This is a genomic window from Acidovorax sp. BoFeN1, from assembly GCF_003345135.1.
Taxonomy (GTDB): Bacteria; Pseudomonadota; Gammaproteobacteria; order Burkholderiales; family Burkholderiaceae_C; genus Acidovorax; species Acidovorax defluvii.
This window is the reverse complement of record NZ_QOZT01000002.1, coordinates 56,960-100,029: the sequence shown is the minus strand read 5'-3', so window position 1 is coordinate 100,029 and position 43,070 is coordinate 56,960. Positions and strand designations below refer to the sequence as shown.

Sequence of the window (43,070 nt, the reverse complement as noted above, 5' to 3'; positions counted from 1 at the left end):
CCTTGAAAGTGCGGCCATTCACCCTCATGCCCTCGGCAGAAAACTTGCCAGCACTGGTTTCGCCCACGCCGCGCACCCGTTGGATGAAATCGTCCCAGTCCTTGAACGCACCGTGTTTGCGCTCTTCGATGATTTTTCCGGAGAGGCCGGGCCCGATGCCTTTGATGCCGTCCAGTTCTGCGGCCGTGGCCTTGTTCACATCGACCGCTGCAAACGAGGCACCGGCATACAGCATGACAAGGGTGGTCAGTATTTTTTTCAGCACGGATGAACTCCTGGTAGTTGATGCGACGCGATGAAATCGCCCAGGCATCATAGCGAGGCAACTGCGGCTTTACGGGCGGCCTGCCGGCAACTGCGGGTCAGATCGTGAACCCTTTGCGTTCTCAGAGTTCTTCCACCCGGCGGGCGGGGTAGCTGTCCCAAGTCTGGCAGCCCGGGCATTGCCAGAAATGCTGGCGTGCCTCGAAGCCGCAGGCGGCGCAGCGGTAGCGCGTGAGCGGCTTGACGGCGTGGTCCAGCGCCCGCTGGATCTGCGGATGGAACTCTTCGTGCTCGAGTTTTTCTTCTGCCAGCCACTTGGCTGCTGCCACCAGGGATTGCTCTTTGTCCAGATGCCGGACATACCATTGCCGTGCCGTGGCCGCATCGGTGGGGTTCAGTGCCTGCAAGGCCACGATGCCCTCCAGCACATCCAGCGATGGCGCCTGGGCGTAATGCGCTTGCAGCAATGCCTGCATCTCCGGCGCCTGGCCTGCGGCGATAGCGGTTTCCAGCATCAGGGGGGTGGCCAGGGGTACTGCGGCAGGGGCCTGCCGGCTGAGCGCCTGGAGTGTGCCCAGGGCGGCACCACTTTCGCCCATCAAGTGCTGCAGCCGGGCAAGGTCGATGCGGGCGCGGGCCGCCTCGGGCGCGGTGGCCACCGCCTGGTTCAGCAAGGCCAGCGCGCCGGGGCGGTCGTTGTTGGCGATGCAGGCTTGCGCCTGCTCGCACAGGTAGTGCGCCTGCCGGGTGCTGAAATCACCTTGATGTGCATCGTGCATCTTGCGGGCAATGCCTGCGGCAAGGGGCCAGTCGCGCGAGCGCTCGTAAATGGCCAGCAAGGCAAGGCGAGCCTGGCCCTCAAACGGTGTGCCTTCCAGCTGGCTCAGGGCTGCTTCGGCCCGGTCCAGCAGCCCCGCTTTCAGAAAATCGAGCGCCAGGGCATATTGGGCACGCTCCTGGTCCGCACGGGACAGGTCGCCGCGGGACAAAAGGTGCTCATGCACCCGCACCGCACGGTCGTATTCGCCCCGCCGACGAAACAGGTTGCCCAGCGCAAAGTGCAGTTCGGATGTGTCGGGATCGTTCTGTACCGCTTCAATAAAGGCATCGATGGCCTGGTCCTGCTGCTCGTTGAGCAGAAAGTTCAGCCCCTTGAAATAGGCCTTGGGAGCACGGCGGTTTTCCGCACGCAGCTGGCGCAGGTCAAAGCGGGAGGCGAGCCAGCCCAGCACAAAGGCCAGGGGCAGGCCCAGCAAAATCCAGCTGATATCAAATTCCATGGGGTGGCAGCAATTCGGCAGACGATGAGGCAGCCGCTGGAGCGGGCGCGGTGGGCGCGGGCGACAGCTTGGTTGAACTATCGGCGCGGCGCGCTGCCCGGCGGTGCTTCCACCAGCGGGGCACCATGCCCAGTACGCCCACCACCAGGCCGGCAGAAAACGCGGTCAACACCACCAGCACCAAAGGCGCCCGCCACTGCGTGCCAAAGAAAAAATGCACGGTGGCGTCTTGCTGGTTGTTCAGTGCGAACGCAAACAGCGTAAAAAAAATGGCTGCCTTGAGCAGCCACAGGAGGTATTTCATGGAGCTCCCCGGTGGTGGGGAGATTCTAAGAGCTTGGCAGTACGGCCCAGCCGTAGCAGCGCTGTGCGTGGTTCATTCATGGATTTGCATGATTTATGCCGCTAGCCCTCATTTATAAAGCGCTAATAGCTATTGAACTAATAGCAACCGGTATTCAAAGACTTGTTTCCAGCTCGGCGGTTCGCTGGTCTACCGCCTCGCGAAGTGCCTTGCCCGGTTTGAAATGCGGCACGCGCTTTTCCGGAATGGCCACGGCTTCGCCGCTGCGCGGGTTGCGGCCCATGCGTGGCGGGCGATGGTTGACCGAGAAACTGCCAAAGCCCCGGATCTCGATGCGGTGCCCATGCACCAGGGCATCGCCCACAGCGTCCAGAATGGTCTTGACGGCGAATTCGGCATCGCGGTGCGTGAGCTGACCAAAGCGGGCGGCCAGTTCCTCAACGAGGTCAGAGCGGGTCATGGAGTCTTGGGGCATGGCAGGAGAATCAATGGCTGAAAGAGAAGCGGGCGCACAAGGCGCCCGCTGTCTGACCGTCTAGGGAGCCTCTGCACGAGTCATCGCGTCGTGTGCATCTGCGGACTCGGGCGGTCTGCGTTGTCGCAAATGCTCGCAATAGCCAGGCTATTGCTGCGCTTTGCGCCTAGCAGGCCACCGCGATCCGCAGCGCACACTTACCGCTCGATTCGAGCAGATGCTCCCGGGTCAGTGCTTTACTTTTCCGAGTTGTCCAGCTTGGCGCGCAGCAGGGCGCCCAGGCTGGTCGTGCCGGCGCTTTCGCGGCTCGATTGCTGGCTCAGGTTGGCCATGGCGCCTTGTTCGTCAGCCATGTCCTTTTGCTTGATCGACAGCTGGATGTTGCGGGTCTTGCGATCCACGTTCACCACCACGGCCGTGACTTCGTCGCCTTCCTTGAGCACATTGCGGGCATCTTCCACGCGGTCGCGGGAGATTTCCGAAGCGCGCAGGTAGCCCACGATGTCTTCGCCGAGGTCGATTTCAGCGCCACGGGCGTCCACGGTCTTGACCTTGCCGGTCACCGTCTGGCCCTTGTCGTTCACGGTCACGAAGGTCGTGAACGGGTCACCGTCGAGCTGCTTGATGCCCAGGGAGATGCGTTCGCGGTCCACGTCCACAGCCAGCACGATGGCTTCGACTTCTTGGCCCTTCTTGTAGTTGCGAACAGCGGCTTCGCCGGTTTCGTTCCACGACAGGTCGGACAGGTGCACCAGGCCGTCGATGCCGGCAGCCAGACCCACGAACACGCCGAAGTCGGTGATCGACTTGATAGGACCCTTGACGCGGTCGCCGCGCTTCGTGTCCTGTGCGAATTCTTGCCATGGGTTGGCCTTGCACTGCTTCATGCCCAGGCTGATGCGGCGCTTGTCTTCGTCGATTTCCAGAACCATGACTTCGACTTCGTCGCCCAGCGAAACCAGCTTGGCGGGAGCGATGTTCTTGTTGGTCCAGTCCATTTCAGACACGTGCACCAGGCCTTCGATGCCGGGTTCGAGTTCGACGAACGCGCCGTAGTCGGCAATGTTCGTGATCTTGCCGAACAGACGGGTCGATTGTGGGTAGCGGCGGTTCACGCCCATCCATGGGTCGTCGCCCATCTGCTTCAGACCCAGCGAGACACGGTTCTTTTCGGTGTCGAACTTCAGGATCTTGGCGGTGATTTCCTGGCCAGCAGTCACCACTTCGGATGGGTGACGCACGCGGCGCCATGCCATGTCGGTGATGTGCAGCAGGCCGTCAATGCCGCCCAAGTCCACGAACGCACCGTATTCGGTGATGTTCTTGACCACGCCCTGAACGATGGAGCCTTCCTTGAGGGTTTCCATCAGCTTGGCGCGCTCTTCGCCCATGGAGGCTTCCACCACAGCGCGGCGGCTCAGCACCACGTTGTTGCGCTTGCGGTCGAGCTTGATGACCTTGAATTCCATGGTCTTGTTTTCGTACGGCGTCAGATCCTTGATCGGACGGGTATCGATCAGCGAACCGGGCAGGAATGCGCGGATGCCGTTGACCAGGACAGTCAGACCGCCCTTGACCTTGCCGCTGGTCGTGCCAGTGACGAATTCGCCGGATTCGAGGGCCTTTTCCAGGCTCATCCACGAAGCCAGACGCTTTGCGGTGTCGCGCGACAGGATGGTGTCGCCGTAGCCGTTTTCGATGGAGCCAATGGCCACCGACACGAAGTCACCCACTTGGACTTCGACTTCGCCCTTGTCGTTCTTGAACTCTTCCAGCGGCACGTAGGCTTCGGACTTGAGGCCGGCGTTGACCACGACGAAGTTGTGCTCGACTCGCACAACTTCAGCGGTGATGACTTCGCCTGGGCGCATTTCCGTGCGCTGCAAGGATTCTTCAAAAAGGGCGGCAAAAGATTCGGACATGTGTTTCCTTGCCACAAACAGGATTCCAGTAGCACCATTGCTACTGTTTTTATAGCTGCTTGCGGTGGTTTTTTGCGGTAAAACCGCGGGTTAGGTTATCGATCCAGGCAACCTGTGCGCTGGCGCGCGAGAGGGGTTGCATGGGCCTGTTGCAAGGCCTTGCGGTCTTGCCTGCGGGGCCCCTTTTTCAGGAAGGCCCCACACGTTTCAGCGCTGCGCAGTCACTGCGAAAGGCTGGCGCTCTTGCCACCATGACAACACCTGGTTGACGGCTTCATCAATCGTCAAGGTGGAGTTGTCCAGGACCAGAGCATCTTGCGCAGGCTTGAGGGGTGCGACGCTGCGGGAGCTATCCCGGGCATCACGCGCCTCCAGATCTGCGCGAAGGTCGTCGATATTAGCCGAAAAACCCTTTGAAATCAACTGTTTATGGCGGCGTTCTGCGCGGCAGGAAGCACTGGCCGTCAAAAACACCTTCAAAGGAGCGTCCGGGAAGATCACGGTGCCCATGTCCCGGCCATCGGCCACCAGCCCCGGCAGGCGCTGAAAGCCGTGCTGCAGGTCGACCAGTGCGGCGCGCACGGCAGGCAAGGCGGACACGCGCGAGGCGTTCATTCCGGCTTCTTCGGTGCGTATGGCGTCGGTCACGTCGTCGGCCCCCAGCAGTATGCGGCCTGCCTCAAACCGCACGGGGAGGCTGCGTGCAAGCGTGGCAATGGGCGCTTCGTGGGCGGCATCAATGCCCAGTCCCGCCCGCAGCGCAGCCAGCGCGGTGATGCGATACATGGCACCGGAGTCCAGGAATTCGTAGCCCAGGCGCTTGGCCACGGCCTCGGCCACCGTGCCCTTGCCGGAGGCCGTTGGGCCATCGATGGTGATCACGGGAACATGGCGGGGCAGGGCGTGGACCACCGAGAACAAAGCCTCGAAGTAGTCCGGAAACGTTTTGGCCACGCATTTGGGATCTTCGATGCGCACCGGCAGGCAGGCGGGGTTGAAGGCTGCCAGCGAGAAACACATGGCCACGCGGTGATCGTCGTAGGTGTGGATGCTGGCGGCTTTCCAACCGGTTGGCGCCACCGCGCTCCCCTCGGAGCGTGGTTCGCTGTCCCCGGATGGGGTGCTCGCATCCTGGGGCGGCCCGGCGGTGACCGTGCCAGCTGCCGGCGGCCTAACCCGGATGAAGTCCGCACCTTCTTCCACCGTGGCACCGAGCTTGCGCAGCTCGGTGGCCATGGCGGCGATGCGGTCGGTTTCCTTCACGCGCCAGCTGGCGATATTGCGCAGGGTGGTGGTGCCTTCAGCATAGAGCGCCATGACGGCGAGTGTCATTGCGGCATCCGGGATGTGGTTGCAGTCCAGATCGATGGCCTTGAGGGGCCATGCGCCGCGTTCGATCTGCAGCCAGTTGGGGCCGCCCGTGACCACGGCTCCCATGGCCCGAGCTGCATCGACAAAGCGTATGTCGCCCTGGATCGAATCCAGGCCAACCCCCTGAATTTTGATGCCATTTTGGCCTTCAGTGCTTGATGCAATTGCGCCAAGCGCTATGAAATAGCTAGCGGATGATGCGTCCGCTTCTACATGGATGTCGCCGGGAGACTGGTAGCGGCTGCCTGCAGCAATCGTGAACCGCTGCCAGTTCTGGTGTTCGACCACGATGCCAAAGCGCGCCAGCAACTGCAGGGTGATGGCGATGTAGGGCTTGGATATCAGCTCCCCCACCACGTCGATCGCGATGCTGTGCGTGCCAGCCGCCAGCGGCAGCGCCATGAGCAGGGCGGTAAGGAACTGGCTCGATACGTCGCCGCGCACGCGGATGGGCGAGGCAAGCGCCAACGCAGGCACGCCGTCCGCATGGGCGATGCGCAGTGGCGGATAGCCATCGTTGCCCAGGTAGTCAATATGGCAGCCCAGCTGACGCAGCGCATCGACAAGATCGCCAATCGGGCGCTCGTGCATGCGCGGCACCCCGGACAGCTCGAACTCGCCGCCCAGCAGCGCCAGCGCTGCCGTGAGAGGGCGCATGGCGGTGCCGGCATTGCCCATGAACAGCTGTGCGGGCGATTGGGGCGTTCGGCCGCCCAGGCCCGTGATGCGCACGGTACTGCCTGCTTCATCGACCGTGCAGCCGATCTGACGCAGCGCATCAAGCATCACGCGCGTGTCGTCGGAGGCCAGCAGGTCGTGCACGGTGGTGGTGCCACGGCTTAGCGCAGCCAGCAGCAGCACGCGGTTGGAGATGCTTTTGGAGCCGGGAAGGTGCACGCAGCCCCCGGCAGTGTCGAGCGGGGGCAGATCGAGAAAGGCGGTGCTGAACATCTATCGGTTTCTGGACGTGCGCTGTGCGCCCATGCGCCAGTGGGCGCGGGTTTCGCTGGCCAGGGTGAGCATGTCTTCCAGTCGCTGTGCATCGCCTTTTTCCATGGCCTGCTCAAAGGTGTGCAGGGCCTGCTGGAACAGGCGTGACTGGGCCAGTAATTCTTCGCGGTTGGACAACAAAATGTCGCGCCACATCTTGGGGTCGCCCGCAGCGATGCGGGTGAAGTCGCGAAACCCCGGACCTGCCAGCGACAAAAAATCATCGCCGTTTGATTGCCCGGTGATGCTGTTCATCATGGCAAACGCCAACAGATGCGGCAGGTGACTGATGGCCGCAAAGGCCGCATCGTGGGACTCGGGGGACATGCTGGTCACCCGGCAACCCAGCGCTGTCCAGACTTCTTCTGCCTTCTGCAGCTGCGCTGTGAGGGTTCGCTCGATAGGGGTCAGGATGACCTGACGGCCGCTGTAAAGCTCGGCGTCGGCGTGTTCCACACCGGAAACCTCGCGCCCTGTAATAGGGTGGGCCGGCACAAACGATCCCAGCTGGTCGCGCAGCGAGCGCCGGGCCGCCTGCACCACGTCGGCCTTGGTGGAACCCACGTCCATGATCAGCATTTGCGGAGTGACAAGGTGCTTGATGGCCTTGAGCGTGGCCTCCGTGGCAGCGACTGGCACGGCCAGCAGCACAATGTCGGCCCCTGCCACTGCCAGCAAGGCCGATGGCGCCTCGACGTCAATCACGCCCAGCTGGCGGGCGCGGTCGGTGGTGGAGGGCGATTTGCTGTAGCCGACCACCCGTTTAACGAGGCCTGCCTTTTTCATTGCCAGAGCGAAAGAGCCTCCCATGAGGCCGCAGCCGATCAGTCCGAGTTGTTCAAACATGGCGGCCTCTCATGATGAAACGGGGTAGGTTCCCAGAACCTTGTAGAACGCGCACAGACTGCGCAGCTCTTCCAGAGCCCGCGCCACATGGGGGTGTGCGGGATGCCCGTCGAGGTCGATGTAGAAGTAATACTCCCACTGGCCGGTGCGCGCGGGGCGCGACTCAAAGCGTGTCATGGAGACGCCATGGGTCTTGAGCGGCACGAGCAAGTCATGCACGGCGCCGGGCCGGTTGGGAACCGACACGATCAGGCTGGTGCAGTCCTTGCCCGAGGGCGGCGGAGTCTGCAGCGTGTCGGGCAGGCAGATGATGGCGAAGCGCGTGCGGTTGTAGGCGTCGTCCTGTATGGCGTGGGCGACGATGTGCAGGCCAAACTGCTGGGCCGCGCGCTCGCTGGACAAGGCGGCCCACGCGGGGTTGGTGGTGGCCAGGCGCGCGCCCTCGGCATTGCTGGAAACCGGGCGTCGCTCGGCATGCGGCAGGTGCTTGGACAGCCAGGCCTGGCACTGTGCCAGCGCTTGCGGATGGGCCAGCACCACGTCGATCCCGTCGAGCGAATTGCTCGTGCGCAGCAGGTTGTGGCGCACCAGCAAGCTCACCTCGCCGACCACATGGGTGGGCGTGTGCAGGAACATGTCGAGCGAGCGCGTGACCACGCCTTCGGTGGAGTTTTCGACACCCACCACGCCATATTGGGCGCTGCCGGCGGCAGTGGCATGAAAAACTTCATCGAAGTTGGCGCAATACATCAGGTCTGCGGCGCCGCCAAAGAACTCGATGGCCGCCTGTTCGCAGAACGTGCCTTCCGGGCCCAGCACGGCCACGCGTTGCGGCGATTCAAGCGCCAGGCAGGCGGACATGATTTCGCGCCAGATGGCGGCCACGTGGGCGCCCTTGAGCGGCCCGGGGTTGGCGGTCTGGATCTTCTCGATTACCTGCGCCACGCGATCGGGGCGGAAGAAGGGCGTGCCTTCGCGTTTTTTGATTTCGCCCACCCGCTCTGCCACCAGCGCGCGCTGGTTCAGCAGCGTGAGCAGTTGCTGGTCGATGTTGTCGATCTGCACGCGCAGGCTGGCGAGTTCGGGTGAGGCTTGCGGATTGTTCATGAATGACTGAGGCGTTCGCGGGGCGTGCGCCTGAACGGGTGTTCAGGCGTTTTTTTGTTCAAATTCTCGCATGTAGTCCACCAGCGCCTGCACGCCTGCCAGCGGCATCGCGTTGTAGATGCTGGCGCGCATGCCGCCGACCGACTTGTGCCCCTTGAGCTGCAGCAATCCACGCTCCTTGGCGCCCGCCAGGAAGGCATCGTTGCGGCTCTCGTCGCGCAGGAAAAAGGGAACGTTCATGCGCGAGCGGCAGTTGGCCGCCACCTTGTTCACGTAGAACTGCGACTGGTCGATGGTGTCGTAGAGCAGGCGGGCCTTGGCGATGTTGCGCTGCTCCATTGCCGCCACACCGCTGTGGCTGCCTTCGCGCTGGCGCTTGAGCCACTGGAAGGTCAACCCCGCCACGTAGATGCCCCAGGTCGGGGGCGTGTTGTACATCGACTGGTTGTCGGCCACGGTTTTGTAGTCGAACGCGCTGGGGCACGAGGGCAGTGCGTGGCCCAGCAGGTCTTCGCGCACGACCACCAGCGTAAGGCCTGCGGGTCCCAGGTTCTTCTGGGCGCCGCCGAAGGCCAGGCCCACGCGCGACCAGTCCACGGGGCGTGAGGCCACATGAGACGAAAAATCGATCACCAGCGGGGCATCGCTGCCCAGCGCCTTCAGATCGGGCAACTGGTGGAATTCGATGCCATTGATGGTTTCATTGCTGCAGATGTGCAAATAGCTCGCTCCGCGGCTGATTTTCCATGCAGCCGGATCGGGCAGGGTCGTGAAACTACCATCTTCCCCCGATGCGATCACGTTCGCTTCAGACGCGTATTTGCGCGCTTCCTTTTGCGACTTCTGGCTCCAGCTGCCGGTCACCACAAAATCGACGGCCCCAGCGCGCGACAGATTCATTGGCACGATGGCGTTTTCAGCCAGGCCGCCGCCTTGCATGAACAAAATCTTGAAATTGGCAGGCACCGCCAGCAACTCGCGCAGGTCGGCTTCGGCCTGTTCGTAGATGGACAAAAATTCCTTGCCGCGATGGCTCATCTCCATCACGCCCATGCCGCTGCCATGCCAGTCCAGCATCTCGGCCGCAGCCTGTTCGAGGACTTCGTTGGGGATGGCGGCCGGGCCGGCAGAGAAGTTGTATGGGCGTGTCATCAAATATTGGTAAAAATGGCATCTAGTGCTTACCGGATAAGCGCTAAAAGCTATTATTTTAATAGCGTTTAGTGCACGACGAATCGTGCGCTACGGAGGTCAAGCGTCTGGCGAATCAGGAGTTTCGGGCGCAGCAGGGGCGCCACCGTCCGGGCCGACTTCTCCATCGGCTTCGGCATCGGTCACGTTCGCGTCGTTTTCGACAATGCGCTGCAGGCCGCTGAGCTTGGAGCCCTCGTCCAGCGCAATCAGCGTCACCCCCTGCGTGGCACGGCCGAGTTCGCGGATCTCGCTCACCCGGGTGCGCACCAGCACACCCTTGTCGGTGATCAGCATGATCTCGTCATTGGCATGCACCAGCGTGGCGGCCACGACCTTGCCGTTGCGCTCGCTCTGCTGGATGGCAATCATCCCCTTCGTGCCACGGCCGTGGCGGGTGTATTCGGTGATGCTGGTGCGCTTGCCATAGCCGTTGATGGTGGCCGTGAGCACGCTTTGGGTTTCGTCTTCGGCCACCAGCATGGCGATCACGCTCTGGCCGTCTTCGAGCATCATGCCGCGCACGCCGCGGGCCTGGCGGCCCAGGGGCCGCACGTCGTTCTCGTCGAAGCGTACGGCCTTGCCGCCATCGCTGAACAGCATCACATCGTGCTGGCCGTCAGTGAGGGCGGCGCCAATCAGGTAGTCGCCGTCATCCAAGTTGACGGCAATGATGCCGCCCTTGCGCGGGTTGCTGAATTCATCCAGCGCCGTTTTCTTCACGGTACCCATGCTGGTGCCCATGAACACATAGCGGTCGGCCGGGAAAGTGCGCATGTCGCCAGTGAGCGGCAACACGACGTTGATTTTTTCGCCGTCTTGCAGCGGGAACATGTTCACGATGGGGCGGCCACGCGATCCGCGCGAGCCGGCGGGCACTTCCCACACCTTGAGCCAATACAGGCGGCCCCGGTTGGAGAAGCACAGGATGTAGTCGTGCGTGTTCGCGATGAAGAGCTGGTCGATCCAGTCGTCTTCCTTCGTGGCTGTGGCCTGCTTGCCGCGCCCGCCGCGCTTTTGCGCGCGGTATTCGCTCAAGGGCTGGCTCTTGATGTAGCCGGTGTGGCTGAGCGTGACCACCATGTCGGTGGGGGTGATCAGGTCTTCGGTGGAGAGGTCCTGCGCGCTGTATTCCACCACGCTGCGGCGGGCGCCCAGCTTGTGCTGGCCGAATTCCTGCTTGATGGCGGTGAGTTCGTCGCCAATGATGACCGATACGCGCTCGGGTTTGGCCAAGATGTCGAGCAGGTCTTCGATGACCGCCATGACTTCCTTGTACTCGGCCACGATCTTGTCCTGCTCCAGGCCCGTCAGGCGCTGCAGGCGCATCTGCAAAATTTCCTGGGCCTGTGTGTCTGACAGCCGGTACAGGCCGTCTTGACCCATGCCGAATTCCTTTTCCAGGCCTTCTGGACGGTAGTAATCGGCGTTGATCACGCCGCCGTCAGCGCGCGTGCGCGTGAGCATCTCGCGCACCAGTTTGCTGTCCCAGGAGCGCGTCATCAACTCGGCCTTGGCCACGGGCGGCGTGGGCGATTCGCGGATGATGCGGATGAAGTCGTCGATATTCCCCAGAGCGATTGCCAGGCCTTCAAGCACATGCCCGCGGTCGCGCGCCTTGCGCAGTTCGAACACGGTGCGGCGGGTGACGACCTCGCGGCGGTGCTGCAAAAAGACGCTGATCAGGTCCTTGAGATTGCACAGGCGCGGCTGGCCGTCGATCAGCGCCACCATGTTCATGCCAAAGGTGTCCTGCAACTGCGTCTGCTTGTACAGGTTGTTGAGCACCACCTCGGGCACTTCGCCGCGCTTGAGTTCGATCACCAGGCGCATCCCCGACTTGTCGGACTCGTCCTGGATGTGGCTGATGCCTTCGATCTTCTTCTCATGCACCAGCTCGGCCATGCGCTCCTGCAGCGTCTTCTTGTTGACCTGGTAGGGCAGTTCGTCAACGATGATGGACTGGCGCTGGCCGCGGTCGATGTCCTCGAAGTGGCAGCGCGCACGCATCACCACCTTGCCGCGACCGGTGCGGTAGCCGTCTTTCACGCCATTGATGCCGTAGATGATGCCCGCCGTGGGGAAATCCGGAGCGGGAATGATCTCCATCAGCTCGTCGACGGTGGTGTCAGGGTTGCGCAGCATGTGCAGACAACCATCCACCACTTCGTTGAGGTTGTGCGGCGGGATATTGGTGGCCATGCCCACCGCAATACCCGCCGAGCCATTGACCAGCAGATTGGGCAGTTTGCTGGGCAGTACCAGCGGCTCTTTCTCGCTGCCGTCGTAGTTGGGGCCGAAATCGACGGTTTCCTTGTCGATATCGCCCAGCATTTCGTGCGCGATTTTCGCCAGGCGAATTTCGGTATATCGCATGGCTGCAGCGCTGTCACCATCCACCGATCCGAAGTTGCCTTGGCCATCTACCAGCATGTGGCGCAGCGAGAAATCCTGGGCCATGCGAACGATGGTGTCATACACCGCAGAGTCGCCGTGCGGGTGGTATTTACCAATCACGTCGCCCACGATACGGGCCGATTTTTTGTAGGGTCGATTCCAGTCGTTGTTGAGCTCGTGCATGGCAAAGAGCACGCGCCGGTGTACGGGTTTGAGGCCATCCCGTGCATCGGGCAAAGCTCGCCCCACGATAACGCTCATTGCGTAGTCGAGATAACTGCGCCGCATTTCCTCTTCGAGGCTGATCGGCAGGGTTTCTTTGGCAAACTGGGTCATTGAGAGGCGGCGGTGACGGCAAAGGAAAGCCATTTTAGGGGCAAGAGCATGTAGCGCCTTAGCAACATATCGTGGCAATTGGGCTTTTGTCCTACGGAACCTAATGCACAGCCCCCGCACTTGCCCTGTTACGTATGGCACAATCGATTGAACGTTTTTGGTGATGGTCACCGATGACGTCCTGATTCGCAGCGCGGCTGCGGCTTTTTCCCCAAGAGGAGAACCATGAAGAAACTGAACAAAGTGGCGATGTTGTTTGCCTCCGCAGCGCTCGCAACCGCCGCTGGCGCACAAACCGTTGACAACTGGAAGAATGGCTCCGGCGAGCTGGTCTGGAAAAACGGCACCAATGAGTACTGCTGGCGCGATGCCTTCTGGACGCCCGCAACGGCTGCTCCAGGATGCGATGGCGCTCTGGTTGCGGCAGCTCCTGCGCCCGCAGCTGCACCAGCTGCTGCACCCGCAGCTGCTGCACCTGCTGCCAAGCCTGCTCCAGCACCCGCCGTGGCCACCAAGGTGACCTACGCTGCTGACGCATTCTTTGACTTCGACAAGTCCGTGCTGAAGCCCGAAGGTAAGGCCAAGCTGGATGACCTGGCCTCCAAGGTCAAGGACATCAACTTGGAAGTCATCATTGCCGTGGGTCACACCGACTCCGTCGGTTCTGACGCCTACAACCAGAAGCTGTCCGTGCGTCGTTCCGAAGCCGTGAAGGCCTATCTGGTCTCCAAGGGCATCGAAAAGAACCGCGTGTACACCGAAGGCAAGGGTGAAAAGCAGCCTGTGGCTGACAACAAGACCAAGGAAGGTCGCGCCAAGAACCGCCGCGTCGAAATCGAAGTGGTTGGTACCCGCGCTACCAAGTAATCTTCGGATTGCTCAGAAAAAGGCCCCGAGATCGGGGCCTTTTTTTACGTCTGTCCGTTCGTTCTCCGTGGCTTGATGGAAAATGGTGATCATGAGTGAAACTGTGAATGCTGATCCCGCCGAATTGGCTAAATTTTCTGAACTAGCCCATCGATGGTGGGACACTGACAGCGAATTTCGTCCGCTGCACCAGATCAATCCGCTTCGACTCGGCTGGATTGATGGCTTGGCAGGCCTGTCTTCCAAGGTGGTGCTCGATGTGGGTTGTGGCGGAGGCATTCTGTCAGATTCCATGGCACGCAAGGGGGCCAATGTCACCGGCATTGATCTCTCCACAAAAGCACTGCGCGTAGCCCGGCTGCATGCTTTGGAGGCGCAAACTTCCAACCTTCAGTTCCGGGAAGTGAGTGTTGAAGCCTTGGCAGCAGAACAGCCGGCCAGTTTCGATGTTGTGACATGCATGGAGATGCTTGAGCATGTGCCAGACCCCGCGTCCGTCGTTAAGGCTTGCGCGCAGCTGGTTAAACCGGGGGGATGGGTCTTTTTTTCCACCATCAACCGCAACCCGAAGGCATTTGCGCTGGCCATCGTGGGGGCTGAATACATTTTGAACATGCTGCCACGCGGTACACATGAATACGCCAAACTGATTCGTCCAAGTGAACTTGCTGCCAGTTGCCGCGCAGCTGGTTTGGACGTCACGCACACCTGCGGCCTGGAGCACAATCCGCTCACGCGTCGCTATTGGCTGGGTAATGACACTAGTGTCAACTACATGTTTGCCACACGCCGTGGTGTTTGAAGCGCTGTATGTTTTCTGACGTTCGTGCCGTATTGTTTGACTTGGATGGCACCTTGATCGACAGCGCACCTGACCTCGGTGCTGCCGCAGACAAAATGCGCACCGACCGGGGTATGCCCTCGTTGCCAGCAGAGCGTTATCGCCCAATGGCTGGTGCTGGGGCGAGGGGCATGCTGGGCGAGGCTTTTGGCATGACGCCCGAGCACCCAGACTACGAAGCATTGCGTGAAGAGTTTTTCGTCAATTACGAAACTCGAATGACCCATCTGACCACTGTTTTTGATGGCGTTGGTCAGCTGATTGAGCAGTTGCTTCGGCGGCAACTGATGTGGGGCGTGGTCACCAACAAGTCGGCCCGTTTTACGGAGCCGCTCACGTTTGTCATGCCGCTGTTTGCTACTGCTGGCGCGGTTGTGAGTGGAGATTCAACACCTCACGCCAAGCCGCATCCTGCCCCGCTCCTGGAAGCTGCATCGCGTCTGGGGTTGAATCCTGATCACTGTATTTATGTGGGCGACGATCACCGAGATATCGTCGCGGGGCTTGCTGCCGGAATGGGAACCGTAGCGGCGACGTATGGATATCTGGGGGATAGGGCTGATCCCCTGCAATGGGGCGCCCACGCGGTAATTAATTCACCGCTTGACCTCTTGCAATTGCTTGAGAAGGCCTAAAATACGTTTTGTAGGGGCTGTCCTGGTTTCGACGTGGGTTCGGAATCGGTGTGGTGCATGTCGAGCTTGAGTCACGCTCGTAAATCTCGATTTAAAAAACTAACTGCAAACGACGAACGTTTCGCACTCGCTGCTTAATTGCCAGTGAGCCTTGCAACAGTTGGCCGATGGGCTGGGCAAGGGGGTTCTGAGCAATCAGCGCCTCCCGGCTGCAAGGATAATTACATGGGCTGGCTCTGATCCGGGTACCTTGGGTTGGGGTGAGAAAATAGGGTGCTGGCGACCGGTGTAGCGTGCGACTGCGCGACAAAGGTGGCGAGACTTAAATCAGACCGCTAAACATGTAGATCTGCCCGATGAAGGCTTGCGGACGCGGGTTCAATTCCCGCCAGCTCCACCATAATATGAAATCCCAACCCTTATCCGGTTGGGATTTTTTTTGCCCGTTCCCCCTGTGTTGGCGCGGTTTCACGCGTTGGCCTCTTGAGGACGCTCCGCAGAAACCAAGCTCAGTGTTCGCTGATCACCCCGCAGCCGTCTCCGCAATAAGCACATCGGCCGGGATGCCCAGGCTCTTGTGCAGTCTGCGGATCATGGCCAGCGTCAGCGGGCGCTTGCGACTCAGGACTTCGTAGACGCGGTTGCTCTTGCCAATGATCGGCTCAAGATCTTTGATGGACAGACCGCTCTGATCCATCCGAAATTTGATGGCCTCCACCGGATCTGGCGCGGTGATGGGTACGTGCTTGGCCTCGTAGGCTTGCACCAGCGTGGCCAGGATGTCCAGGCGATCCCCCTCCGGCGTGCCCAGATCAGGGTCGGACTCCATCAAGGCCGAAATCTCTTTGAGCGTGGCCTTGTAGTCTTCGTCGGTGTGGATAGGGCGGATGTCCATGTTTTCCTCCGTGGCCGGTCAGGCCATTTCAACGGTTTCGGCGTCCACTGCGTCGTACTCTTTGTGGGTGCCGACAAACTTCACGTAGACGATCTGCAACTTGTACGCAATGGCCACGATCAGCCGGTAGTCATTGCCTTTGATGTTGAAGACCACGCGACGGTTCTTCAGCACGCTGGCGCTGCGGTACTGCGCCTTGATATCGGCGGGCTGGCTCCAGTTCGCACTGGTGGCCTCCTCGTACCAAGCCTTCAGCGGCTGCTCGGCGTCGGGGTAGCGCTCCCAGAAGGCCCGAAGGGTAGACACGGCAATCACTCGCATGGATCGAAGTGTAGTCCCAAAATGGGACTGGGACAAGTGGCATCCACGCCGGGCGGGTGGTCAAGGCGTCCAAGAATGGGTATTAATGGGTGTGTTTATGGTTGCCCGAGCTGGCGAAGCGTTGGTCGGCCGGATTTCCGAAAGGCTCGTTTCGCACAGGTGAGCGCCTACAATGGGCCCGGTTTCGTATCTGGTTCAGATGACGGACGCGGGTTCGGTTCCGTGTTTTACCACCACAATGTGAAATCCCAACCCTTATCGGTTGGGATTTTTTTGCCCGCCCCCTTTGTGGTGGCGCGGTTTCGCGCTTTGGTCTCTTGGGCATTGCCCTCAGGAAGTCGTCATTCCGAGCATGTATTCTGCCGTTTTTCTCGCTGAGTTCTCAGTTGCCTTCTTGAGAAATTTTATTCTGTAACCGTTACTTTTGGGGCTTCCGTTCTGCGCAGTGCCCTCGGGGGTGCTAGGATCAAAAGCGCCCTCCATTTGGGAGGGCGGTGCCAATCATGCAGACAGCGGGGGGAGCCGCATACGATGAGCGATGCGGTTTACTACTACATGCCCCTTTTCAAGCAGGGTGTGTCCGTTCAGTTTGGGCAGAGCCGGGAGACGGTAAGCCATGTTGTGATCCGGCGCAATGCCATGCGCGTCTATCTGGTGGGCCACGAGACTCCCGTGCATCCCGACATGTTGACCCTCGAGCCCACCGCGTTTTCGCTCACGCGTGTCCCGGATAGCTTCTGACGGCGTGCTTTCACTGTTGGAGTAGCGTCAACATTGCTCGAAGTGCACCAGCGGTTTATTGGCGCTGGGCCATAGATTCACCTAGTTGAATAGGTCGTGCCGCGGCCCAATGGGCGTTGAACTGCAGCGGCCCCTTCGGAAATAGCATCACCACGGTAGATCCCAGTAGAAAACGACCCATCTCTTCGCCTTGCCGCAGGGCCACCTGACCTGGCGCGTAGTCCCATTGACGCAGCTGACCAGTGCGCGGAGGATTTACTTGGCCATGCCACACGGTGGCCATGCTGCCCACGATGGTGGCGCCCACCAGCACCAGCACAAATGGCCCATGTGCCGATTCAAAAACGCACACGACGCGCTCATTGCGTGCGAACAGGCCAGGCACACCACGCGCAGTGGTGGGGTTCACAGAAAATAGGTCACCCGGCACATGCACCATGCGCGTGAGCTGACCCGCGCAGGGCATGTGAATACGGTGGTAATCGCGTGGGCTCAGGTACAAGGTGGCGAAGTGGCCGTGGTCAAAGCGCGCTGCAAGCAGCGCATCACCACCGATCAGCGCTGTTGTGGAATAGCGGTGGCCTTTGGCCTGAAAAACCTGGTCTTTATCGATGCTACCGAATTGGCTGATGGTTCCGTCCACAGGGCAGATCAGATCGGCCGATGCCAGCGGACGTACGCCAGGTTTCAAAGAGCGTGTGAAGAAGTCGTTGAACGACGCATAGCTGGCGACGTCGGGGTTGGCAGCCTCCGCCATGTTCACGTTGTAACGTGCCACAAAGCGGCGTATCACTGCCGTGGTCAAACTTCCTAAATGTGCAGAGGCGAATTTGCCAGCCAGGGTGGTGAGGGCCCGCTTGGGCATGATGTATTGCGGCAAAACTGCCAGGCGATCAGACACGGACGAACCCTCAAGGACGAAAGCGGCTGATTCTATCGGTCGCATGCCGTGGCATGTTGTGCTGCGTACCCATCGACTGTGGCAGATGCTGCAAGTGAGGGGATTTGACCTTTGCCGGGCGGTCTGTCTTGGCGACATAGGCAGGACGGGGACATCGCGCTACAATTGTCAGGCTCATGCACAGCGCCTCGCCTGTCCATTGAAGCCGTCTCACCGGCCTCTTTTCTGATCTGCACCCCGGGTGCAGCGACTCCCCCGCCCGCAAAGCACCGTGCTCCGAGCCCCCAGAAGGCACGGTGACGGCGGTTGTGGATGCACGATGTGCCGGCGCATCAACCACAGAATATTTGTTTTTAAGAGATACACATGGCCAAAGAAGAACTGATTGAAATGCAAGGCTCCGTGACGGAAGTTTTGCCCGACTCGCGTTTTCGCGTAACCCTGGAAAACGGCCATCAGTTGATTGCCTACACCGGTGGAAAGATGCGCAAGCACCATATCCGCATTCTGGCGGGTGACAAGGTCTCGCTGGAACTGTCGCCTTACGATTTGACCAAGGGCCGCATCACTTTCCGCCATCTGGCCGGTCGTGGCCCTGGTCCTTCGAGTCGTTGATTCTTTGCCGGTGACTTCAGTGGCTGGAGAGATGTAAAAAAAGAAATGCATCAGACTCCAAACAGCTCTGAATTCCGGGATAGAATACGAGCTGTCGGAGCGTAGCGCAGCCTGGTAGCGCATCTGCTTTGGGAGCAGAGGGTCGCGAGTTCGAATCCCGCCGCTCCGACCATTGTTCAAAGGACTTGCAGCAAACGCTGCAAGTCCTTTTTTGTTGCCTGTCAGATACCCAACTTGGCAGACAGAGCACTATGTTGCGATTCGGCGCAGCTATGCTGCCGAGTGCAATGCCGCGACACCCATGACCGTTCATCACCCGCTCTCCACCGCCACCAGTCCCCACGCTCGCTATGACAGCGTGGATGCCCTGCGGGGCTTTGCCATGCTGTGGATGACTGTTTTCCACTTTTGTTTCGATCTGAGCCATTTTGGCTATTGGCCACAGAATTTTCGTGCTGATCCTTTTTGGACTCTGCAGCGCACCGCCATCGTGAGCCTCTTTCTTTTCTGTGCTGGTCTCGGTCAGGCCATCGCCTTACAGCAAGGGCAGGGGTGGGTGCGGTTTGGTCGGCGCTGGCTCCAGATTGCTGGCTGCGCCGTGCTGGTGACGGTCAGTTCGTGGGTGATGTTTCCGCAAAGCTTTATCTATTTCGGTGTGCTGCATGGCATGGCGGTCATGCTGCTGGTGGCCCGGTGCACTGCGGGCTGGGGGCGCTGGCTTTGGCTGGCGGGAGCCGTTGCACTGGCGCTGCCGTGGTGTGCAAAGCTGCTCCTGTCGGGTGTGGGTGCTGAGTGGGCGCCACTGTTGAATGGGCGCGCTTTGAACTGGCTTGGCCTGGTGTCCCGCAAGCCGTTTACAGAGGACTACGTGCCGGTGCTGCCCTGGCTGGGAATCATCTGGTGGGGTCTAGCTGCGGGGCAGTGGATGCTGTCCCGATCGGTATCGTGGGTGCCGCTGGGTGTGCCGTTTTTCTTGCGGCCACTGGCATCTCTCGGGCGGTGGAGTCTGAGCTACTACATGGTGCATCAGCCAGTCATGATCGGTGGCCTGATGGTGCTGGGCTGGGTGCTCAAGAGATAAGGCCCTGCTAAGTGCGCTGATTACCAAGGCGCTTTCACCATAAAAAAACGCGGCCTGAACCGCGTTTTTTCTTGAGGAGCCTGCGTTCAGTGCGAACGCATTCAGGCACTTTTTATTCGACCTTGGCCTTGGCGCGCAGTTCTTCCTGGAACTTGGCCAGTTTTTGCTGCTGCAGTTGCTGCGCAACTTGCGGCTTGACCTCGTCCAGCTTGGGCAACTGGGCTTGGCGCATGTCGTCCAGGCGGATCACGTGCCAGCCAAACTGGCTCTTCACAGGGGTCTCGGTCATCTTGCCCTTGCTGAGCTTGATCAGGGCTTCCGTGAATTCGCTCACATAGCTGGCGGGGTTGGCCCAGTCCAGATCGCCGCCCTTGGCGCCAGAGCCTGGGTCTTTGGACTGCTTCTTGGCGATATCTTCAAACTTGGCACCCTTTTTGATGGATGCAATGATGGCTTTGGCATCCGCTTCCTTGTCCACCAGGATGTGGCTGGCCTTGTATTCCTTGCCGCTGTTGTTGGCCACGAACTTGTCGTACTCGGCCTGGATTTCAGCGTCGGTCACGGGGTTGTTCTTCTGGTAGTCGGCGAACAGTTCGCGGATCAGGATGGTTTGGCGGGCCAGCTCCATTTGCGTTTTGTAGTCGGCAGATCCTTCGAGGCCGCGCTTTTGGGCTTCCTGCAGGAAGATTTCGCGGGCGATCACTTCTTCCTTGATCTGACCTTCCACTTCAGGGGTGACGGGGCGGCCGGACCGCTCTACCTGCTGGCGCAGAACTTCGGCGCGCTCTTTGGGCACGGCCTTGCCATTCACGATGGCAAGGTTCTGGGCGGATACGGGCAGGGCCATCGTGCCCAGCACGGCAGCGGCCACGAGGCCGGACAGGAGCTGTTTCTTCATGCGGAATCCAAAAAGTGAGAAAGTGATTACAGGCCGAAGGCCGGCAACAGTAAAGATGGGGGCCGGGTCAGAGAACTTCAATGACGATGGCGTGAACGCCCTGGTCAATAAATTCTTGCAGCGCATCATACACAAGGCGATGCTGCGCAACGCGGCTTCTTCCGGTAAACAAAGGTGACGCAATGCGCACCCTGAAATGGGTGCCGAAACCCGTGCCGTTGGCGCCCGCATGGCCTGCGTGGGCGGCACTTTCATCTACTACCTCCACCACGGTGGGGTTGAGCTTTTCAGACAGGCGCTGCTGCATGGCCTGGGCCAGGGCGGGAAGCGGAATCGTGGTCATGCTTGTGGCCCCTTGGTGTCTTCGGTGTCCTTCATGTAGCGGCTGAGATACAGCGCTTGCGCCAGCACAAACACAAACATCAGCCCCATGCCGCCGAAAAGCTTGAAGGTGACCCAGGTGTCGGTATCAAAGTTGTAGGCCACCCAGAGGTTGAGCACGCCCATGACGGCAAAGAAGCCCGTCCAGCTCCAGTTCATGGTGCGCCATGCTGATTCCGGCAAGTCCATCTGAGCGCCCATCAGGGACTTGAGCAGGTTTTTGCGGAAAAACAGCTGGCCGCCCAGCAGTGCGCCACCCATCAACCAATAGAGCACGGTGGGCTTCCACTTGATGAAGGTGTCGCTTTGCGACAGCAGCGTGGCGCCACCGAAGAGCACGATCACCCCGAGGCTGAGCCATTGCATGGGTTCGACCTTGCCGTGCTTGAAATGCAGGTAGCCGATCTGCGCCACCGTGGCGGCAATGGCCACGGCTGTGGCGATGTAGATACCCCAGATCTTGAATGCCGCGAAGAACAGGAAGATGGGAAAGAAGTCGATCAGTAGTTTCATGTCGCCAGAGGTTGGGGTGACGGCCTGGGCCGGTTCAAGGGGTCTTCTGTGTGAAGTCGAGTGAGGCGGAGTTCATGCAGTAGCGCAGTCCTGTCGGTGCCGGGCCGTCTTCGAAGACATGGCCCAGATGCGCCCCGCATTGTGCACACACGGTTTCGGTGCGCACCATGCCGTGGCTGCGATCGACGATGTCTGCAATGGCTCCGGGCACTGCCTGCGAAAAGCTCGGCCAGCCGCAGCCGGCATCAAACTTGGTGACCGCATCAAACAACTTGGCGCCGCAGCAGATGCAGTGGTAGCTGCCGTCTGCCCAGTGGGCTTCGTATTTGCCGGTGAAGGGGCGCTCGGTGGCCGCATGGCGCGTAACCTGCAGCGCGCCGGGCTCGGCACCCTTTTCCTGGAGCAGCGTTTGCCATTCGGCGTCGGTTTTCTGGATGGGGTAGCTCATGATGAACAGCTGATCTCGATGGATGAGGCCCAGTCGGGCGGGAAGTCTGCCCAGGCGTCGTGGCCGGGATGCTCGTCAAACGGACGCTCCAGCAGGCGCTGCAGGGTTTGGAATTCGGAGAAATCACCAAGTTTCGCAGCCCGGATGGCCTGCTCGCCCAGGTGGTTGCGCAGCACGAACTTGGGATTGTTGTTTAGCATAAAATCGGCCACTAGCCCTTTATTTGTAAGCGCAAGTAGCTCACTATATGATAGCAACCACTGGTCCCAGCCCGCACGGTCGGCAAACAGGTCGCGCACCAGTTCAAAATGGTTTTGCGCGACGGCGTGCGACAGGCGGCGCCAAAAGATGGTGTAGTCCACTTCGTTTTCTGCCAGCAGCAGCAAGATCCCGTCGATCAATTCGGCATCGTCGGCACGCTCGCCGGCAAGGCCCAGCTTGGCGCGCATGCGGGCCATGAAGTCGGTGGAAAAAACGGTTTTGTACGACGCAAGGGCCTCCCGGGCCAACTCTTCGTCGCCGATCAGCGGCATCAAGGCCTGGGCCAGGCAATGCAGATTCCAGTAGGCCACGTTGGGCTGGCGGTTGAAGGCATATCGGCCCTGGGTGTCGCTGTGGTTGCAGACGTGGCCGGGCGCAAAGGCATCCAGAAACTGAAAGGGGCCGTAGTCGATGGTCAAACCCAGAATGCTCATGTTGTCGGTGTTCATCACACCATGACAAAACCCCACGGCCTGCCAGTGCGCCATCAGGGTTGCCGTGCGCTCGCTCACGGCCTGCAGCAACGCTGCATAGGCGTTGCCACCAGGCTGCCCGGTGGTGCGGCAGGCCGGGTAATACCGGTCGATCACATAGTCGGCCAGCGCGCGCAGCTCGTCCACCTTGCCACGGGCGGCGAAATGCTCGAAATGGCCGAAACGGATAAAACTCTGCGCCACCCGGGTCACCACGGCAGCGGTTTCAATTTCTTCGCGGCGCACGGGCGCCGGTGACCCTGTTAAGCACAAGGCCCGCGAGGTGGGGATGCCGAGCGCGTGCATGGCTTCGCTGCACAGGAATTCTCGGATGCTCGAACGCAGCACGGCGCGCCCATCGCCCATGCGCGAGTAGGTGGTTCGGCCGCTGCCTTTGAGCTGCACCTCCAGCCCGCCCATGGTTTCGCCCAGCAGGATGGCCCGCCCGTCGCCCAGCTGCCCGGCCCACACGCCAAACTGGTGGCCGCTGTAAACGCTGGCCAGGGGGCTGCTGCCGGGCAGGCGGGCATTGCCCGTGAACGCATGCAGCGCTTCGTCCGACGCCATCCAGTCTGCATCAAGCGCCAGCAGTTGCGCCACGTCGGTGCTGGTGCCTATCCAGTGCGGTTGGGGTAGGGGGGTGGGCTCCAATGCGGTGAAAAACGTGGGCCCCAGGCTGGCGAACGCACCCTGGCTGGTCCATTCCAGAGGCGAGGTGGCAGTGCTGGTGGCAAGCGGGTTCATCGCTGCATTGTCTCGCAGCCACGATGCCCCGGCCCTTGCAGGGCCATGCCCGCGCAGCGGATTTGGCGTTGGGTGGCGCAGCCCTTCAATGGGCCTTGTGACTTGGGGGAGGCTTCATCTGCGTATTGTGTGACTTGGCGTCTGACACAGCGACTCAGGCAGCACGATCTGAAAAATGGGCAAGCAGCCTGAGGCGCTGGCCCCGCCCGCCAACTGTCTGGCGCGCGACAGGTGTTGGCGCGAAGAAGGCAACGCTGCACACTGTGGCCCAGGCCGTGGGGCGCGCGAGGCCTTGCATCCATCTCAATCGGCAGCGGGCACCTAGGCGGCGGGCGATCGGTTGCAGGGCCGCGCACTGAGCCGGTTTGCGCACACTGGCCACGGTAGGATAAGGATTCCAATCAACATGATATTCAAGGAGCACACATGCTGGGCCTGATGCAAAGTCAACCACTGCTGATTTCTTCGCTGATCGAGTTTGCCGAACGGCACCACGGCGATGCAGAAATCGTCTCACGCAGGGTGGAAGGGGATATTCATCGCTACACCTACCGTGACCTTGCACGCCGTGCCAGGCAGCTGGCGAATGTGCTGGACGGCGTGGAGCTGCAGTTCAGCGACCGCGTGGCCACGCTGGCGTGGAATGGCTACCGCCACATGGAGATGTACTTTGGTGTGAGCGGATCAGGCCGTGTGCTGCACACCGTCAACCCGCGACTGCATCCTGATCAGATCGCCTGGATCGTCAACCATGCCGAAGACCAGGTGATGTGCTTTGACATCACCTTCCTGCCGCTGGTGCAGGCGGTGCACGCACGCTGCCCCACGGTGAAAAAATGGGTGGCGCTGTGCGATGCCGACAAGCTGCCAGCCGATTCGGGAATCCCCGGTCTGGTGAGCTACGAGACCTGGATTGGCGGCGCATCCACCGACTACGCTTGGCCCGTGTTTGACGAAAACTCGGCATCCAGCATGTGCTACACCAGCGGGACCACCGGCAACCCCAAGGCGGCGCTCTACAGCCACCGCTCGACCACGCTGCACGCCTATGCCGCAGCGTTGCCCGATGTGATGAACCTGTCGGCGCGCGATGCCGTGCTGCCTGTGGTGCCCATGTTTCACGTCAATGCCTGGGGCATTCCCTATTCGGCACCGCTCACCGGCTGCAAGCTGGTGTTTCCGGGGCCGGCCCTGGATGGCAAGTCGGTGTATGAGTTGATCGAATCGGAAGGGGTGACCTTTGCCGCAGGTGTGCCCACGGTCTGGCAGATGTTGCTGAACCACGTCAAGGCAGGTGGTTTCAGGTTCAGCACCCTCAACCGCACGGTGATTGGTGGTTCGGCATGCCCACCCGCCATGATCCATGCCTTCCAGGATGAATTTGGCGTGTCGGTCCTGCACGCCTGGGGCATGACGGAGATGAGCCCGCTGGGCACGCTGTGCACCCTCAAAAACAAGCATCAGGCGTTGCCGCGCGATGAGCAGATGAAGATCCTGCAAAAGCAGGGGCGCGCCATCTATGGCGTGGACATGAAGATTGTGGACAGCTCCGGTGCCGAGCTGCCCTGGGATGGCAAGACCTACGGTGACCTGCTGGTGAAGGGGCCATGGATCGTGGCCGATTACTACAAGAGCGAAGGCGGCAGCCCCCTGATCGCGGATGCGCAGGGGCGTGGCTGGTTTCCCACCGGTGACGTGGCAACCATCGACGCAGATGGCTTCATGCAGATCACCGACCGCAGCAAGGACGTCATCAAGTCTGGCGGCGAGTGGATCAGCTCCATCGACATCGAAAACATCGCCATGGCGCACCCCGCCATTGCCATGGCGGCCTGTGTCGGCATGCCGCATCCCAAGTGGGATGAGCGTCCGATCGTCGCGGTGGCCCTCAAGCCCGGCGCCGAAGTGAGCCGCGAGGAACTGCTGGCCTTTTACGAAGGCAAGACCGCCAAGTGGCAGATTCCTGATGACGTGGTGTTTGTCGATGCCATTCCCATCGGGGCCACGGGCAAGATGCTCAAGGCCAAGCTGCGCGAGCAACTCAAGGGTTACAAGCTTCCCGGCCTTTGATTTCGGGCGGGTGTGGCGCTCGGGGGAGCGCTGCATCCGCGGCATGCCAGTCGCATGGGTGATAGCTGCTAGGGGCAATCCCTGAGCGGTGGTTGGTGGCAACGCGGTACGCTGCGTTCGGTTGATTCAACAGGAGACAAGACAATGAAATTTGCTATCAAAGCAGTAGCTGCATCCATTATTCTGGCAAGCGCTGGTGGCGCTTTCGCCCAAAAAGGCGAAACCGTCAAAATCGCCTGGCTAGACCCGCTCTCGGGCCTGATGGCTGCGGTGGGTACGAACCAGCTCAAGAGCTTTCAGTTTCTGGCGGAAGAGTTCAACAAAAAGAATGCAGCCGGCGTCAAGTTTGAAATCATCGGCATCGACAACAAGCTGAGCCCGCAGGAAACCACCAGCGCCCTGCGTTCCGCAATGGACCAAGGTGCCCGCTATGTGGTGCAGGGCAATGGCTCTGGCCCGGCTTTGGCCATCATTGACGCGCTGGAAAAGCACAACGCCCGCAACCCTGGCAAGGAAGTGCTGTTCCTCAACTATGCCGCGGTGGACCCGGACCTGACCAACAGCAAGTGCAGCTACTGGCACTTCCGCCTGGATGCCGACACCTCCATGAAGATGGAAGCGCTGACCACTTACATGAAAGACCTTCCTGAAGTCAAGAAGGTCTACCTGATCAACCAGAACTACTCGCACGGCCACCAGGTTTCCAAGTTCGCCAAGGAAATCATGAAGCGCAAGCGCCCCGACGTGCAGTTTGTCGGCGACGACCTGCACCCGTTGGCACAGGTGCGCGATTTCTCGCCCTACATCGCCAAGATCAAGGCCTCGGGCGCCGACAGCGTGATCACCGGCAACTGGGGCTCCGACCTGGCGCTGCTGATCAAGGCCGCCAACGACGCGGGCCTGAACAACGTCAACTTTTACACCTACTACGGATCCGTATCCGGCAGCCCGACTGCCATGGGCGCTGCCGCTGCTGGCCGCGTGTACATGGTGGCTTATGCCCACATGAACCTGCCAGGCCCGCTGCACCAGATCGTGGTGGACTACAAGAAGAAGTTCAATGACGACATGTACACCGGCGCCGTGTACCACGCCTTCTCCATGCTGACGGAAGCCTTTGCCAAGACCAAGTCCACCGACCCGGTGAAGGTGGCGGCCACCCTGGAAGGCATGAAGTTCAAGAGCTTCAACGGCGAGGTGGAGATGCGCAAGACCGATCACCAGCTGCAGCAAGGCCTCTTCGTCTCGAAGTGGGAGAAGACGGGTGGCAAGTACACGATCGACTCTGAAAACACGGGCCACACGTTTGTTCCTGTGAAGTACTACGAGCCCTATGTGGCCAGTACGCCCACTTCGTGCCAGATGAAGCGTCCTTCCTGAGACCACTTTTTGAACGCAGGAGGCCCGACGTCCCTCGGGCCTCTTTTTTTGACCCAGAAATGAAGAATTTCAATGAATCTTGAGTTTTTCGTGATCTCTCTGCTGAACGGCGTCAGCTACGGGCTGCTGCTGTTCATGCTGAGCTCAGGCCTCACGCTGATCTTCAGCATGATGGGTGTGCTCAACTTTGCGCACACCAGTTTTTACATGCTGGGCGCCTATTTCGCCTACACCATTTCCAGCGTGGTGGGGTTCTGGCCCGCGCTGCTGCTTGCTCCGCTCGCAGTAGGCGCCCTGGGGGCCATTTTTGAACGCTACAGCCTGCGCCGTGTGCACAAGTTCGGCCATGTGCCCGAGCTGCTGGTGACGTTCGGGCTGTCTTACCTGATTCTGGAGCTGGTGCAACTGGTGTGGGGGCGGTCCACGGTCCCTTACGGGTTGCCCACGCAGTTGCAGGGGCCCTTGTTCACGCTGTATGGCACGCAGTTTCCCAAGTCACGATCGTTCGTCATGCTGGTGGCCCTGCTGATGCTGGTGTCGGTGTGGCTGCTGCTGACGCGCACCCGCATTGGTCTGGTGATTCAGGCCGCGCTCAAGCACCCCGAAATGGTGGAGGCGCTGGGCCACAACGTGCCCCGTGTGTTCATGCTGGTGTTTGGCGGCGGTGCGGCCCTGGCGGGGCTGGCCGGCGTGATCGGCGGCAACACCTATGTCACCGAGCCCGCCATGGCAGGCTCCGTGGGTTCCATCATCTTCGTGGTGGTGGTGGTGGGTGGCATGGGATCGCTGGCGGGTGCGTTTTTGGCGTCGCTGCTGATTGGCCTGGTGCAGACGTTTGCCGTGGCTATTGATTACTCGGTGGCATCTGCACTGCAAGGCATGGGCGTGGCGGTGTCTGAAAGCACCTTTGGCTGGCCTTTGCTCAAGCTCACGGTTTCGCAAGTGGCGCCCATCCTGCCGTATCTGTTCCTGGTTCTGATTTTGATTTTCCGCCCCAAGGGTCTGCTGGGTACACGGGAAGACTGAGGCTATGAAGACCACCACATCATCTATTTCTCCGGCCACGCAATACCACCGGTTCAAGCCGTGGAACGTGGGCCGCCTGGTCATCTGGAGCCTGTTTGCGGTCATGCTCATCGTTGCGCCCATGCTGTTTCGCAGCGGCCTGGCGTTGACCATGCTCTCGCAGATCGGTTATCTCATCATCATCTGCCTGTCTTACAACATGCTGCTCGGCCAGGGGGGCATGCTGAGCTTCGGTCACGCGGTGTATACCGGCCTGGGGTCGTTTCTTGCCATTCACGCGATGAACCTGGCCGGCGAGGGTGCGCTGCCTGTGCCTCTGGTGCTGATTCCTCTGGTGGGCGGCCTGGCGGGCATGTTCTTTGCCATCCTGCTGGGGTTCGTGACCACCAAGAAATCGGGAACCACCTTTGCCATGATCACGCTGGGCATCGGTGAGCTGGTGGCTTCGATGGCGCTGATGTTCCCCGAGTTTTTTGGCGGCGAAGGTGGCATCACTACCGACCGGGTGTATGGCAAACCGTTCTTTGGCATCACGTTCGGCCCCGCCATTGAGGTGTATTACCTCATCGCGGTGTATTGCTTTGTCTGCACCGCTGCCATGTTCGCCTTCACAGGCACGCCGCTGGGGCGCATTCTGAATGCCGTGCGCGACAACCCCGAGCGCGTGGAATTCATTGGCTACAACACCCAGCGCGTGCGCTATTTCGCGTTCATCATTGCGGGCTTCTTTGCCGGCATCGGGGGCGGGCTGGCGGCGATCAATTTCGAGATCGTCACGGGGGCCGACAGCGTAAACGTGCTTCGCTCGGGTGGCTACCTGCTGTTCACCTTTCTGGGCGGTGCCACGTTCTTTTTCGGGCCCATCATCGGCGCCGTGCTGCTGGTGTTTGCGTCGGTGCTGCTGTCTGAGCTTTCCAAGGCCTGGCTGCTGTACCTGGGGCTCGTCTTCCTGTTCATGGTGATGTATGCGCCCGGCGGCATTGCCAGCCTGATCATGATGAACCTGCGCCTGGCGAAGTTCGGCAAGTTGCGCGGCCTGTGGCCCTCTTATCTTGCGCTGGGTGGCACCGCACTGGTGGCCGTGCTGGGTGCGGCCGCCATGGTGGAGATGACCTACCACCTCCAGCTCAATGCCGCCTTGGGGCCTGACCTCAATTTCCTCGGGGCCACTTTGCAGGCCAACTCGGTGGGCAGCTGGTTTGGCGCAGGGTTTGTGCTGCTCACGGGGCTTGGGTTGTTCGAGTTGTGTCGGCGCCAGTTTGTGCAGCAATGGGGGGCGATCCAGGAAGAGATCGAACACGAAATCAAGCGGGGGGAGGCGCTGTGAACATGGCGACAAACGCACCTTGTGCGCTCGAACTGCGTGATCTGCGCAAGAGTTTTGGCAAGACAGAAATCATCCGTGGCGTGAACCTGGCCGTGCAGCCTGGCGAACGGGTCGCCATCATCGGCCCCAACGGCGCGGGCAAGTCCACACTGTTCAATCTGATCAGCGGGCGCTTTGGCCCCACCAGCGGCGAAGTGCTGCTCAATGGCCAGCGCATTGATGGCAAGGCGCCTTACGAGATCAACCGCATGGGGTTGTCGCGCAGCTTTCAGATTACCAACATCTTCCCCAAGCTGAGCGTGTTTGAAAACCTGCGCTGCGGAGTGCTCTGGAGCATGGGCTACAAGTACACCTTTTTGCGGTTTCTTTCGAACCTTGACGACGCCAACGAGCGCGCCAAGCAGCTCATGGAAATGATCAAGCTCGACAAGAAGCGTGACACCCTGGCGGTCAACCTCACCTATGCCGAGCAGCGCGCGCTGGAGATCGGCGTCACCATTGCCGGCGGCGCCAATGTGGTGTTGCTGGACGAACCCACGGCCGGCATGAGCCGCAGCGAAACCACGCGCTTCATTCACCTCATCAAGGAAGTGACCGAAGGCCGCACCTTGCTCACGGTGGAACACGACATGGGTGTGGTGTTCGGCCTGGCCGACAAGATCGCCGTGGTGGTGTATGGCGAGGTCATCGCCTTTGACACCCCCGACAAGGTGCGCGCCAATGCGCGCGTACAGGAGGCCTACCTGGGCTCCGCCGTTGCCGATGCGCAGGCGGGAGGACACTGACATGCTCACCATTGAAAACCTCCACGCCTACTACGGCAAAAGCCATGTGCTGCATGGTGTGTCCTTTGATGTCCAGCCCGGTGAAATCGTGGCCCTGCTGGGGCGCAACGGTTCGGGGCGGTCCACCACAGCCAAGGCCATCATGGGGCTTGTGGACTGGGAAGGCTCGGTGCAATGGAAGGGGCAGTCGCTCACCGGCAAGAAAGCCTACGAGATCGCCCACCTGGGCATTGGTTATGTGCCCGAAAGCCGAGACATATTCCCCAACCTCACGGTTCACCAGAATCTGCTGCTCGGGCAAAAAGGCAAGGGCAAGGGCAGCCGGTGGTCTTTTGACGACATGTACGGCATGTTTCCTCGCCTCAAGGAGCGCCAGCACACTGAAGCCGGCGTGATGTCGGGCGGCGAGCAACAGATGCTGACGCTGTGCCGCACGCTCATGGGTGACCCCGATCTCATCATCATCGATGAACCCACCGAGGGTCTGGCTCCCAAGATCGTCGAGTTGGTGGGGCAATACCTGCAGACCATCAAGGCACGCGGTATCTCGGTGCTGTTGATCGAGCAAAAACTCACCATCGCCATGACCATTTCTGACCGCACGCTCGTCATGGGACACGGGAGCATCGTTTTTCAGGGCACACCAGAAACCTTGCGGGCTGACAACTACGTTCGCAAAGAGTGGCTTGAGGTTTGACGCACGCATTGGCAGGGTAGGGAGTGGCTTGCACGAGGTTGCCGTTGATGTGCACTGCGCCCTGTTCCGGTGGCTGGTTTTGCCCTGGTGTGCAAGGCTTGCCTTCTTTTGTCCCGCCCGGGACAAAAGAGTGCAGCCAATGCCGGCAGAACTCTCTACAATAAAAATCGCACGACCGTTCTTTTTCTAATTTCCAAGGAACAACAGCATGACCGCTGAATACAAAGTCCACGGCCCCGTTGCCGTGATCACCCTGGCCAATCCTCCCGTCAATGGCCTCGGCCTGTCCACCCGTCAGGGCATTGTGGACGGTCTGAACCGTGCCAATGACGATGCTGCGGTGACGTCCATCGTCATCACCGGCGCGGGTGGTGCGTTTTCTGGTGGCGCCGACATCAAGGAGTTTGGCACCGACAAATCCCTGCAAGAGCCCAACCTGCACTCCGTGATTGCTGCGGTAGAGAATTCGCCCAAGCCCGTGGTGGCCGCAATTCACTCGGTCTGCATGGGCGGTGGGCTTGAGCTGGCCCTGGGCTGCCACTACCGCGTGGCTGCTCCCGGTTGCAGCGTTGCACTGCCCGAAGTCAAGCTGGGCATCCTGCCTGGCGCTGGCGGCACGCAGCGCCTGCCCCGCGTGCTGGGCGTGGAAGCGGCTTTGAACATGATCGTCAGCGGCGAAGCCATCAAGAGCGAAATGATCGGCATGCTGCCGGGCCAGAAGCTGTTCGACAAGCTGGTGGCCTCCCCTGAGGTGCTGGCCGCCGAGGCCTTGGCCTTTGCACAAAGCGTGGCCGATGTGCGCCCGCTGCCGCTGGTACGCAACCTCCCTTGCAAGCACCCCCAGGGCGACGCGTACTTCCAGTTCGCGCGCAACATGGTCAAGGGCATGAGCAAGAACTTTCCTGCACCCGCCAAGTGCGTGGACGCCGTCGAGGCTGCCACCAAGCGCAAATTTGCCGATGGCCTGCTGTTCGAGCGTGAGCTGTTCATCAACCTGATGTGGACGCCCGAGTCGCGCTCGCTGCGGCACCTGTTCCTGGCCGAGCGCGCTGCGAGCAAGATCCCTGATGTGCCTTCGGATACCCCCAAGCGCGATATCAAGGCCGTGGCCGTGATCGGCGCCGGCACCATGGGCGGCGGCATTGCCATGAACTTCCTGAACGCCGGCATTCCCGTGAAGATGCTGGAGATGAAGCAGGAGGCGTTGGACCGTGGCATCGCCACCATCCAAAAGAACTACGAAGCCCAGGTCAAGAAGGGCAAGCTCAAGCAGGATAAATACGAGCAGCGCATGGCCCTGCTGAGCACCACGCTGAGCTACGACGACCTCAAGGACGCCGACCTCGTGATCGAGGCCGTGTTTGAAGAAATCGGCGTCAAGGAAGCCGTGTTCAAGGAGCTCGACCGCGTGATGAAGCCCGGCGCCATCCTGGCCTCCAACACCTCCACGCTGGACGTGAACAAGATTGCCCATTTCACCAAGCGTCCGCAGGACGTGGTGGGCCTGCACTTCTTCAGCCCCGCCAACGTGATGAAGCTGCTCGAAGTGGTGCGCGGCGATGCCACCGCCAAGGACGTGCTCGCCACCGTGATGGCTATTGCCAAGAAGATCAAGAAAACCGCCGTGGTGTCCGGCGTGTGCGACGGCTTCATCGGCAACCGCATGATCGAGCAATACGGCCGCCAGGGCGGTTTCCTGCTCGACGAAGGTTGCACGCCCGAGCAGGTGGACAAGGCGATGGAGAAATTCGGCATGGCCATGGGCCCGTTCCGCATGGGCGACCTGGCCGGAAACGACATCGGCTGGGCCATCCGCAAGCGCCGCTACACCGAAAAACCCGACATGAAGTACAGCAAGACGGCTGACCTGCTGTGCGAAAAAGGTCGCTTCGGCCAGAAGACCGGCGCGGGCTGGTACGACTATGTGCCCGGCAAGCGCGACGCCATTCCGAATGCTGAAGTGGTCAAGATGATCGAAGACCACCGCGCCTCGCTGGGCATCACGCCGCGCAAGATTTCGGATGAGGAAATTGTCCAGCGCCTGGTGTTCAGCCTGGTCAACGAAGCCGCCTACATCCTCGAAGAAGGCATTGCCAACAAGGCCAGCGACATCGACGTGGTCTACATCTTTGGCTACGGCTTCCCGGTGTACCGCGGTGGCCCGCTGAATTACGCCAACGAGGTCGGCCTGTTCAACGTGGTGCAGGCCATGAACCGCTTTGCCAGGAACCCGCTGGACGATGCCGCGTTCTGGAAGCCCGCGCCGCTGCTGGCCAGGCTCGCTGCCGAAGGCAAGGCGTTCAACTGATTGATGCGAAGCCGCACCGCATGTGCGCGAGCCCTGCTTGCATATAGCCAGGCCGCCACAGGTGCGCTCCAACCCTGAAAGGATTTTCCATGACCTCCGCAGTGATTGTTTCCACCGCCCGCACCCCGCTTGCCAAAAGCTGGAAGGGTTCCTTCAACATGACCCATGGCGCCACGCTGGGCGGCCATGCCGTGCAGCACGCCGTGCAGCGCGCCGGCGTTGACCCGGCTGACATCGACGACGTGCTCATGGGCTGCGCCACGCCCGAAGGCGCCACCGGCGCCAACATCGCGCGGCAGATCGCCCTGCGTGCCGGCCTGCCCATCACCGTGTCGGGCGTCACCGTCAACCGTTTTTGCTCGTCGGGCCTGCAGACCATCGCCATGGCCGCGCAGCGCATCATTGCGGGCGAGGCCGATGTTTTCGTGGCGGGCGGCGTTGAAAGCATCTCCTGCGTACAGCAGGAAATGAACACCCACATGTTGCAAGACCTGGCTTTGGCCAAGGCCAAGCCCGAGATCTACTGGAGCATGCTGCAGACCGCAGAGCAGGTGGCCAAGCGCTATCACATCGGCCGCGAAGCCATGGACGAATATGGCGCCGCCAGCCAGCAAAAGGCCTGCGCCGCCCAGGCGGCTGGCTTGTTCGACGCTGAAATCGCCCCCATCACCGTGACGGCTGGCGTGGTAGACAAGGTCATGGGCCTGACCACCAGGCAAGTCACCGTGAGCCGCGACGAAGGCACGCGCGAAGGCACCACCGTGGAGGCCATCAGCGGCCTGCGCTCGGCGCTGCCGGGCGGCCTGATCTCGGCCGGCAACGCCAGCCAGTTCAGCGATGGCGCCGGCGCCTGCGTACTGACCAGCGAAGACTACGCCAGCAAAAAGGGCCTCAAGCCCCTGGGCCGTTTCCTTGGCTTCGCCGTGGCCGGCTGCGAGCCTGACGAAATGGGCATCGGCCCTGTGTATGCCGTGCCCAAGGTGCTCAAAAAACTGGGCCTCACGGTGCAGGACATCGACCTGTGGGAGCTGAATGAAGCCTTTGCCGTGCAGGTGCTGTATTGCCGCGACAAGCTGGGCATTCCGGCAGACCGCCTGAACGTGAACGGCGGCGCCATCGCTGTCGGCCACCCTTACGGTGTATCGGGCCAGCGCCTCACGGGCCATGCGCTCATCGAAGGCAAGCGCCGTGGTGCCAAGCGCGTCTGCGTGACCATGTGCATCGGCGGCGGCATGGGTGCTGCCGGCGTGTTTGAAGTGCTGTAAGCGCTGACGACGGGTTGAAACGCATGCGCCCCGCGCAAGCCGAACGGTTTGCGCGGGGCTTTTGCTTCGGTTCTGGTAGTTGCTGGCGCCTGTTTGGCGGGCGTTGGAGGAGGCTGCCGCCGCTGCCAACTCCTGTCATTCGATTCCGTTTGCGGTCACGCTCTTGCAGGCGAGCCCTTGTGAAACCGTATTGAATTTCGTCCCGCTTCTTTTGCCTGGTACATCGCGTCATCCGCCCGCTTCAGCACCTCTTCCTGGCTCAGGTCATGGTTCATGAATACAACCACTCCAATGCTGGCGGAGCAATAGTGCTTTACCACCTTGTGGGTTGCCGCCGTTTGTCCGACGGTCAACAGAAAGGGTTGGGCCAAAGTTGTGCGAATCTTTTCAGCAACAACCCCTGCCTTGGCATCAGGTTCCGTATCGCCAAGATCGCCCAATAAAACGACGAATTCATCGCCACCAAACCGCGCAACAGTGTCCATCTCGCGGACCGAGTCCGTCAGTCTTTTGGCAACCTCCATCAGCAATAGATCGCCCACATCGTGACCATGCGTGTCATTGAGTGTCTTGAAGTTGTCCAGGTCAAGAAACATGAGTGCCGCATAGGACGTCGTGCGCCTGCTGGCCGCCATGACCTGACCAAGGCGGTCAGTCAGAAGGCGACGGTTGGGCAAATTGGTTAATGCGTCGTGGAAAGCCAGTTGCCTGACTGCGTCTTCCAGCTCCTTTTGCACCGTAATGTCTTTTGCGATGCCCTCGGCACCAATGACCATGCCAGCCTCGTCTTTGATCGGCACAGCACTGGAGATGTGCCAGCGCCAGCTTTTGTCGGCGTGGCGAACCCTGTATTCAATATTGGTCTGCAATTGTCCCGTGGAAAACAACCCACTCAGTGCGGCTGTGCAAATCGAAAGATCTTCGGGGTGAACGAACTTCGAGATGGAATGACCCGCGACTTCTTCCAGCGGATGGCCCAAAAGGCTGGTCCACGCAGGCGAAACGAAAGTAAAAATACCATCCTCATTCAGCGTATAGATGATGTCGTGACTGTTATTGACGAGCAGCCGGAACTTTTCTTCGCTGGCAATCAATTTTTCCGTTCTCTCTGCTACGCGATTCTCCAGTGATGTTGTCAATTCCTTGTTGGCACTGAATTGCCGAGAGAGCGATGCCGCCATGTCCTTGAAGCGTTCAATAAGCTGGTGGTGCTCGGTCACGTTGCTCTGCGGCCAAACATGTTCGGCTCCCTTGCTCAGTTCCTCTGGCAACGACTTGGTAAACAGCGTTAGTTGCTCCACTCTCGCAACCGCAATTCGACTGAGGAACTCCGCCAGAACCAGGGAGGTAAACAGCAAAATGAACAGCAGTGCCAATACGCTGGTGTAGCGCGCGTAAAGCATTTTTTGAAAGGGCGCGACGGGTTGCTCCAATATCAATCGCCACTCTGACAGTCCACCTATCGGGCTATCCACAAGATAGGAAGATGCTTTCCATCGTTCTGAACTGGGTGTATTGGGCGGCAGTTTGGGCGCCCATTGAGAAATGGTGTCGTCGAGTCGATGCAGGCTGCCGTTGCTGCGTGCAAATGGTTGCATGACCTGCTGATCTTTGTGGTTCGTGAGGATCACATTGCCGTTGGTGTCCAGCAATGTGTAAAGCATCGTCTTGCTCTGGGCATTCTTTTCCAGAAATTGCTCTATTTCATTGAGACTCAGAACGCCTGCGACATGTCCGTTGAACTCATTCGCCTTCACGACAGGTGCGAGCACAGCAACAATCGGCTTTGGTACACCGATCTGCCCCAAGACGACCTCTGATAACATGGGTTTGAGGGACTCTTTCAGGCGTGGAATAAAAGGTCTGTCAGCGAAGTTCTTGCCAATGTTGCTCCGACCCAGTTCGTCAACCTGCGGTGAATATGCGGTTGTGGTGGAGGTGCTGTCCAAAAGTCCGACGCGCAAAAAATTGATGTCAGACCGGTGCGATTGCACCAGCCTGGGTTGCATTTGTGCCGGAGTGAGCGTCGTTGCCAGTGCGGCAAGATGGCTGATTTCATTGATCCGATTGTGCGACCAGACATCAATGCGATGGCGCACCAATTGGGTCTCGTGGACAAGATCGTTGCGAATCTGGAGATCAGTCTTTTTAAATTCGTCATGGCTTGAAACCATCAACAGAATCAATGCCGGGTACAGCGCGAAAAAAGACAAAAGGTTGTATATGAGGTCGCGATAAGCGATCTTTGCCGAACCTGTACCCAACGCGTATCCAGAGTAGAGAAGTCGTGCCAGCAGCGTGTTGGCCACTCCATTCACAGCCTGCTTGGTCATGGTAATGGTGGTGCTGCCCACTGAAGCATCCATCACGCCGTGATAGAACACGTAAACGAGTGGCATCCCAATGACGAGCCAATAAATGGCATCGGCCAGTACCATCCCGATGTTCTTGCGCCCCATCAGCAAGCCCACCGCGACCACTTCTATGGTCATAATGACGATGGCATAGGGGGTGATTCCAGAGAAAGTAGGTGACCACAGCAGCAATGGCACCCACCGCAACACCGCTGCCCAGTCCAAATAATTGCAAAGCAAGCATCGCGAAGACGCTGCCGAAAAGAAAATCGATATTGAGAAATATCGGATACTTAAAGTAGTTGCCGATCAAGCCAAGGGATATGAGGGCGAGCAACACACCGGCCCTGACCTGGATCGGCCACTGGCTGGACATATTCGCTTTTATTTTTTCAGTCCAATCGGCGGAGCCTTGATTGGTAAAAAATGGAAGGCCACGCTTGGTCATAAAACTGAAATAAAGACGGTGCTCATTGCGTCTGTGAGCAGCTAAATGTTACATTTTTTTCCATTTTATAGATTTGCCGTCTTGATGATGATCAATGTAGTTGCCAATGTCCGGCATGCAGACGTGTGGCTCTCTCACGGAGGGTGAGTGGCAGCGTGTTGGCCTGCCACAGGGCTGCGGCTTGCCAGTGTCGGCTTCCTCTGCCGGCCGCCAATCGGGGCGGCAAGCCTTCAACGATGGTTATGGGGCGATTCAAGCCAGTCACATCCGCACTTCCGTCCTGGCCGCCGCGATTTGCTGCAATGGCGATCGCTGGTAGCGCTTTTTCCGTCCGCGTCAAAGTGCAAAAAATCCAAAATTGATGTGGGGTCGGTTGCTGCAGCAGACCTTTCTTACCAGCCTTCCACAGTCGGGGGCGGAACGGCCTGCCAGCGGGCGGCTTCAAGTTGACAACGCAGCTTCGTCGCGCCGTGTCGCGCAGAGGAGATGCCAGGGGTGCGCGCCGCTCGACCGCATGGAGGCCGCGTCCAATCTTGCTGGTTCTCAGAGCGCAGTCCGCCAATGGGGTTAACCCCGGTGTAGGCGCCGGCTGCTTTGATGACAATCAATTTTTTGGCCTGAATATGGGCCTACCGGAGTTGCTGTTTGTGAGTCAACTTGTTGCGCCTGATGAAATTCCCCGCTGGATACCCGGCCAGCTGACGCTTGACAGCGTGCCGGTCGGTTGGGATCAGGTGACGCTCAAGGGCTATCAGTACACGTCCCTTGACGTTGAAATTCCTTCCATGCGCGACTACATGCTCGTGCGTTACAAGTGCGATGACGCGGTCATGAGCCGGCGCGCAGGTGGCCCTTGGCGCAGCGAGCGGGTCGGGCGGGGCGTGTGTTCTCTGCTGACCCGCGGCGAGTCGTCGCAGTGGAAGTGGGACCGCCCGATCGACGTCACCCACCTCTACCTGGCTCATTCCGAGCTGTGCCGTGTCGCGGAGGACGTCTTCGAACGAACCATCAGCGATGTGGGCATGGAAGACTGCGTCCGTGCCGAGGACGGTGTCCTTCCCGGCCTCGTGTCCGCTTTCGAGTCCGAGCTGGAAAGCGGCGGGCTCGGCGGAGGTCTCTACCGGTCGGCCCTTTTGAACCAGCTTTGCGTTCATCTGCTTCGCCGCTATGCCAAGGCCGGCGTGCGCGAGGTGCCGCTGGCCGGTCGCATGGCCGAGTGGCAACGGCGGCGCATTGTCCAGTATGTCGAGGACAACCTGGATCGCAACCTCAAGCTCGACGAGATGGCCCGCGAGGCGGGCGTCAGTGTCTCCGGGCTGATCCGCAAGTTCCACGCAGAGTTCGGCTGCGCACCCCACGCCTACGTTTTGCGTCAGCGCCTGGAGCGTGCCCGGCGACTCCTCGGCCGTCCGGTGTCTGTGCCACTGAAGTGCATTGCCGTGGACTGCGGCTTCTCCGACCAGAGTCACCTGGTGCGGCACTTCAAGCGGGCGTTCAAGCAAACGCCCGTGGAGTACCGCAGCACGGTGAACGCGGTGGCACCACTCGAGCCCGACCACAGCATCGACTGTCCGGCCTGATGGGCGAGCAGGCAGTCGACGCCACGATGGTGGCGGGCGACGGTGGCCTGTGTTTCCTTGAGACTGCCAATCTTTGCGGATTGGCAGCCTTTGCGCCTCAATTAAGTTGCGAAATGAACTTGGTGGTCAGGTAGCCGTCGAAGGTTTCGCTGCCGCCCTCGCTGCCATAGCCACTTTCCTTGATGCCACCGAACGGTGTCTCGGCCAGCGCCAGCCCGATGTGGTTGATGGACACCATGCCCGCTTCAAGCCCGCGCGAGATCTGGTGCGCGTTATTCAGTGACGTGGTGAAGGCATACGACGCCAGGCCGAAGGGCAGGCTGTTGGCGCGCGCGAGCACTTCTTCCACCGTCTTGAATCGCACCATGCCGGCCATCGGGCCGAAGGGCTCCTCGGTCATGAAGCGCGAGTCGTCGGGCAAGTCAGCCAGCACCGTGGGGGCGAAGAAGTTGCCGTCGCCTTGCAGCCGATGGCCGCCCGCCACGATCTTGGCGCCGCGCTGGCGGGCGTCTTCCACGAAGCCCTCCATGGCGGCAACGCGGCGCGGTTGCGCCAGCGGCCCCATGCGGTTGGTTTCAACCAGCCCGTCACCGACCGCCAGGGCCTGCGCCCGCTGCGCGAATCGTTCGACGAAACGGTCGTACACACCGTCCTGCACATAAAAGCGCGTGGGGGAAATGCACACCTGTCCCGCGTTGCGGAACTTGAAGCCAGACAGCACGTCTGCTGCCCGGTCGATGTCCGCATCGTCACAAACGATCACGGGCGCGTGGCCGCCAAGCTCCATGGTGCTGCGCTTCATGTTCGCACCGGCCAGCGCAGCCAGCTGCTGCCCGACGGGCGTGGAGCCCGTGAAGGAAATCTTGCGCACGATGGGCGAGCGGATCAGGTAGTCCGAGATCATCCCGGAATCGCCGGACACCACGTTCAGCACGCCCGGTGGCAAGCCGGCGTCATGAAAGAGCTCGGCGATCGCCTGCACCGAGGCCGGTGTGTCGCTGGAGCCCTTGAGGATAACCGTGCACCCGGCGCCAATGGCCGCGACCACCTTGCGAAAGGCCTGGCTGAAGGGGAAGTTCCAGGGTGAGAACGCCACGCACACGCCAATGGGTTCACGCAGCACGGTCTGCTGGACGCTGGCATCACGGGGCGGAATAAGGCGGCCATAAATGCGCCGGCATTCCTCCGCATGCCACTCGGCGTGTTCGGCGCAGACTGCCACTTCGCCCACGCCTTCGGCCAGGGGCTTGCCCTGCTCCAGGGTGAGGTTGCGGCCGATCTGCGGCGCACGTTCGCGGATCAATCCTGCGACGGCTTTCAGCACTTGCGCGCGCTGCATCGCCGTGCTGTTGCGCCACGACGCGAACGCGCGCTGGGCCGCTGCCAGTGCCATGTCAAGGTCGGCCTGGGTGGCATGCGGCAACTGGCCGATCACCTGGTTGTTGGCCGGGTTCAGGACATCCTGTTCGCGGCGGCCTTCGCCGCGCAGCATTTGTCCGTCGATGTAGAGGCTGAGTTGGGGGTACATGGTGGGTTGTTCTTTCAGAAGCTTATGGGATCAGGACTGCGCGCCCGATCACCTTGCCGTGGTGCAGGTCGTCGATGGCCTGGTTCACCTGGGCCATGGGGCGGCGCGACACCGGAATCGACTTCATGCCGGTGCGCTTGACCAGCTCCACCAGCTCTCGCAGTTCGGCCAGGGTGCCGACGTAGCTGCCCTCGATGCACAGCGGGCGCAGCGGGATGGTCGCCAGGGAGATGGTCAGATCACCGCCCATCAGCCCGCAGATGACGATGTGGCCGCCGCGCCGGGCGCTCTGCATGGCCAGCGATACGGTGGCGGACGAGCCCACCAGGTCCAGAATCTGGCCGGCACCGCCTTCAGTCGCCGCGATGATCTGGCTGGTCGCATCGGCAGCCTTGCCGTCGATCACTGCCAGCGCGCCGGCTGCCAGCGCGGCTTCGCGCTTGGCAGGGTCGATGTCCACCACGATCGCGCCTTTGCCGCCAAGGGCCTTCAGCACCTCGATGGCCATCAGGCCCAGGCCTCCGGCACCAATCATGACGACGGGTTCGCGGTGGATGCCTTCGCCCAGTTTCTTGATGGCGCTGTAGGTCGTCACGCCCGCGCAGGCCAGAGGCGCCGCCTCGGCATCGTCCAGACCGTCGATGTTGACCAGGTAGCGCGGGTGGGGAACGATCACGTAATCGGCAAAGCCACCGGGGCGTGCCACGCCAAGGGCGCGGCCCTTCAGGCACAGGTTTTCATCGCCGCGCAGGCAGGTGGGGCATTCGCCGCAGCCGATCCAGGGGTGGATGACGTAGCGGGAGCCGGTCGGGACTTCGCCGGCATCCGGTCCGGCTGCCACCACCTCGCCACAGATTTCGTGGCTGAGGATGAGGGGCGGCTTGATGCCCCGGTCTGCCAGGTTCATGCGCTTGCCGCCGCCCAGGTCGTAAAAACCTTCCCAGATGTGCAGGTCGGTGTGGCAAAGGCCGGCGGCCTTCACACGCACGAGCACCTCGGTTCCCACGGGCTGCGGAGTCTCACGCTCGACGAGTTCAAGCGGCTTTGAATGGTGCATCACGCAATAACAGCGCATGGTGTGTGTTTCCTTGATTATCTGGATTTCAAAAAATGGCAGGCGCTACATCGAAGCGGCCATTGCCTGATGACAACTTGCCATAACTGAGCCATCCCATTTCAGGCGGCCGCAGGTGCCCGGCGGCCGCCTGCGCGATCAATACAGCTTCAGCAGGCGCAGGTTGACCTGGTTGTTGGCCTTGAAACCTTCGCGCACATGGATGTCGCGGCCATAGGTGGCAATCAACTGCAGGTCGGGCTGCATGAACCACGCGGTGCCCACGTTGAACTTGGTGGTGGACTGGCGGTTGCTCTGGTCCACGCCGCCCACCTTGGTCTCGCCACCGAAGGTGTGGAACAGACCGCCGCGCAGGTCCAGCGTCGGGCTGAGCTGGTAGCGCAAATGGGTCTGCAGCTGATACAGGGGCTTTTGCTTCAGCGTGGTCGCGCCGCCTGCGCCGTCGTTGTAGTCGTCGTTCTTGCCAAAGAACGTGACGTCACCCCCGTAGTCCCAGTTGATGCCGGGCGCCAGTTCGACGATGCCGCCGGCCTGCAGCGCAAACTTGTAGCGGTTTTCGCCCAGACCCAATGACTGGTTGCGGTCGTACGAGCCGGTCGGGACGTATAGATAGGGCGTGATGGCGAAGTGGTTCTTGTCGCCGGGTTTGGTGAACCAGATTGCGGATGCAAGGATCAGGTCGCCCACGCTGCTTTTGGAGCCCAGTCCCGCGATATCGTCCTTGGCATTCAGGCGGCCAAAGGGCAGCAGAAACTGCGGATCGATGATGAGACCGCCCACCTCCATGTAGCGCACAGCGCGCAAGATGCCCACGGTGGAGTTGAGCTGCGGATTGATCGCTTGCCGGTTGCCCTGGCTGTACAGCCTGTCGCGCGTGGTGTGCTGGCCATAGAGCAACAGCGCGGTGGTGCCGGCTGGCATTGGGGTGTAGTCACCGGCGTCAAATTCGATGGCGCTGGCCGTGCCGGCTTGCGTCAGGGCAGTCAGTGCAGCGGCCAGGGATGCCAGTCGCTTGAAAAATTGCTTCATTGGTTTGTCTCCTGATGGGGTGTTTTCTTGTGCTCGCAGCAACGCCCCGGACTACCCGCTCGCGGCTTGAGTCCGGCGCGTTGCGGTTGACGATCAGTTGGCTGTGTAGCCGCCGTCAACGACCAGTTCTGCGCCATGCACGAACGAGGATTCGTCCGAGGCCAGGAACAGCACCGCCTGCGACACCTCTATGGGCTGCGCCGGGCGCTTGAGCAGCGTGGGGCCGAGCAGCGCCGGGCGAATGATTGGGTCATCCAACATCGCCTTGGTCATCTGGGTTTCAATCACGCCCGGATGCACCGAGTTGACGCGGATATTGAACGGTGCCAGATCCACCGCGCAAGACTTGGTGAACAAACGCACCGCGCCCTTGGAGGCTTCGTAGGCGCTGGCACCGGGGGCACCAACCAGGCCGTAAATGGACGACACGTTGACGATGGTGCCGCCACCGGCTTTTTGCATCAGCGGCACTGCCGCCCGCGTGCCGATGAACAGGCCGCGCACGTTCACGTCGAAGACGCGATCCCACTCTTCGTTGGTCGTGTCTTGCATCGGCTTGAGGATCAGGATTCCGGCGTTGTTCACCAGCACATCCAGACGGCCAGCGCGCTCGGTGATTTGGGCCAGTGCGGCGTTCCATTGGGCTTCTTGCGTCACATCCAGCTCCAAAAAGTCGGCCTTGCCACCGTTTTTGCGGATGCTGTCCACGGTGGCTTGCCCCTCTGTCGCATTCACGTCGGCCACGAACACCCAGGCCCCCTGGGCTGCCAGCAGCTCGCTGTGCGAGCGGCCCATGCCCATGGCACCACCGGTTACCAAAATCACTTTGTTTTCTACGCGTTTCATGTTGTCTCCTTGGTTGATGTTTTAAAAATGCGCGCTTACTGGAATACGAAACCCTCGTAACCCTTGTTTTGCACCGCCGACAGCTCTTGCCGGTAAGCACCCAGGCCCGCCAGGTAGAAGTACACGGTGTTGGTTTTGCCGGGGATGTTTGCGCCAAAAATCCAGGAGTCGGCCTTGGGGAACAGCGTCATGTTGGCGATGTCCTGGCAGGTCTTGGTCCAGCCGGCTTCGGCGGCGGTGGTGGCCTCCACGGT

General features: G+C 60.6%; 40 protein-coding genes, 1 tRNA gene and 1 other RNA gene (1 of these 42 cut by a window edge). 18 read left to right on the top strand and 24 right to left on the bottom strand.

The genetic code is table 11. The annotated features are described in order from the left end of the window. From DTW89_RS00955 to gyrA, 10 genes are all read right to left on the bottom strand, one after another. Positions 1–265: ComEA family DNA-binding protein (locus DTW89_RS00955; protein WP_201740911.1), on the bottom strand; the 265-nt coding region annotated here is incomplete at its 3' end. A 121-nt stretch (positions 266–386) separates the two neighbouring features. Then, complete coding sequence (gene lapB, locus DTW89_RS00950; RefSeq protein WP_114654539.1) at positions 387–1,544, bottom strand: lipopolysaccharide assembly protein LapB; 1,158 nt, start codon at positions 1,542–1,544, stop codon at positions 387–389. Continuing rightward, positions 1,534–1,848, bottom strand: a complete 315-nt coding sequence (locus DTW89_RS00945) for a LapA family protein (protein WP_024815342.1) — start codon at positions 1,846–1,848, stop codon at positions 1,534–1,536. The genes lapB and DTW89_RS00945 overlap by 11 nt, the downstream gene beginning before the upstream one ends. 154 nt (positions 1,849–2,002) lie before the next feature. After that, positions 2,003–2,323, bottom strand: coding sequence for an integration host factor subunit beta (locus tag DTW89_RS00940; RefSeq protein ID WP_024815341.1), 321 nt, complete (start codon positions 2,321–2,323; stop codon positions 2,003–2,005). Positions 2,324–2,559: 236 nt separating this feature from the next. Further along, complete coding sequence (gene rpsA, locus DTW89_RS00935) at positions 2,560–4,260, bottom strand: 30S ribosomal protein S1 (RefSeq protein ID WP_291324728.1); 1,701 nt, start codon at positions 4,258–4,260, stop codon at positions 2,560–2,562. A gap of 192 nt (positions 4,261–4,452) precedes the next feature. Beyond that, positions 4,453–6,567, bottom strand: a complete 2,115-nt coding sequence (locus DTW89_RS00930; RefSeq protein ID WP_114654538.1) for a bifunctional 3-phosphoshikimate 1-carboxyvinyltransferase/cytidylate kinase — start codon at positions 6,565–6,567, stop codon at positions 4,453–4,455. Next, positions 6,568–7,452: a prephenate dehydrogenase gene (locus DTW89_RS00925; protein WP_024815338.1), complete on the bottom strand. Its 885-nt coding sequence runs from the start codon at positions 7,450–7,452 to the stop codon at positions 6,568–6,570. It lies immediately after the preceding gene. Between the two features lie 9 nt (positions 7,453–7,461). Further along, complete coding sequence (gene pheA, locus DTW89_RS00920; protein ID WP_114654537.1) at positions 7,462–8,559, bottom strand: prephenate dehydratase; 1,098 nt, start codon at positions 8,557–8,559, stop codon at positions 7,462–7,464. Between the two features lie 42 nt (positions 8,560–8,601). Then, entirely contained in the window at positions 8,602–9,711 is a 1,110-nt protein-coding gene (gene serC / locus DTW89_RS00915) for a 3-phosphoserine/phosphohydroxythreonine transaminase (RefSeq protein ID WP_114654536.1), read from the bottom strand. A gap of 99 nt (positions 9,712–9,810) precedes the next feature. After that, positions 9,811–12,483 carry a DNA gyrase subunit A gene (gyrA, locus tag DTW89_RS00910; protein WP_114654535.1) on the bottom strand — a complete coding sequence of 891 codons (2,673 nt, stop codon included), beginning with the start codon at positions 12,481–12,483 and terminating at the stop codon, positions 9,811–9,813. Between the two features lie 225 nt (positions 12,484–12,708). Here gyrA and ompA point away from each other — a divergent pair, with 225 nt between their 5' ends. From ompA to ssrA, 4 genes are all read left to right on the top strand, one after another. Beyond that, positions 12,709–13,350, top strand: a complete 642-nt coding sequence (gene ompA, locus DTW89_RS00905) for an outer membrane protein OmpA (RefSeq protein WP_111867527.1) — start codon at positions 12,709–12,711, stop codon at positions 13,348–13,350. A gap of 91 nt (positions 13,351–13,441) precedes the next feature. Beyond that, positions 13,442–14,152, top strand: coding sequence for a bifunctional 2-polyprenyl-6-hydroxyphenol methylase/3-demethylubiquinol 3-O-methyltransferase UbiG (ubiG, locus tag DTW89_RS00900; RefSeq protein WP_114654546.1), 711 nt, complete (start codon positions 13,442–13,444; stop codon positions 14,150–14,152). 8 nt (positions 14,153–14,160) lie between these two features. Next, entirely contained in the window at positions 14,161–14,826 is a 666-nt protein-coding gene (locus DTW89_RS00895; protein WP_114654534.1) for an HAD family hydrolase, read from the top strand. Positions 14,827–14,839: 13 nt separating this feature from the next. Next, positions 14,840–15,226, top strand: a transfer-messenger RNA (tmRNA) gene (gene ssrA / locus DTW89_RS00890). Between the two features lie 123 nt (positions 15,227–15,349). On the opposite strand, the gene DTW89_RS00885 is transcribed toward ssrA, so the two are convergent. Continuing rightward, on the bottom strand, positions 15,350–15,721 hold the full coding sequence (locus DTW89_RS00885) for a helix-turn-helix domain-containing protein (protein WP_114654533.1): 372 nt from the start codon (positions 15,719–15,721) through the stop codon (positions 15,350–15,352). A gap of 18 nt (positions 15,722–15,739) precedes the next feature. After that, positions 15,740–16,042 carry a type II toxin-antitoxin system HigB family toxin gene (locus DTW89_RS00880; RefSeq protein ID WP_114654532.1) on the bottom strand — a complete coding sequence of 101 codons (303 nt, stop codon included), beginning with the start codon at positions 16,040–16,042 and terminating at the stop codon, positions 15,740–15,742. 531 nt (positions 16,043–16,573) lie between these two features. On the opposite strand from DTW89_RS00880, the gene DTW89_RS00875 reads away from it, so the two are divergent. Continuing rightward, a complete protein-coding gene (locus DTW89_RS00875; protein ID WP_114654531.1) occupies positions 16,574–16,783 on the top strand; it encodes a hypothetical protein in 210 nt (69 codons plus the stop codon). A gap of 55 nt (positions 16,784–16,838) precedes the next feature. Here DTW89_RS00875 and asd read toward each other — a convergent pair whose 3' ends face one another. Then, the gene (asd, locus tag DTW89_RS00870; RefSeq protein WP_111867988.1) at positions 16,839–17,684 is read right to left on the bottom strand and encodes an archaetidylserine decarboxylase; all 846 of its coding nucleotides are present in this window, start codon (positions 17,682–17,684) and stop codon (positions 16,839–16,841) included. 366 nt (positions 17,685–18,050) lie between these two features. Here asd and infA point away from each other — a divergent pair, with 366 nt between their 5' ends. The 3 genes from infA to DTW89_RS00855 all read left to right on the top strand — a co-directional run bounded on the left by infA (position 18,051) and on the right by DTW89_RS00855 (position 19,380). Then, on the top strand, positions 18,051–18,299 hold the full coding sequence (gene infA / locus DTW89_RS00865) for a translation initiation factor IF-1 (RefSeq protein ID WP_024815327.1): 249 nt from the start codon (positions 18,051–18,053) through the stop codon (positions 18,297–18,299). Positions 18,300–18,394: 95 nt separating this feature from the next. After that, a tRNA-Pro gene (locus tag DTW89_RS00860) sits at positions 18,395–18,471 on the top strand. Between the two features lie 129 nt (positions 18,472–18,600). After that, a complete protein-coding gene (locus DTW89_RS00855; protein WP_114654530.1) occupies positions 18,601–19,380 on the top strand; it encodes a DUF1624 domain-containing protein in 780 nt (259 codons plus the stop codon). A 112-nt stretch (positions 19,381–19,492) separates the two neighbouring features. On the opposite strand, the gene DTW89_RS00850 is transcribed toward DTW89_RS00855, so the two are convergent. The 5 genes from DTW89_RS00850 to DTW89_RS00830 all read right to left on the bottom strand — a co-directional run bounded on the left by DTW89_RS00850 (position 19,493) and on the right by DTW89_RS00830 (position 23,098). Beyond that, positions 19,493–20,278 (bottom strand): foldase protein PrsA, encoded by a 786-nt coding sequence (locus DTW89_RS00850; protein WP_024815325.1) that lies wholly within the window; start codon positions 20,276–20,278, stop codon positions 19,493–19,495. 67 nt (positions 20,279–20,345) lie between these two features. Next, on the bottom strand, positions 20,346–20,621 hold the full coding sequence (locus DTW89_RS00845; protein WP_114654529.1) for a BolA family protein: 276 nt from the start codon (positions 20,619–20,621) through the stop codon (positions 20,346–20,348). After that, positions 20,618–21,172 carry a septation protein A gene (locus tag DTW89_RS00840; protein ID WP_114654528.1) on the bottom strand — a complete coding sequence of 185 codons (555 nt, stop codon included), beginning with the start codon at positions 21,170–21,172 and terminating at the stop codon, positions 20,618–20,620. The genes DTW89_RS00845 and DTW89_RS00840 overlap by 4 nt, the downstream gene beginning before the upstream one ends. 34 nt (positions 21,173–21,206) lie before the next feature. Then, entirely contained in the window at positions 21,207–21,620 is a 414-nt protein-coding gene (gene msrB / locus DTW89_RS00835; protein ID WP_114654527.1) for a peptide-methionine (R)-S-oxide reductase MsrB, read from the bottom strand. Beyond that, the gene (locus DTW89_RS00830; RefSeq protein ID WP_114654526.1) at positions 21,617–23,098 is read right to left on the bottom strand and encodes a protein adenylyltransferase SelO; all 1,482 of its coding nucleotides are present in this window, start codon (positions 23,096–23,098) and stop codon (positions 21,617–21,619) included. Before DTW89_RS00830 ends, msrB begins: the two co-directional genes overlap by 4 nt. Positions 23,099–23,524: 426 nt before the next feature. Between DTW89_RS00830 and DTW89_RS00825 the strand changes: the two genes are divergently transcribed. The 8 genes from DTW89_RS00825 to DTW89_RS00790 all read left to right on the top strand — a co-directional run bounded on the left by DTW89_RS00825 (position 23,525) and on the right by DTW89_RS00790 (position 33,956). Next, a complete protein-coding gene (locus tag DTW89_RS00825; RefSeq protein ID WP_114654525.1) occupies positions 23,525–25,168 on the top strand; it encodes a 3-(methylthio)propionyl-CoA ligase in 1,644 nt (547 codons plus the stop codon). A gap of 144 nt (positions 25,169–25,312) precedes the next feature. Further along, positions 25,313–26,548, top strand: a complete 1,236-nt coding sequence (locus tag DTW89_RS00820) for a branched-chain amino acid ABC transporter substrate-binding protein (protein WP_114654524.1) — start codon at positions 25,313–25,315, stop codon at positions 26,546–26,548. A 72-nt stretch (positions 26,549–26,620) separates the two neighbouring features. After that, entirely contained in the window at positions 26,621–27,574 is a 954-nt protein-coding gene (locus tag DTW89_RS00815) for a branched-chain amino acid ABC transporter permease (protein ID WP_024815318.1), read from the top strand. Between the two features lie 4 nt (positions 27,575–27,578). Next, positions 27,579–28,901 (top strand): branched-chain amino acid ABC transporter permease, encoded by a 1,323-nt coding sequence (locus DTW89_RS00810; RefSeq protein ID WP_024815317.1) that lies wholly within the window; start codon positions 27,579–27,581, stop codon positions 28,899–28,901. A gap of 2 nt (positions 28,902–28,903) precedes the next feature. Continuing rightward, positions 28,904–29,686, top strand: a complete 783-nt coding sequence (locus tag DTW89_RS00805) for an ABC transporter ATP-binding protein (protein WP_024815316.1) — start codon at positions 28,904–28,906, stop codon at positions 29,684–29,686. A gap of 1 nt (position 29,687) precedes the next feature. Beyond that, the gene (locus DTW89_RS00800; protein WP_024815315.1) at positions 29,688–30,383 is read left to right on the top strand and encodes an ABC transporter ATP-binding protein; all 696 of its coding nucleotides are present in this window, start codon (positions 29,688–29,690) and stop codon (positions 30,381–30,383) included. 208 nt (positions 30,384–30,591) lie between these two features. Beyond that, complete coding sequence (locus DTW89_RS00795) at positions 30,592–32,691, top strand: 3-hydroxyacyl-CoA dehydrogenase NAD-binding domain-containing protein (RefSeq protein WP_114654523.1); 2,100 nt, start codon at positions 30,592–30,594, stop codon at positions 32,689–32,691. 89 nt (positions 32,692–32,780) lie between these two features. Further along, on the top strand, positions 32,781–33,956 hold the full coding sequence (locus tag DTW89_RS00790; protein WP_086912207.1) for an acetyl-CoA C-acyltransferase: 1,176 nt from the start codon (positions 32,781–32,783) through the stop codon (positions 33,954–33,956). A gap of 155 nt (positions 33,957–34,111) precedes the next feature. On the opposite strand, the gene DTW89_RS00785 is transcribed toward DTW89_RS00790, so the two are convergent. Then, positions 34,112–36,535 carry a diguanylate cyclase domain-containing protein gene (locus DTW89_RS00785; RefSeq protein ID WP_161555614.1) on the bottom strand — a complete coding sequence of 808 codons (2,424 nt, stop codon included), beginning with the start codon at positions 36,533–36,535 and terminating at the stop codon, positions 34,112–34,114. A 4-nt stretch (positions 36,536–36,539) separates the two neighbouring features. On the opposite strand from DTW89_RS00785, the gene DTW89_RS19215 reads away from it, so the two are divergent. Together DTW89_RS19215 and DTW89_RS00780 are read left to right on the top strand one after the other, a co-directional pair. Beyond that, the gene (locus tag DTW89_RS19215; RefSeq protein WP_147277609.1) at positions 36,540–36,803 is read left to right on the top strand and encodes a hypothetical protein; all 264 of its coding nucleotides are present in this window, start codon (positions 36,540–36,542) and stop codon (positions 36,801–36,803) included. A gap of 488 nt (positions 36,804–37,291) precedes the next feature. After that, complete coding sequence (locus tag DTW89_RS00780; protein WP_236636983.1) at positions 37,292–38,338, top strand: AraC family transcriptional regulator; 1,047 nt, start codon at positions 37,292–37,294, stop codon at positions 38,336–38,338. Between the two features lie 97 nt (positions 38,339–38,435). Here the strand turns inward: DTW89_RS00780 and DTW89_RS00775 are convergent, their stop codons facing one another. The 5 genes from DTW89_RS00775 to DTW89_RS00755 all read right to left on the bottom strand — a co-directional run. Then, positions 38,436–39,866 (bottom strand): NAD-dependent succinate-semialdehyde dehydrogenase, encoded by a 1,431-nt coding sequence (locus DTW89_RS00775; RefSeq protein WP_114654521.1) that lies wholly within the window; start codon positions 39,864–39,866, stop codon positions 38,436–38,438. A 22-nt stretch (positions 39,867–39,888) separates the two neighbouring features. Continuing rightward, on the bottom strand, positions 39,889–40,941 hold the full coding sequence (locus DTW89_RS00770) for an alcohol dehydrogenase (protein ID WP_011805340.1): 1,053 nt from the start codon (positions 40,939–40,941) through the stop codon (positions 39,889–39,891). Between the two features lie 138 nt (positions 40,942–41,079). Continuing rightward, on the bottom strand, positions 41,080–41,970 hold the full coding sequence (locus DTW89_RS00765) for a transporter (RefSeq protein ID WP_114654520.1): 891 nt from the start codon (positions 41,968–41,970) through the stop codon (positions 41,080–41,082). A 93-nt stretch (positions 41,971–42,063) separates the two neighbouring features. After that, entirely contained in the window at positions 42,064–42,816 is a 753-nt protein-coding gene (locus DTW89_RS00760; protein ID WP_011805342.1) for a glucose 1-dehydrogenase, read from the bottom strand. 35 nt (positions 42,817–42,851) lie between these two features. Next, positions 42,852–43,070: the final stretch of a flavin-containing monooxygenase gene (locus tag DTW89_RS00755; protein ID WP_114654519.1), read on the bottom strand. It continues 1,377 nt past the right edge of the window; the window shows 219 of its 1,596 coding nt (coding positions 1,378–1,596); the start codon falls outside the window, past its right edge; it ends in the stop codon at positions 42,852–42,854.

Coding starts and splice junctions, on each gene's coding strand:
- lapB (WP_114654539.1), bottom strand. CDS start 1,544: ATGGAATTTGATATCAGCTGGATTTTGCTGGGCCTGCCCCTGGCCTTT.
- DTW89_RS00945 (WP_024815342.1), bottom strand. CDS start 1,848: ATGAAATACCTCCTGTGGCTGCTCAAGGCAGCCATTTTTTTTACGCTG.
- DTW89_RS00940 (WP_024815341.1), bottom strand. CDS start 2,323: ATGCCCCAAGACTCCATGACCCGCTCTGACCTCGTTGAGGAACTGGCC.
- DTW89_RS00930 (WP_114654538.1), bottom strand. CDS start 6,567: ATGTTCAGCACCGCCTTTCTCGATCTGCCCCCGCTCGACACTGCCGGG.
- DTW89_RS00925 (WP_024815338.1), bottom strand. CDS start 7,452: ATGTTTGAACAACTCGGACTGATCGGCTGCGGCCTCATGGGAGGCTCT.
- pheA (WP_114654537.1), bottom strand. CDS start 8,559: ATGAACAATCCGCAAGCCTCACCCGAACTCGCCAGCCTGCGCGTGCAG.
- serC (WP_114654536.1), bottom strand. CDS start 9,711: ATGACACGCCCATACAACTTCTCTGCCGGCCCGGCCGCCATCCCCAAC.
- gyrA (WP_114654535.1), bottom strand. CDS start 12,483: ATGACCCAGTTTGCCAAAGAAACCCTGCCGATCAGCCTCGAAGAGGAA.
- ompA (WP_111867527.1), top strand. CDS start 12,709: ATGAAGAAACTGAACAAAGTGGCGATGTTGTTTGCCTCCGCAGCGCTC.
- ubiG (WP_114654546.1), top strand. CDS start 13,442: ATGAGTGAAACTGTGAATGCTGATCCCGCCGAATTGGCTAAATTTTCT.
- DTW89_RS00895 (WP_114654534.1), top strand. CDS start 14,161: ATGTTTTCTGACGTTCGTGCCGTATTGTTTGACTTGGATGGCACCTTG.
- DTW89_RS00885 (WP_114654533.1), bottom strand. CDS start 15,721: ATGGACATCCGCCCTATCCACACCGACGAAGACTACAAGGCCACGCTC.
- DTW89_RS00880 (WP_114654532.1), bottom strand. CDS start 16,042: ATGCGAGTGATTGCCGTGTCTACCCTTCGGGCCTTCTGGGAGCGCTAC.
- DTW89_RS00875 (WP_114654531.1), top strand. CDS start 16,574: ATGAGCGATGCGGTTTACTACTACATGCCCCTTTTCAAGCAGGGTGTG.
- infA (WP_024815327.1), top strand. CDS start 18,051: ATGGCCAAAGAAGAACTGATTGAAATGCAAGGCTCCGTGACGGAAGTT.
- DTW89_RS00855 (WP_114654530.1), top strand. CDS start 18,601: ATGACCGTTCATCACCCGCTCTCCACCGCCACCAGTCCCCACGCTCGC.
- DTW89_RS00850 (WP_024815325.1), bottom strand. CDS start 20,278: ATGAAGAAACAGCTCCTGTCCGGCCTCGTGGCCGCTGCCGTGCTGGGC.
- DTW89_RS00845 (WP_114654529.1), bottom strand. CDS start 20,621: ATGACCACGATTCCGCTTCCCGCCCTGGCCCAGGCCATGCAGCAGCGC.
- DTW89_RS00840 (WP_114654528.1), bottom strand. CDS start 21,172: ATGAAACTACTGATCGACTTCTTTCCCATCTTCCTGTTCTTCGCGGCA.
- msrB (WP_114654527.1), bottom strand. CDS start 21,620: ATGAGCTACCCCATCCAGAAAACCGACGCCGAATGGCAAACGCTGCTC.
- DTW89_RS00830 (WP_114654526.1), bottom strand. CDS start 23,098: ATGAACCCGCTTGCCACCAGCACTGCCACCTCGCCTCTGGAATGGACC.
- DTW89_RS00825 (WP_114654525.1), top strand. CDS start 23,525: ATGCTGGGCCTGATGCAAAGTCAACCACTGCTGATTTCTTCGCTGATC.
- DTW89_RS00820 (WP_114654524.1), top strand. CDS start 25,313: ATGAAATTTGCTATCAAAGCAGTAGCTGCATCCATTATTCTGGCAAGC.
- DTW89_RS00815 (WP_024815318.1), top strand. CDS start 26,621: ATGAATCTTGAGTTTTTCGTGATCTCTCTGCTGAACGGCGTCAGCTAC.
- DTW89_RS00810 (WP_024815317.1), top strand. CDS start 27,579: ATGAAGACCACCACATCATCTATTTCTCCGGCCACGCAATACCACCGG.
- DTW89_RS00805 (WP_024815316.1), top strand. CDS start 28,904: ATGGCGACAAACGCACCTTGTGCGCTCGAACTGCGTGATCTGCGCAAG.
- DTW89_RS00800 (WP_024815315.1), top strand. CDS start 29,688: ATGCTCACCATTGAAAACCTCCACGCCTACTACGGCAAAAGCCATGTG.
- DTW89_RS00795 (WP_114654523.1), top strand. CDS start 30,592: ATGACCGCTGAATACAAAGTCCACGGCCCCGTTGCCGTGATCACCCTG.
- DTW89_RS00790 (WP_086912207.1), top strand. CDS start 32,781: ATGACCTCCGCAGTGATTGTTTCCACCGCCCGCACCCCGCTTGCCAAA.
- DTW89_RS00775 (WP_114654521.1), bottom strand. CDS start 39,866: ATGTACCCCCAACTCAGCCTCTACATCGACGGACAAATGCTGCGCGGC.
- DTW89_RS00770 (WP_011805340.1), bottom strand. CDS start 40,941: ATGCGCTGTTATTGCGTGATGCACCATTCAAAGCCGCTTGAACTCGTC.
- DTW89_RS00765 (WP_114654520.1), bottom strand. CDS start 41,970: ATGAAGCAATTTTTCAAGCGACTGGCATCCCTGGCCGCTGCACTGACT.
- DTW89_RS00760 (WP_011805342.1), bottom strand. CDS start 42,816: ATGAAACGCGTAGAAAACAAAGTGATTTTGGTAACCGGTGGTGCCATG.